We start from the raw sequence: 56596 nt of genomic DNA on the forward strand, positions 1-56596 counted from the left end.
AGTGCGGAGCAGCGGGACATGGATGTCCCGCGTCCCGCGTAAAGACAGGATGTCGTCCGCGGGACGGAGCACTCCCCGCCCCTGCGGACGACGCCGCTCCGAAGACAAGTGCAAGGCAAAGTCAAAATGGGTCCCGGCTTTCGCCGGGATGACGAGTTATAGGCTTGGATCCCGGCCTGCGCCGTGATGACGGTGACAATACGGATGGGATGCGGGCCTGGGTCCCGGCGTTCGCCGGGATGACGGTGTCAGGTCCACTCGCGCGAGGGCAGGGTGATCCTGCGCTGCGGCGTGCCGACCAGGTCGAGGAAACGGTTGAACACATCGTGGGCCTGGCCCTGCATCGCCGCGATGTGCTCGCGCGTCTTCTGCCGGATCGTCTCCTCGCTCGCCTGCGCCGGATCCAGGCCTGCCAGCTCCGCCAACTCCTCGCGGTACGCCGGATTGGCCAGCCAGCGTTCGATCAGCCGCTCGTCCATCTCCAGATGGAACTGGAAACCATAGGCGTTGTCGCCATAGCGAAATGCCTGCTGCTCGCAGCCGTCAGTGCGCGCCAGATGCTCGGCCTCGCGTGGCACTTCGAAACTGTAGCGGTGCCACTGGAACACCGGTGCCGTCTCACCCAACGGCGACAACACCGGATCGGCGCGGCCGGCCGCGGTGGTCTGCAGCGGGTACCAGCCGATCTCCGGCTGATGGTGGCGCCGCACCGGCGCGCCCAGTACGTGCGCCAGCAACTGCGCGCCCAGGCAGATGCCCAGCACCGGCTTGCCCTGCTCGAGCATGCGCTCGATCGCCATCAGTTCGGTGCGCAGGTGCGGGCGCTGCGCCTGGTCTTCGACGTTCATCGGCCCGCCCAGCACGATCAGGCCGCGGTAACGGTCGACGTTGGGCTGGAAGTCGGGCTGGCGCTCGAAGTTGGCGAAACGGATGCGGTGCCCGCGCCGACGGATCAGCGGGTCCAGGGTGCCGAGCGGCTCGGCGGCGACGTGCTGGAAGACGAGCAGGCGGGGCATGGCGCGGGCAGGGCGGGTCGACAGCCCGACTATGCCAAATCCCGTGCCCTCGCCGGTAGCGCTATGCGCGCGGTGCGAAAGCGATCACCGCAATGGCGACGACGGCCAGCACAATCGCGGCGCGGTTCCACAGGCTGGTCTTCTCGCCGAAGGCGAACACGCCGACCAGCGTGCCCAGCACCACCACGCCGATGTTCATCGCCGCGAACACCACCGACGGGTTGTCCGGAAAGGCCTGGTGCGCGCGCACGTAGAAGACGATGTTGCCGAAGTTCAGCAGGCCCAGCAGCAGACCGGCACCGAAGTTCCGCAGGTCCAGCTTCACCTGCCCGCGCCAGTGGCGAACCGCCTGCCAGCCCAGCATCAGCACGAAGGCGATCGCGAACGCCACCTGCAGCGCCGCCAGAGAAGGCGTACCGGCCAGCGCGATGCGCTTGAGCATCACGTCGACCACGGCGAAGCCGACCCAGACCACCAGCAGCAGTCCCATGCCGGTTCCGCCCGGCGCCGCGATGGTGGCGTCCTGCCGCGGCCTAGCCACGATGCCGACCACCGCGACCAGGCCCAGTGCGAGCCCGACCATGCGCGTGGCATCCGCGGTTTCGCCGAACAACGTGAAGGCCGCGAGCAGCGACAGCAGCAACGAAAGGCGCTGCGCCACGTCGGTGCGGACGATGCCGGCGGTGCGCACCGAGGCGGCGAGCACCAGGAACAGCGACGGCAGCACCACCGCCAGGCCGAGCAGTGCGGCCCACGGTGCGTCAGGGTGCGACAGGCCGGCCAGCGACGGCTTCAGCAGCCACGCGCACAAGGCGGTGGCAGCGAGGTAGTTCCAGGTCACCAGCTGCGCCACGTCCAGACGGAAACGTGGCGCAAGCTTGAGGACCACCGCGACGAGCACGCTGCACAGCGCGCTGAACAGGATCAGGTGCATCGGCTACCGCGGTGGAGGTGGTGGCTCGTGTGGATCAGCGCGGCTTGAACGGCTTGCGCGGGCCGCTGCCATGCGGCTTGTGGCCACCGTGCGGCGGTCGCGGGCCGCGCGGCGGCGGACGGCGATCGTCGTCGAAGCTGCGCGGTGCATCGCCGTAACGGCCATGCGGGCGCTGGCCGTGACCGTGGCCGGCGTCCTCATCGGCGCGACTGATGCGCAACTGCTGGCCGGCGACGCGCACGCGCTTGAGGTGGTCCATGACTTCGCGCGGCATGCCTTCGGGCAAATCAATCAGGCTGAAATCGTCGCGGATGTCGATGCGGCCGATGAAGCGGCTCTCCAGCTCGGCCTCGTTGGCGATGGCGCCGACGATGTTGCCCGGCTTGACGCCATGGGTGTGGCCGACCTCGATGCGGAACGTTTCCATGCCGACTTCGGGCGCGCGCTCGCCGCGCGGTTCACGCGGCTCGCGCGGCTCGTGGCGATGCTGTGCCGGACCTTCGTCGGCGAACATCGACTCGGCGGCATTGACCGACGGGCGCTCGAACGAACGCTCGCCGGCGGCCGGCGGGGTGAACTGGCGATCGGCATGGCGCGGGCGGTCGTCGCGCTGCTGCGGCTCGCGTGGTGTGAACTCGCGCGGCGGCCTCGGCGCAGCATCACGCTCGCGGCGCGGATCGCGCTGGCCGTCACGCGGGCCACGCTCGTAGCGATCGCGCGGCGATTGCTCGCGCGCACCGCGCTCGGGGCGGTCGAAACTCGGCGCATGCGGACGCAGGCGCTCGGCGGTGACGTCCAGCAGCAACGGCATGTCGCCCTGCACCAGCTTGGCAAGGGCAGCAGCGATTTCCACCGCCGGCACGTTCTGCTCGCGCTCGTAGCGCTCGACCAGGTCGCGGAACTGGCTCACGTCCGACGATTCCAGCGCCGTGGTGATGCGGCCGAGGAAGCGGTTGACGCGCTGTTCGTTGACCGTTTCCACGGTCGGCAGCTGCATCTGCTCGATCGGCTGGCGCGTGGCGCGCTCGATCGCGCGCAGCATGCCGCGCTCGCGCGGGGTGACGAACAGGATCGCCTCGCCCTTGCGTCCGGCACGACCGGTGCGGCCGATGCGGTGCACGTAGCTTTCGGTGTCGTACGGGATGTCGTAGTTCAGCACGTGGCTGATGCGTTCCACGTCGAGGCCGCGCGCGGCCACGTCGGTGGCGACCAGCACGTCGATCTTGCCGTCCTTGAGGTTCTGGATGGTCTTCTCGCGCTGCGCCTGGACCACGTCGCCATTGATGGCGGCGGCGGCAATGCCGCGCGCGGCGAGCTTGTCGGCCAGCTCCTCGGTCGCCAGCTTGGTGCGGGCGAACACGATCATCGCGTCGAAGGGCTCGGCTTCGAGGATGCGGGTGATGGCATCGAGCTTGTGCACGCCGCTGACCGCCCAGTAGCGCTGGCGGATGTTCGCCGCAGTCGAGGTCTTCGACTTGATCGCGATCTCGACCGGGTCCTTCAGGTAGGTCTGGGCGATGCGCTTGATCGGCGTCGGCATCGTCGCCGAGAACAGCGCGACCTGGCGCGTCTCCGGGGTCTTCTTCAGCACCGCCTCGACGTCGTCGATGAAGCCCATGCGCAGCATTTCATCGGCTTCGTCCAGGACCAGGCAGCGCAGCTGCGACAGGTCCAGCGAGCCGCGCTCGAGATGGTCGATGACGCGGCCGGGCGTGCCGACGATGACCTGCACGCCACGCTTGAGCGCCTGCAACTGCGGGTAGTAACTCTGGCCGCCGTAGATCGGCAGGACCTGGAAGCCGGGCAGGTGGTGGGCGTACTTCTGGAACGCCTCGGCGACCTGGATGGCCAGCTCACGCGTCGGTGCCAGTACCAGCGTCTGCGGTGCGCGCTGGTTGGGGTCGATGCGGGCCAGCACCGGCAGCGCGAACGCGGCGGTCTTGCCGGTGCCGGTCTGGGCCTGGCCCAGCACGTCGCGACCTTCCAGCAGCGGCGGGATGGTGGCGGCCTGGATCGGCGAGGGCGATTCATAGCCGACATCGGCCAGGGCGCGCATCAGCGGCTCTGGCAGGCCAAGGTCGGCGAATTTGATGGACGGAGTGTCCGCGGACGGGTCCGTGGAGGGGGTATTGGGCGTTTCGGCGCTCATGGGGGAGGGCTCGGCAGCGCCGGCGAACGCCGGTCGGAAGACCGCACAGTGTACCGGACTGCGGTGTGTCGGCCGGGTGTAGCCGTTCAGCGCGCTGTCGAACCCGCTGCTGCAGCGGCCTGCAAGCCGAGCACGTCCTTCTCCACGCGGCCGTCCTTCATCACGAATTGGACCTGCTTCAGCACCGTCACATCGCTGAGCGGGTCGCCCGCTACCGCGATGAGATCTGCACGCTTGCCGGGCTCGAGGCTGCCGACCTGGTCCGCCAGGCCGAGCAGGTCGGCGGCGTTGACGGTGGCTGCCTGGATGGCGGTGGCCGGGGTCATGCCGTGGGCGACCATCAACTCGAACTCGTCGGCGTTGCGGCCGTGCAGGCTCACGCCCGCATCGGTGCCGAAGGCGATCTTCACGCCGGCCGGCACCGCCTGCTCGAGCGCCTTGCCGGTGATGCCGATGCGCCATTCGATCTTGCTGCGGACCTCGCCGGTGTAGGCCTCCGGGTTCTTCGCCAGGCGCTCCTTGTAGCCGTTGACGGTCGACAGCGTCGGCACGTAGTACGCCCCGGTCTTGCGGAACAGCGCGATGTCGGCGTCGTCGAGCAGCGTGCCGTGCTCGATCGAGTCGGCGCCGGCGCGCAGCGCCACCGCGATACCGTCGGCACCGTGCGCATGCACGGCGACCTTCTTGTGGTACAGGTGCGCGGTTTCCACGATCGCGCGCGCTTCGTCGTCGAACATCTGCTGGCCCAGGCCTGCGCCTATCCGGCTGTTGACGCCGCCGGTGGTGGCGATCTTGATCACGTCGACGCCGCGCCCGACCTGCCGGCGCACGGCGCGGCGGCAGTCTTCGACGCCGTCGCAGGTGTTGCCGTGGACGTCGATGGCGTCGTGCAGTTCGTCGCGGAACCCCAGCGTCGGGTCCATGTGGCCGGCGGTGGTGGAGATCGCATTGCCGGCATCGATGATCCGCGGCCCGGGCAGCTTGCCGGCGGCAATCGCGTCGCGCAGCGCCAGCGTGACGCCGTCCTCGTCACCGAGGTTGCGCACGGTGGTGAAGCCGGCGGCTAGCGTCTTGCGCGCGTTCACCGCGGCCTCGTAGGCGTGGTCGGCCACGCCCTTCGACACGCCCTCCAGCTGGCCTTCGATGCCGGCCTTGTCGGAGGTCAGGTGGACGTGGCTGTCGATCAGGCCGGGCAGGACATAGCGGTCGCGCAGATCGATCACCGTGGCCGTCGATGACACGCCGGTGAACGCCGATGCGTCGACATGGCCATCGCGGACGGCTTCGATACGGCCGTCGCGCAGCAGCAGCGTGCTGGCTCCACGGGCCGGCTTGCCCGGTCGGTCGAGCAGGTGACCGGCCTGCACCACGGTCCATTGCGGCGCTGCCACCTGCGCCGGCGCGGGCGCAGCAGCGGCGATCGCCAGCAGGGCGGGCAACAGCGCGAACGCCAGAGGGCGGCGCGCCTGGGAGCGACGGGTGGTCATTGCGGTGGATCCCCGGTGTAAACGTGGCCTCTCACCGCAGCATACATTCAGGTCAGGACTTGCTGCCCGATTCGCTTTCCGACGGGCCGGGGTTGGCAGGCGGATTGGCGGTATCGCGGGCCTGCTGCTTCTTGGCCTGCTTCTCGTCCTGCTTCTTTTTCTTGGCGATTTCGCGCTGGCGCTTTTCGAAGGAGTAATTGGGCTTTGCCATGGGCGATCTCGTTGTGCGGGGCGCCAGTGTAGGGCATGGAGGTTGATTTGCCCGTGTACGGCGCCTTGCCGGGCCGCTGCCGGACGCTGGAAAAACGCCGCGAGGCCCGCACATAAGGCCTGCGAGCACTGGCCTGGCCAGCTATGAAGGCCCACATTGACGCGGTGAACTGCCGGATTGACATGCTGAATCTTGAATTTGACAACGCTTTCGTCCGCGACCTGCCTGGCGATCCGGACGATGGCCCGGGTGTGCGACAGGTCCACGGCGCCCTTTATTCGCGCGTGGCCCCTTCGCCGGTGGCGGCGCCGCGGTTGCTGGCGCATTCGGCCGAGATGGCCCGGCGCCTGGGCTTCAGCGAGGCCGAGGTCGCCTCGCCGCAGTTCGCCCAGGTGTTCGCCGGCAACGCGCTGATCGCCGGAATGGAGCCGTTCGCGGCCAATTACGGCGGCCACCAGTTCGGCAACTGGGCCGGGCAGCTGGGCGACGGTCGCGCGATCAGCCTTGGCGAGATCATCAATGCCGCCGGCGAACGCTGGGAGCTGCAGCTCAAGGGCGCCGGCCCGACGCCTTACTCGCGCAGCGCCGATGGCCGCGCGGTGCTGCGCTCCTCGATCCGTGAATTCCTGTGCAGCGAGGCGATGCATCACCTCGGCGTGCCGACCACGCGCGCGCTGAGCCTGGTTGGCACCGGCGAGTGGGTCGAGCGCGACATGTTCTACGACGGCCATCCCGAGCTGGAGCCGGGTGCGATCGTCTGCCGCGTGGCGCCATCGTTCATCCGCTTTGGCAACTTCGAGCTGCCGGCGTCGCGCAATGACGTCGAGCTGCTGCGGCAGCTGGTCAATTTCTGCATCCGTCGTGACTTCCCGGAGCTGCGCGGCCAGGGCCAGGCGCTGTACGCGCAATGGTTCGCGCAGGTGTGCGAGCGCACCGCGGTGATGGTTGCGCACTGGATGCGGGTCGGCTTCGTCCATGGCGTGATGAACACCGACAACATGTCGATCCTCGGCCTCACCATCGACTACGGCCCGTACGGCTGGGTCGACAACTTCGACCCGGGCTGGACGCCCAACACCACCGACCGCCACCACCGGCGCTATCGATTTGGCCAACAGCCGCAGGTGGCCTACTGGAACCTGGGGCGCCTAGCCGGCTCGCTGTCGCTGCTGTTCGACGGTGTCGAGCCGTTGCAGGACGGCCTGCGCCGCTTCGTCGAGGTCTACACCGCCGCCGACCGCGACAATGTCGCGCGCAAGCTCGGCCTGGCCGAGTGCAGCGACGAGGACGTCGGCCTGATGCAGGCGCTGCAGGACCTGATGACGGAGGCGGAGATCGACATGACGCTGTTCTTCCGTGGCCTGGCATCGCTCGATGTGGAAACGCTCGACCTCGCCCCGGTACGCGACGCCTTCTACGATGACGCCCGTCGCGAAGCGGCCGAACCGGCATTGCGCGAATGGCTTGCCCGCTACGCGGCACGGCTGCGCGACCAGGCGATGTCGCCGCAGGCGCGGCGCGAGCAGATGAACGCGGCCAATCCGCGCTACGTGCTTCGCAATTATCTGGCGCAGCAGGCCATCGATCGCGCAGCGGAAGGCGACATGGCCGGGGTTTCCGAGCTGCTCGACGTCATGCGGCGCCCCTATGACGACCAGCCCGGTCGCGAAGCATTCGCCGCCCGTCGACCTGACTGGGCCCGCGAGCGCGCCGGTTGTTCCATGCTGTCGTGCAGTTCGTGAGCGGCGCCTGCACACGCCGCCTACACCGCCGACGCGGAAGATGACGCCGACATCCGGTGGAGGTGCTGGCCATGCGTATTCGACGCGTCATTTTGTCATCGGGCCTGGTGTTGCTCTGCTCCGTCGCCGCCGCCATGGCGCCGCCGCCAAAGAATGCCGACCACGTCGTCGGCACGCTCGTGGAGCTGGACCCGCACGGCAAGCGGCTGTCGCTCGCGGACGATGCGCAGACCGGCAGCGAACTGGGGCAGGGCAGCCCCACCAACGTCTACCTCGATGCCAGCACCACGGCCAGCCGCGACGGCAAGGCCACCGCGCTCACCGGGCTCAAGCTGGGCGAGCGCCTGCTGATCAAAACCTCGCGCAGTGGCGACGACCGCCTGCGCGCCAGCAAGGTGACGGTGTTGGCCGACACCAACGTGGAACAGGGGCCGGAACGCTATCTGCATGGCACCGTCGGGCAGATCAAGACCGACACGCGCACGCTGCACATCGACCAGGCGCAGACGCTGATCCCCAACCTCATCGCCTACGACGACCAGACCACGGTCGTCACCCTAGATGGCAAGCCGGTTGCGGTGACCAGCCTCAAGGCCGGTGACGAGATCGACGCGTCGCTGCGCCTGCGCGATCGGCTGACCACGGCCAAGAAGATCGTGTTGCTGCGCAGTTCCGGTACGCCCTGAACGAAGTCAGCCCGGCCACGCGTCGAGCACCGACTCCGGTACACCCACGCGCCGGCACGCGCGCGGGGCGACGCCATCGCTGAGCGCCAGGCGGAACAACGGCGAGATGCGGCGCAATGCCTGCGCCGCGACGGCGGCCTGCAGCCGCTGCGAACGCGACAGGCGCAGTCGCTCCGCCGCCCACGGCGGCAGCAGGGCGCTGCCGGCACCCAGGAACAGATTCCGCGACAAGGCGGCGGCCGGCACCGGCAATGCGATCCGTGCCAGCACCGCCAGCACCTCGCGTGAGCGCTCGTCGTAGCGCAACTGGTCCTGCACGCTGGCGAAGTAGTCGGCCACCTGCGCCTCCGAGCCGGGCACGTCGCGTGCGCCCAGTGCCTGCGCGACGCGGCGTGATTCATCGAAGTAGCGGTCGGCGAAGCCGGCGGGCAGCGCCATCGGCGCGTAGCGTCGGAACCCTTCGAGGAAGCCGTAACTTTCGGTGACATGCACCCATGTCAGCAGTCGCGGATCCCGCGCGTGGTACGGGCGACCATCGGCGGTGATGCCCTGCACCCTGGCGTGGATGCTGTCGACGTGCGCGATCAGGCGTTCAGCTTCGGCGCGGCCGGCGTAGGTCGTGCCGGCGACGAAGTTGGTGGTGCGGCGCAGCCGCCCGAGCAGGTCGGTACGAAATTGCGAGTGGTCCCAGACCCCGGCCAGCGCCTGCGGATGCAGCGTTTGCAGCATCAGCGCGCACAGGCCGCCGGCGAGCATGCCGGGGAAATCGGCGTGGATGCGCCAGGTGACGCTGCCGGCACCGAACAGGCCCGGATCGCCGGGCGGCTGGTCGTAATCGATGCCGCTCTGGCCGCGTGGAAAGGCGCGCAGGACCCAGCGTCGTATCCGCGCGGTGGCGGGAGCGGCCAGGGCATGCAGCGGGGAGTTCATCGGCGTGCGCTCATCCCGTCGCGTGTGGCGGGGCGGCTGGTTCCAGTCGCCCCTTGCCACGTGCCGTGCTTGCCGGCTCGAGCGTCGAGATCGCCGCGACCGCCGCGATCAGGCCTTGCCGGCCTTCTTCTCGCTCTTCGCGGCGCGCTTTTCCTTCATCGTCTTCTCCGGCTTCTTCTTCGTTTCTTTCTTGCGATCCATGCCCTTGCTCATGGTTTTCCCCTTGTCAGGTGGCCACGGCACCGTGCTGCGGCCTGGCGCCAAGTATGCGCCGGCGGCAACGCGCTTGGCACTGCGACGGCATGCCTGCGAGGGCCGGTGCCAAGTAGAATGGCCGGATGCCCCTGATGACCCTGCAAAACGTCGACTACAGCGTCGGCGGCCCGCTGCTGCTGGAAAATGTAGCCCTGACCATCGATGCCGGTGAGCGAATCGCCCTGATCGGGCGCAATGGCGCCGGCAAATCCACCCTGATGCGCCTGCTGGCCGGAGAGATCCACCCCGACGGCGGCGAAGTCCGCCGCGAAGGCGGCGTGCGCGTGGCGCGGCTGGAGCAGGAAGTGCCCAGCGACGCCGGCGGCGACGTCTGGGACGTGGTCGCCGGCGGCCTGGGCGACCTGGGCAAGTGGCTTGCCAGGTACCACCACATCATTCATGCCGACCACGTCGACACCGATGCCCTGGCCAAGGTGCAGGCCAAGATCGAGGACGCCAACGGATGGTCGCTCGACCAGCGCGTGACCGAGACCCTGGATCGCCTGGGCCTGGATGGCGACGCGCTGTTCTCGAGCCTGTCCGGCGGTCTCAAGCGCCGCGTGCTGCTGGCGCGTGCGCTGGTGTCGGCCCCGGACCTCCTGCTGCTGGACGAGCCGACCAACCACCTCGACATCGAGGCCATCGACTGGCTCGAGAACTTCCTCAAGGGCTGGCAGGGGGCGCTGCTGTTCGTCACCCACGACCGTCGCTTCCTGCGCTCGCTGGCCACCCGCATCGTCGAAATCGACCGCGGCCAGGTCACCAGCTGGCCCGGCGACTGGGCCAATTACGAAAGGCGCAGGGAAGAGCGGCTCAATGCCGAGGCGCAGGAGAATGCCCGCTTCGACAAGATGCTGGCGCAGGAAGAAGTCTGGATCCGGCAGGGCATCAAGGCCCGCCGCACCCGCGACGAAGGCCGCGTGCGCAGGCTCAAGGCGATGCGCGTGGAGCGTTCACAGCGCCGCGACCTGACCGGCAACGTCAAGATGGCGCTGGCGCAGGGCGAAGCCTCCGGCCGCAAGGTCGTCGAGGCCAAGGGCGTGAGCTTCGGCCACGGCGAGCGCCAGCTCATCACCGATCTGTCGACCACCATCTTCCGCGGCGACCGCATCGGCCTGATCGGCCCCAACGGCAGCGGCAAGACCACGCTGATCAAGCTCCTGCTGGGCGAGCTCAAGCCCGACGCCGGCGAGATCCAGCTCGGCAGCAACATCCAGGTGGCCTATTTCGACCAGTACCGCGCGACCCTGCGCGAAGACTGGAACGCACTGGAGAACGTCGCAGAAGGCCGCGAGTTCGTCGAAGTCGGCGGCAAGTCCAAGCACGTCATCGGCTACCTGCAGGATTTCCTTTTCACGCCCGAGCGTGCGCGCGCGCCGATCACGCGCCTGTCCGGTGGCGAGCGCAACCGCCTGCTGCTGGCCAAGCTGTTCGCGCAGCCGTCCAACCTGCTGGTGATGGACGAACCGACCAACGATCTCGACGTCGAGACGCTGGAACTGCTCGAGGAAATGCTCGGCGATTACCCCGGCACGCTGCTGCTCGTCAGCCACGACCGCGACTTCCTCGACAACGTCGTGACCTCGACCCTGGTGATGGAAGGCGAGGGGCGCGTCGGCGAGTACATCGGCGGCTATACCGACTGGCTGCGGCAACGCCCTGAGCCCTCGGTCAGCGCGCCGGGCAAGCCGACCCTGGCCCCGGCAACGCCGGTGGCCGCGCCGGCCCCACCGGCGGCGCCCAAGCGCAAGCTCAGCTACAAGGAAGCGCGCGAGCTGGAGCAGTTGCCGGTGCGGATCGAGACACTGGAAACGAAGCTGGCCGAACTGACCTCGCAGATGAACGAGCCGGCGTTCTTCCAGCGCGACGCGGCCGCGATCAACGCGCACAACGCATTGCTCGCGCAGACGCAGCTGGACCTGGATGCGGCCTACGCGCGCTGGAGCGAGCTGGACGCCTGACCCTCCCGTCGTCCCGGCGAACGCCGGGACCCACCTTGACCTTCCCCTCCTCCAACCACGTCTCACCCACTGAGACGCCCCGGTACCACAGTCATCCGGATGCCTCGCGCCTCCGCCCAGCCCGAACTTTTCGCCTCCGGCCCCCGCACGCTGATCAACGATGCAGAGGGCGGCGTGCGCTACTGGCCGCAGTTCATCGACGACGATCTGGCCGACCGCTGGTTCGCCATCCTGCGTGAAAGCGTCGAATGGCAGGCACAGCAGCGCCCGATGTACGACCGGATCGTCGACGTGCCGCGGCTGGTCGCCGGCTACCGGCTGGATGACAGCGTGCTCGAAGACAGCGTGCTCCCCGCACCCCTCGCCGAAGCCGCCGAGCGCCTTCGCGCGCATCTGTCGGCGCCGTTCAATTCGGTGGGTTTGAACTACTACCGCGACGGCAACGACAGCGTCGCCCCGCACAACGACAAGCTGCACGGCCTGGCGCCCGGTGAGCCGATCGCATTGCTGTCCCTCGGCGCACCGCGGCGCATGGCCATTCGCGCCAAGGTGCCGCCCGCGCGCAGCGTTCACATCGACCTGGAGCCAGGCAGCCTGCTGGTGATGAGCCACGCCTCGCAGCTGCATTACCTGCACGGCATCGCCAAGACGCGCGAACCGGTGGGTCCGCGGATCAGCCTGGCGTACCGGGTCAGGCCGCCGAGCCCCCACTGAGCGCACTTGCAGCGGCCGTTGGCCGATGGGTTAATTGCGCCACGACCCGCTGGAGGTGACGCATGGAACCCGGGCAAATCGCCGATCGCGGGTGGCCCAAGGACCTCACTTGGTGGGGCAAGCCCTCCAAGTTCGCGCAGTCGTCAGCGCGCTGAGGCACGCGCGATCGCCGTGTTCCATCGGCTGTTCTTCGCGCTGTGGCCCGCCGATGCGCTGCGCAACTCGATCAGCGAGACGGCGGCACGGCTGGAGCGCGAACTCGTGCCGGGCGGGCGTCGCCTCGATGCCGCGCGTCATCACCTGACATTGCAGTTCCTGGGCGATTTCGATCCGTTTCCGCAAACGCTGGTCGCCGGCGCCTGTGCGGCGGCCGCAGAGGTGCGCTTGCCGCCGTTCGAGCTCGTGCTCGATTGCGCCGGGAGCTTTCGCGGCAGCAATGTCTGGTGGCTGGGCACGCACGCGAGTCCCGCCGGATTGCAGGCCTTGTGGTCGTCACTGGGCGATGCGCTGGATCGTCACGGCGTGCCGACCAGGCCGTCCGCCGCCTTCAGCCCGCACGTGACCATCCAGCGCAACGTGCGCCGCCACATCGCAGTCACGCCGATCGAACCGTTGCCCTGGCCCGTGCACGACTTCGTCCTCATGGACAGCCAGTCCGGGCAGCCGTACCGGATCATCGCGCGCTGGCAACTGCAGGATTGACCTTCAGTGGCGCAGTTCGATGGTCGGGTCGCGGTCGATGCTCCCGTCCTCGCGCACCACGACGAAGTCGCGGGCGGTGGCGAACAGCACCGGCATCGGGTGCTCCAGCGGCTCGCGGATGAAGGCGAGCTTCCAGCCATGGCGCTCGCAGTCGTCCAGCACCTGCGCCTGCGGTGCGGTCAGGCCCATGCGCCGCTTTCGCACGTGGATGTCGGTGGCGGGTGTACGTCGGTCGCGCAGGGTCATGGCAGTCCCCTTTTGTTGCCTGTGATTCTTTCGCCCCTCAGCTGTTCCAACGTGGAAGCATGTGCACAATAGGACGCGCCCGCTCCGGAACCGACGATGCCTGCCAACGATCCGCGTATCGACGCCTATATTGCACGGTCAGAGGCGTTCGCCCGACCGCTGCTGACGCATCTGCGGGCGGTCGTGTATGCCGGCTGCCCCGAGGTCGAGGAGACGCTGAAATGGGGTATGCCGAGCTTCACGTATCGCGGCAAGATCCTGTGCGGCATGGCCGCGTTCAAGCAGCATGTCGGTTTCGGCTTCTGGCAGGGCGAGAAGATCGAAGGCGCGCCGCGCAGCGAGCAGGGCATGGGCCAGTTCGGCCGCATCACCCGCCTGGCCGACCTGCCGGGCAAGCGTGAGCTCACCGGCTTCATCAAGCAGGCGATGGCGCTGATCGACAGCGGTAGCAAGCGTCCTGTCGCCAAGGCAGCGACCGCACGACCACCGCTGGAGGTCCCCGACGACCTCGCTGCTGCCTTGAAGAAGAACGCGAAGGCCCGCGCCCACTTCGAGGCATTCCCGCCCAGCTACCGGCGCGACTACATCGAGTGGATCACCGAAGCCAAGCGCGAGGACACCCGTCAGCGGCGCCTGGAGCAGACCGTGGAATGGGTGGCTGAAGGCAAGTCGCGCAACTGGAAGTACATGGCCTAGGCATCAATCCCGCAGGAAGGCGCCGCAGCCCTTGTAGATCTTGCCGCCGGCACTGAGCTGGGCACTGGCCTCGAACGAGATTCCATTCATGTCGTCCGTGCACGGCTTGCGTTCGATCTTCAGCTCGACCTGGGTGCCGTGGCTGGTCTTGCCGCTGAACCCCATCGCGCCCTTGAGCGGCTGCGCGTTGGCGACGTCGATCTTGCGCGCGCCGTAATCGAGTTCGGCGCGCAGCGTCGGCGCTTCGCCCATGCCCACCTCGACCCACCAGCCCGGCTCGTTGCCCGCTGCGCGAAATCCGACATCGCGCGCCTTGGCCGCTTCCCACGGTGACGGCCCGTCGGCCTGGCTGCACTCGCGCTTGTCTTCACCGGCCAGGGTGAGCGTGCCACTGCCGCCCTTGGTCCAGAACTCGTTGCCCTTGTCGTCGGCATAGCGCGCGCCCGACGCGGACACCGCCAGGGGTATCGCCAGCTCGCGGCCGGAGTACGACAGCACCGCCTTCTCCGCCTGGCTGAAGTCGGCGCCGAGGCGAAGCTCGCCGCATTGCCAATAGCTGGTTTTACTTGCGGCTTCGGCAACGGGCGCAGACGGCGCCACCCGTACCAGTTGCAGTTCGACCGGCGCATTGGCGGCCGGATCCACGGCTGTGCGCGTGTCGGTGACGAACCACAGCTTGCCATCGGGACCCAGCAACGATGCGTGCAACCCGTACTGGCCACCGCTGCGCAGCTTGACCGGGTCATAGGGCAGGCTGAAGGCATACGGCGGACCGGACAGGTCCTTGAACGTCATCTCCGACAGTACCGCCGATGGCGTGTCGGCGAGCTGGTTGTCGATGAGTTGCACGCGCAGGGAGGAGCCCGGCGGCATCATGATCCGCTCGCGATAGGCGGCAGTGCCGTTGATCGCGTGGGCGCCGTGGGTGAGCGGCGGTGTCGGTCGGGTCGAGGCCGTTCCGGAATCGCTGCCCGGCTGGCAGGCCGACAGCGACATCGCCACCGCGATGCCGAGCAGGCCGGGCAGGATCAACGAAAACGATGGCTTCGACTCGAACATGGGCAGCTCTCCGGGCAGGGGCTTGTCTGGGATGCGCGCAGCCTAGCTGCCCGGATGTTGTGGCGCCGTCAGCGTGGCGTGCCCTCGGTACGCAGCACCGGATACATCCGGTAACGCGCATCCCACGACGAGTGGCGGCGGGCGAAGAATTCCAGGCGTGCCTGCGGATCGGCGGCAAACGCCGCGTCCTCCTTCAGGCGCTGCTCGAAGGCGGCCTTCACCTTGGGATCCTTCAGCATCTCGCGCGCCACTTCTTCGGCGACGTAGTCCTCCATGTACTCCTTGCGCTCGAAGTTGTTGTTGAACTCGCCCCAGGCCACCAGCGCATCCGGCGCCTGGGGTTCCAGCAAGGCCATGACCAGCCGCGCCTCGGGCTGCGCGATCGGCACGAACAGCGCGCCGGCCGCGACGTCCTGCGTTTCGGCATTCCACTGGCCGGCGAGGGTCAGGCGCTGGTGCCCCTCGACCGATTGCGCACCGAAGCTTGCCTTGTCGGCGCGGAAGACTTCGACCTTGGCGTGCGCCTGCGCGGCCGCCATGCGCAGGTAACGGATGCCGTGCTGGTCGAGCTTGGCGGCCACCCAGGCCGCGTGCGCCGAGGGCACCAGGTAACCGCCCCTGGGCGCGGTGACGACATGGTCGGGCACGATCTCGTCGCGGATCGGCAGCTTCCAGACCTGCGGCTTGCTCTCGTCGTAATGCGTCATCAGCGCACCGGAGATGTCCGACGGCGTACGCGTGTAGGCATAGCCGCGGAAATCGATGATGCGACTCTTGTCGGTGGCCTTGTAGTCGAGCGCGACCGGCTTGCCGCCGAGCGCGGCCGCGCGCTGGTCGGCGGCGGCGGTCTGCTGCCGCCACTGCGCGCCGTTGCGGGCGACCAGGTCGAGCAGGGCGACGATGATGTTGCGCGTGACCTTGACGCGATGCGGGTAGTCGCGCCAGGAGTGCGTCTCGACCAGCATGCCCAGGCGATTGCGCAGCTGGAAATAGCCATGCGAGAAACGCGGCGTGGGGACGCCGTCCTCGAAGCCCGAGTCGGGTTCGTCGTTCTTCACAAACGAGGGGTAGAACGACAGCGGCAGCGAGCCTTCCGCCGCCAGGCGCTCGATCACGCCGTCGCGCAGCGCGGTGCCGGCGGCGCGCAGTGCTTCATCGCCGCTGTGGACCGGCTCGACCTGGATCGAGACGTCGTGCTCGAACTTGGCGCCGTCGGTGACGTGCAGATCGACATAGGCGAGCGGGTCCCAGGCGTCGACCATGCGCAGCATCGCCTGCATCTCGGGCGTGTCGGCCTTCACGTAGTCGCGGTTGAGGTTGTAGTTCTGCGCCGTGGTGCGCCAGCCCATTTCCTCCGGACCGCGTTGGTTGGGGCGGTTCCAGCGTGCGAAGCGCTCGTGGCCGTCGACGTTGAACACCGGCACGAACAGCAGCACCTGCTTGTCGAGCGCGCCGGGGGCGGCTTCGCCGTCGAGGGCCTGGCGCAGGGCGAGGAAGCCGGCATCCTTGCCGTCGATCTCGCCGGCATGGATGCCGCCCTGGATCAACATGACCGGCAGGCCCTTGGCCTTTGCCGCTTCCGGCGTGAACGCGCCGGCCTTCGACACCACCAGCACCTTCATCGGCCGGCCTTCGGGCGTGGTGCCGAAGTCGTTGCAGCGCACCGCATCGGGATACTGCTTCGCGAACCGGTCGCACAGGGCGATCACTTCGTCGTAGCGGCCGGTCTTCACGAAGCCGCTGCGCTCGGACACGGTGACCAACCCGGAGGAAGCGGGCGCGGACGAGGCGGGAGCGGTGGCGGGGAGGGCGGTGAGCAGTGCGACGAGGGTTGCGACGGCGATCGGCGAACGGGTCATGCGCGGAAGTCTCACGAAAATGTCGGCGCATGGTATCCGAGTGCAGGCCGATGCTTTGCCGCTCGGGGTCACGCTGCTGACATCGGGTGTCAGCAGCCATCCCGTCATCCCGGCGAAAGCCGGGACCCATCTTGATGTTGCTCTGCGCTGCGCCGAACAAAGCTCAAGTCAAAATGGGTCCCGGCTTTCGCCGGGATGACGGGTGCATGCGATCATTGGCCGCAGACCGAATTGCCTTCCCGGGGATCCAAACATGTACAGCCTCTATTACTCGCCCGGCGCGGCGAGCCTGGTCGTCCATTGGCTGCTGATCGAGCTCGGCGTGCCGCACGAGCTGCGCCTGGTCGACACGCAGGCGAAGCAGCACAAGTCGGACGATTACCTCGCGCTCAATCCCAATGGCCTCGTGCCGACCCTGGTCGCCGACGGCAAGCCGCTCTACGAAGCGGCGGCGCTCGTGCTGCATGTGGCCGACCGCCATGCCGAATCCGGCCTGGCGCCTGCTGCCGATAGCCCGTTGCGCGGTCCGTACCTGCAGTGGATGTTGAACCTGGCCAACACCGTGCAGTCGCCGATGCGCCTGTGGTGGTACCCGGGCGATATCGATGAAGCCCACGCCGACGACATCCGCGAAGGCACGCGCCGCCGCGTCGAAGCGGCCTGGGATCGACTGGATGCGCACCTGGCGGCAAACGGCCCGTACCTGCTCGGCGAGCGCCTGAGTGCGGCCGACTTCTACCTCGCCATGCTGATGCGCTGGACCCGCAACATGCCGCGCCCCGGCCACGACTGGCCGCACCTGGCGGCACTGGCGCGGGCGCTGAAGGCGCGTCCGTCCTTCAAGACCCTGTACGAACGCGAAGGCCTGACCGACTGGGCCTGAGCGCCGGCGGTCGTCGATCGGGTAGGCTTGCCCATCCGCCGCATCCGGCCCTGCCGGCTGCGGCGTGCCGCATCGAACCCCCGAACGCACCCGCAGGACCGCCGTAGATGACGACCACCGCAAGCGCCGCCACTGTCGAACAAAAGACGGATTCCCAGGGCAGGATGCCCCGTCAGATTCCCTACATCATCGGCAACGAAGGCTGCGAGCGGTTCAGTTTCTACGGGATGCGCAACATCCTGACGCCGTTCCTGGTCAGCACGCTGCTGCTGTACGCACCGGAGGCCGAACGCGCCGGCCTTGCCAAGGACGTCTTCCACAGCTTCGTCATCGGCGTGTACTTCTTCCCGCTGCTGGGTGGCTGGCTGGCCGACCGCTTCTTCGGCAAGTACCAGACCGTGCTGTGGTTCTCGCTGGTCTACTGCGCCGGCCATGCCTGCCTGGCCATCTTCGAGGACAACCGCACCGGCTTCTATACCGGCTTGTTCCTGATCGCACTGGGGTCAGGCGGCATCAAGCCGCTGGTGGTGTCCTTCGTCGGCGACCAGTTCGACCAGAGCAACAAGCACCTGGCCAAGATCGTCTTCGATTCGTTCTACTGGATCATCAACTTCGGTTCGTTCTTCGCCTCGCTGCTGATGCCGTTCTTCCTGCGTCACTACGGCCCGGCGGTGGCGTTCGGCATTCCCGGCGTGCTGATGCTGATCGCCACGCTGATCTTCTGGCTCGGTCGCAAGCAGTACGTCAACGTGCCGCCGAGTGCGTCGGATCCGGATTCGTTCCTGCATGTCGCCCGCACCGCGCTGCTCGCGCACGCGCCGGGGCAGGGACGGCCCGGGCTGACGGTGGCGGCCATCGGCGGCGTGCTCGCCATGGCTGCGCTGATGCAGATCCCCAAACTCGGCTTCGTCATCTGCGCCTGCATGGCGCTTGGCCTGATCATCGCGTTCGGCGGCATCGGTACCTCCATGCAGCTCGACCGCGCCCGCGGCAAGCACCCCGACCAGGCTGTCGACGGCGTGCGCGCGGTGCTGCGGATCCTGATCGTGTTCGCGCTGACCACGCCGTTCTGGTCGCTGTTCGACCAGAAGGCCTCGACCTGGGTGCTGCAGGGCAACGAGATGGCGATGCCGCACGACCAGTGGTGGTGGCCGAGCTGGCTGGTCAAGGACGCCGCGCAGATGCAGGCGCTGAACCCGGCGCTGGTGATGCTGCTGATCCCGTTCAACAACCTGGTGCTGTACCCGTTGCTGCGCCACCTGGGTTTCGAGGTGACCGCGCTCAAGCGCATGGGCTGGGGCATCGCGTTCTCTGGCCTGGCCTGGATTGGCGCCGGCCTGATCCAGCTCTACCTCGACGGCGGCCACCCGGTGACGCTGACCTGGCAGATGCTGCCGTACGCGCTGCTGACCTTCGGCGAAGTACTGGTCTCTGCGACCGCGCTGGAGTTCGCCTACAGCCAGGCGCCGCAGGCGATGAAGGGCGTGATCATGGCGTTCTGGTACCTCGCCAGCACCTTCGGCAGTCTGTGGGTGCTGCTGACCAACGCCGGCGTGCGCAACGAAGCGGTGATGTCGCACATCGCCAGCACCGGCCTGAGCGAGAACGCCTTCCTGATGTTCTTCTTCGCCGGCTTCGCCTTCGTTGCAGCGGCGGCGTTCGCGCTGTACGCGCGCACCTACCCGATGCAGGACAACTACCGCAGCGCATGACGCCGACCACCGCCGACATCGCCGCCAGGAGCACCAACGGATGCTGACCTTCATCCTCATCGCCGTGACCGTGCTGGTCTCGTGGCTGGCCTTCGAGCGACCGCCGCTGCTGAACCGCCTGATCCTGTGGCCGCCGGCGATCGACCGCAATCACCAGTACGACCGGTTGCTGACGCATGGCTTCATTCATGCCGACTGGTCGCACCTGCTGTTCAACATGATCACGCTGTACTTCTTCGGCCGCGTGATCGAGAACGTGATCGGGCAGTTGATCGGACCGTTCGGCTTCCTGCTGTTCTATCTGTCGGCGATAGTCATCGCGATCCTGCCGACCTACCTGCGCCATCGCCACGATCCGACTTACCGCAGCCTCGGCGCGTCCGGCGCGGTGTCGGCGGTGCTGTTCGCCTTCGTCCTGATCAAGCCGTGGTCGATGATCATCGTGTTCGTGCTGCCGATGCCGGCGATCCTCTACGCGGTCGGCTATGTCGCCTATTCGTTCTGGATGGACCGGCGCGGCGGCGACAACATTAACCATAGCGCGCACCTGTCCGGTGCGATCTATGGCGTGTTGTTCATGCTGTTGATGGAGCCGCGGGTGGGAACGATTTTCCTGGAACGGCTGATGAGCCCGTCGTTCCGCTGAGTCGCGGCGGACGTCGCCAGTGGCAAGCCGGAGGGACTGCGGCGGGCCTGCATGACGCAGGCCCACCGCGCTCAGGGCGCCCCCCAGCTACCCGAGCTGTATCGACCGGAGCGGTGGCCCGGCCGGAATCGAATGATCAGGCTGCGTGGCGGTCGGACGTCGCCGCGTCGTCCGCGCCGTAGGTCTCGAGCAGGCGGGCGTAGATCTCGGCATCGATCTGCGACGACTCGATGGAGCTTTCCTTGCCGCTCTGGACCAGGTCGAACATGCGCGTCATCAGGGCGTCGTCGCTGACGTGGCCAAGAGTCAGGTGGTGCACGGTCATGGGTGTTCTCCGCACTGTCTTTCCTGTTCTGGATCACGCAGATTCCGTGCCAGCCGTCTCAGCTTTGATCGGGGTAGGGGCGGCGGGAAAATGTGACGCAGTCGGTCATTACTGGTCGCGGCGGGGGCTGAACGGATGACGTAATGCGGCGCCCGCCAAGGCGTCCCGCTCACCCGGCATGAATGCCGCGCGTGATATCCAAAAAACTCCCAGACGATGCCCAGGAGTGCCAGGCATGGCGATCAGGAAAGCCGGCAAGACCACCGCTCGCAAGGCCCCGGCGAAAAAGGCGGCCTCGAAAACAGCAAAGAAGGCCGTGAAGAAGGCCGCCAAAAAGGTTGTCGCCAAGACGGCTCGGAAGGCCGCTGCGAAGACAACAGCACGCAAGGCCGTGGCGAAGAAGACCGCAACGAAGAAGGTCGCGACCCGCAAGGTCGCAAAGAAGACCGTGGCGAAGAAGGCCGCGAAGAAGGTCGCGAAGAAGACCGTCCGCAAGACCAGCGCGACCCAAGTGACTGCCCGCAAGGTCGCTGCGAAGAAGGCGCCGGCCAGGAAGGCCCCGGTCCGCACGGCACGCGCGGCACCGACCCCGGCCACCGTGCCTGTCCCCCGCAAGCGCGCCCAGCGCAAGCCACGCATCACGCCCGAACAGGCCCTGGCCAACACCCAGGAGCTGCTGGCCCTCAAGCACGAGCGCGACCACCAGCCGCAACCGTGGCATCAGTTCGATCCCGCCCACGAGCACGTGCCCAAGCCGGGGTTCCAGTCCGACAGTGCGGCTGCCAAGGCCGGAGAGCTGCATGCGGCCGAGAGCCGGATGGAAGCGATCCAGGGCAGCATCGGCACCCAGGATCGCCACAACCAGGGCAAGCGCGACAGCCGTTGAGCTACCGTAGCTTCTTGTCGGGCGCACCTGACGGGTGCGCCCGCATTCCACATCAGAGGCCCACATGACCCAGCACCAGATCCAGCACGACCCGGTGATCGGCGCGTTCATGACGACCGTCGATGGCGTCGACGCCCGGCTGGAGTACTACCGCGAAGGCAACAAGATGGTGATCACCCACACCGGCGTCCCCGAGGCTATCGGTGGCCGCGGCATCGCCGGCGAGCTGGTCCGTGAAGCCTTCGAGTTCGCCAAGGCGCAGGGCTGGCACGTCCACCCGCAGTGCTCCTATGCCGCCGCGTGGGTCGAACGCCATCCCGAATACAACCAGCTGCTGGCCTGACCGCCACCGCCGCGCCCGGCCATCCCCGGAGCGCGGGGGCGCCTGAAGCTGTCCCCCCGGGCCCATGTATGACAGCATGCGCGCCCATCCCCCGACTGCCGCGCCCCTGGCGCCCGCCCGCATGCGCCTGAACAAGCACATCAGCGACACCGGCTTCTGCTCGCGTCGCGAAGCCGACAACCTCATTGCCGAGGGGCGGGTCACCGTCAACGGTACGCGCGCCCGAATCGGCGCCGAGGTCGGCGAGGGCGACCAGGTGCTGGTCGACGGTCAGCCGCTGAAGGTCCGCCAGGTCGCCAAGGGCAAACGCCAGCACGTCTACATCGCCCTCAACAAGCCGGTCGGCGTGACCAGCACCACCGAGGCCGGGGTCAAGCACAACATCGTCGACTTCGTCGGTCACCAGGACCGCATCTTCCCGATCGGCCGGCTCGACAAGGACTCCGAAGGGCTGATCCTGATGACCAGCAACGGCGACATCGTCAACGAGATCCTGCGCGCCGAGAACAAGCTGGAGAAGGAATACCTGGTGGTGGTCAACCACGCCGTGACCGACGAGTTCCTGCGCGCGATGGCGCGTGGCGTGCCCGTGCACGGCCAGACCACGCTGCCGTGCAAGACCGGCAAGCTGGGCAAGTTCGGTTTCCGCATCGTGCTCGTGCAGGGCCTCAACCGCCAGATCCGCCTGATGGCGGCGCACTTCGGCTTCCGCGTGAAGCAGCTGCTGCGCGTGCGCATCGGCAACGTCAAGCTCGGTCACCTCAAGCCCGGCCAGTGGCGCAACCTCACCGACGCCGAGTTGCAGGGGCTGCTGCCGCAACGCACGCAGTGGTAGTTCAACGCCAGCTGTAGCGATGCGTGCCGCGAAGTGGGGAAGGCGCCATCCGAAAACGTTGTTCCCCTGCATACGGGCATCACGCCGCCGCGGCTAACCTGATGCCCATCGACAAGGGATTGCCCATGAAGCGATTGTTCATGCTGTCGTTGCTGAGCCTGGCCGTGCTGGCCGGTTGCAAGCGCGAGGGCGAGCCGGCAGCGCCGGCAACCACTGCCACCCCGGGTGCTCCCGTGGCGCCGGCACCGGATGCGGCCGCACCCGCGGTCGAACTCAAGGACGTTGCCGAGTCGACGCCCGACTACATCATCGGCATCAGCTACCAGGTGCCGGCCAGCCAGCATCCGGCGCTGGCGGCCGAGCTGAAGAAGTACGCCGACGCCGCCCGCGCGGATCTCATCGAGGCGGCCAAGACCCGCGGCCAGCCCGGCGGCGCGACCAGCGCCCCCTACGACCTCTCGCTCAGCTTCACCGAGCTGATGAACACCCCCAGCGTGGTGGCGGTGGCTGCCGATGGCAGCAGCTACACCGGCGGCGCCCATGGCGCGCCCCTGGTGGCCCGCTTCGTCTGGCTGCCGCAGCAGCAACGCATGCTGACCGCGCGCGAGCTGGTGCGCGACGACAAGGGCTGGGCGGCGATATCGGGGTATGTGCGCGAGCAGCTGCATTCGGCGCTGTCGCAGCGTGTCGACGCCGATGACCTGCCGGCCGAAGAGCGCGCCGAGATCGTCAAGAACGCTTCGCGCATGATCGACGACGGCACCGAGCCGGCGCCGACCGACTTCGCGCTGTTCGAGCCGATGGCCGCGCCGGACGGAAAGCTGGGTGGCCTGCGCTTCGTGTTCGCGCCGTACCAGGTTGGCCCCTATTCCGACGGCACGCAGACGGTGGAAGTGCCCGCCGACGTGCTGATCCCGTTCGTGAGCCCCGAGTACCGGTCGCTGTTCACCGGGGGGTGATGCCGCCTTGGCGGCATCGCGCTCAGAAGGGCTGATGCCGCCTTGGCGGCCTCGCGCTCAAAAGGGTTGATGCCGCCTTGAGCGGCATCGCGCTAGGATCGGCTTGCCCGCCAGACGCGCGGGCAGGGCCCGAGGAGGGCCAGCCGGTCAAATCGCGCCGAGCACCGAGGTCGCCATGTCCGCATTGCGCAGTCGGGTAGAGCAGTTGCTGTCGTTGGCCGACGTCCGCGTCGGCGGCAGTCGTCCCTGGGACGTCCAGATTGAGGACGAGCGCTTCTTCGCCCGTGTCCTGGCGGAGGGTTCGCTGGGTCTGGGTGAGTCGTACATGGATGGCTGGTGGCGGGCGGCGTCGCTGGACGGCTTCCTGTTCAAGGTCATCAGCGCCGATCTCGACCGCCGCGTCCGCGGCTGGAAGGCGTGGGCCGATGGGGTGAAGGCCTACCTGACCAACCTGCAGAGCCGGCGCCGCAGCTTCGTCGTCGGCGAGCGCCACTACGACCTGGGTAACGACCTGTATCGCGCCATGCTCGGCAAGCGCATGGTCTACAGCTGCGGCTACTGGCGCGACCGCGACGGTGCACGCCTGCACGACCTCGACGCGGCACAGGAGGCCAAGCTCGACCTGGTCTGCCGCAAGCTTGGCCTCAAGCCCGGCATGCGCGTGCTCGATATCGGCTGCGGTTGGGGCGAGGCGTTGAAGTTCGCGGCCGAGCGCTACGGCGTCAGCGGCGTCGGCATCACCGTATCGAAGGAGCAGGCTGCGTTCGCGCGCGACCTGTGCGCGGGACTGCCGATCGAGTTCCGGCTGCAGGATTACCGCGAAGTCGGGGCAGGCGAGGGCGACGAGCGTTTCGATGCGATTTTCTCGCTCGGCATGTTCGAGCACGTCGGCGTCAAGAATTACCGCACCTACTTCGAGGTGGCACGGCGTTCGCTCGCCGAGGACGGCCTGTTCCTGCTGCACACGATCGGCACCAACGTCTCGGTGCGTGTCACCGACCCCTGGATCGCGCGCTACATCTTCCCCAACTCGATGCTGCCCTCGGCCGCGCAGATCGCGACCAGCTGCGAAGGCCTGTTCGTGATGGAGGACTGGCACAACTTCGGCGCCGACTACGAGCTGACCCTGCAGGCCTGGCTCGACAACGTCGAGCGCGCCTGGCCGCAACTGCCGGCCCGGTACGACGAGCGCTTCCAGCGCATGTGGCGCTTCTACCTGTCGGCCTCGATGGCCAGCTTCCGCAGCCGGCATACGCAGCTGTGGCAGCTGGTGCTGTCGCCCTCGGGCGTGCGCGGCGGGTACATCGCCCCGCGCTGACAGGGTGACGTGCCCCGGGTGCGCGTTGCTTACCCGGGCTACCTCATCCACGTAGCCCGGGTAAGCGAAGCGCACCCGGGGCCCAAGCCCAATCCACGTAGCCCGGGTAAGCGAAGCGCACCCGGGGCCCAAGCCCCATCCATGTAGCCCGGGTAAGCGCAGCGCACCCGGGGCCCAAGCCACGCCGCACAACAATCCCTCCCCCCGCGCAAGCTGCACTGCACATCGCATCGCCGACGGCTTTGCCCCACTATGTGCGTCCATTTCGCCAGCTCGACACGAGGGTTCTATGCAGACTTGGTTCCGGCGCAAGGACATCGACCGGGTCACGGTCCACGAGGAAGGGCGCCGCCTGGTGCCGACCCTGGGCTGGCCGCACCTGATCGCGCTGGGCATCGGCGCCATCGTCGGCACCGGCATCTACACCCTGATCGGCGTCGGCGCCAATCTCGCCGGGCCCGCGGTGCTGCTGTCGTTCCTCGTGGCAGGCATCGTCTGCGCCTGCGCCGCGCTGGCCTACGCCGAAATGGCGACGATGATGCCGGCCGCCGGCAGCGCCTATACCTACAGCTACATCGTGCTGGGCGAGGCGATCGCCTGGGTGGTCGGCTGGAGCCTGATCCTGGAGTACTCGCTGGTGGTCAGCACCGTGGCGGTCGGCTGGTCCGGCTACGCCGTCGGCTTCCTCAAGGGGCTCGGGGTGGACCTGCCGTTGTGGCTGACGGCCGGTCCGCACGCGGGCGGCCTGGTCAACCTGCCTGCGGTGGGCATCGTCTTCGTCGTGGCCGGCCTGCTGATGGCGGGCACGCGCGAGAGCGCCACGCTCAACGCCGTGCTGGTGGTGCTCAAGATCATCGCCCTGGGCATCTTCGTCGCGATTGCCTTGCCGCATTTCGATGCCGCCAATACCCAGCCCTTCATGCCCTATGGCTTCGCCAAGTCGATGGGTGCCGATGGCGTGGAGCGCGGCGTGATGGCCGCGGCGGCGATCATCTTCTTCGCCTTCTACGGATTCGATGCGATCTCCACGGCGGCCGAGGAAACCAAGAACCCCGGCCGTGACCTGTCGATCGGCATCGTCGGTTCGATGATCGGCTGCACGCTGATCTACATGGTCGTGGCGCTGGCCGCGGTCGGCGCGCTGAGCTACACGGTGTTCGGCAACAGCCCCGAGCCGCTGGCATTGATCCTGCGCGAGCTCGGCCAGGGCAAGGCGGCCACCGTGATTGCAGCGGCAGCCGTGATCGCGTTGCCGACGGTGCTGCTGGCGTTCCTGTACGGCCAGAGCCGCATCTTCTTCGTGATGTCGCGCGACGGCCTGCTGCCGCGCGGCCTGTCGAAGGTCAATGCGCGCACCGGCACGCCGATCGCCACCACGCTGTTCACCGCAACCCTGGTCGCGGCGCTCGCGGGCGTGGCACGCCTGGACGAAATCGCCGCGCTGGCCAATGCCGGCACACTGGCGGCCTTCATCGCGGTGGCGGTGTGCCTGCTGGTGCTGCGCAAGCGCGACCCGGAGCGCAAGCGCCTGTTCCGCACGCCGTTGGCGTGGGCGGTCGGACCGATCGCGATCTTCGGCTGCCTGTACCTGTTCTGGAGCCTGCCGCACCGCACGCAGTTGTGGTTCCTGGTGTGGAACGTGATCGGCGTGGTCGCTTACCTGGCCTACGGTCGCAAGAGCAGCCTGCTGGCCGTCGGCAAGGAAGCGTAAGCACGGCCGCCCGCGCAGGAGCCAGCATGCTGGCTCCTGCCGGTCAGGCCATGGCCGCTGTCAGCACCGCGCCGACGTCGGCCTGCAGTTTCAATCCCGCCAGATCGTCGGCACGCGTGCGACCGCGGTTGACGATGGCGATCGGCATGCCGGCCTCGTGCGCGCTGCGCACGAAGCGGAAGCCCGAATAGACCATCAGCGACGAACCCGCCACCAGCATCGCGTCCGATGCCTGCAGCGCTTCCTGTGCCTGCAGGTAACGCGGACGCGGCACGTTCTCACCGAAGAACACCACGTCCGGTTTGAGCATCCCGGCGCAGCGCGCGCACGCGGGCACCTCGAACGTACTGAAGTCATGGCCGTCGAGGTCGGCGTCGCCATCGGGCGCGATGGCGGCATCGAGGTCGAGCCAGGCCGGATTCAAATCTGCCAGCCGCTCCTGCATCGCCGCGCGCGGCTGGCGATCGCCACAGGCCAGGCAGACCACGTCGTCGAGCCGTCCATGCAGGTCGATCACTTCGCGACTGCCTGCGCGCTGGTGCAGGCCATCGACGTTCTGGGTAAGCAGGGTCGCGAGGCGTCCTTGCTGCTCCCAACCTGCAAGCGCGCGATGCGCGTCATTGGGCCTGGCGTGGGCGATGCGTGGCCAGCCGATGAAGCTTCGGGCCCAGTAGCGGGCGTTGACCTGCGGATCGGTCGTGAATGCCTGGTAGGTCACCGGCGGGGTGCGCTTCCATTGGCCATCGCCGTCGCGATAGTCGGGAATGCCCGAACCGGTGCTGCAGCCGGCGCCGGTGAGTACGAACAGGCGCCGGTGGGGGCGCAGCCACTCGCGCAGGAGATCAGCTTCCTGAAGCGGGGCAGGGGGCAGGTTGTTGGGAGCCACGGACATGCCCCCATCTTCTCATTCACCGGGTTTTCCGGCCCGCAACCTGAATGTCGTCTCACGGACTGAGACGGCCCTGCGACAGGATCTCCCCATGCCCCTGGATGCCTTCCATCCCGCCGTTGCCGCCTGGTTCGCCAAGGCATTTCCTGCGCCGACCCCGGCGCAGGTGCAGGCGTGGCCGGCGATCCGCAGCGGCCGCAACACGCTGGTCGCCGCGCCGACCGGTTCAGGCAAGACCCTGACCGCATTCATGACCGCGATCGACGGCCTGATCCGGCAGGGGCTGGCCAATGCTGGCGACACCGGGCTGTTCGGCGACGAGCCGAGCGCAGCACCGCCGGACGAAACCGTGGTCGTCTACATCTCGCCGCTGAAGGCGCTGTCGAACGACATCCGCATCAACCTGGAGGCGCCGCTCGCCGGCATTCGCGCCGAACTGCAGGCCATGGGCCTGCCCGATGTCGAAATCCGCACCGCGGTGCGCACCGGTGACACCCCGCAGGCCGAGCGCGCACTGACGCGGCGCAAGCCGCCGCACATCCTGGTCACCACGCCCGAATCGCTGTACGTGCTGCTGGGCTCCGAGTCCGGGCGGGCGATGCTGTCGACGGTGCGCAGCGTGATCGTCGATGAAATCCACGCCGTCGCCGCCAGCAAGCGCGGCAGCCACCTGGCGCTGTCGCTGGAGCGACTGGAAGCACTGGCCGGTCGCAACATCACCCGCATCGGCCTGTCGGCAACGCAGAAGCCGATCGAGACGGTGGCGCGATTCCTCGTGGGTGAGCCCTCCCCTTCAAGGGGAGGGTTGGGAGGGGATGGGTTGGACGCCCCGATCCAACAGGATGTCGACTGCACCATCGTCGACATCGGCTACACCCGCGAACGCGACCTCGCCCTCGAGCTTCCGCCGACACCGCTCAGCGCCGTCATGTCCAACGACCAGTGGGACCAGGTGTACGTGCGCCTGGCCGACCTGGTCGAGCAGCACCGCACCACGCTGGTGTTCGTCAACACGCGGCGCATGGCCGAACGTGCGGCGCGCCACCTCGGCGAACGCCTGGGCAAGGATGCGGTCGCCGCGCACCACGGCAGCCTGGCCAAGGAGCTGCGCCTGGATGCCGAGCAGAAGCTCAAGCGCGGCGAATTGCGCGTGCTGGTGGCGACCGCTTCGCTGGAGCTGGGCATCGACATCGGCGACGTCGACCTGGTGTGCCAGCTCGGTTCGCCGCGATCGATCGCGGCCTTCCTGCAGCGCGTCGGCCGCTCCGGACACCACGTCGGCGGCGTTCCCAAGGGTCGGCTGTTCCCGCAGACGCGCGACGAACTGGTCGAATGCGCGGCGTTGCTGGATTCGGTGCGTCGCGGCGAACTCGACGCGCTGGTCATGCCCGATGCGCCGCTTGACGTGCTCGCCCAGCAGATCGTCGCCGAGGTGTCCTGCCGCGAGTGGGACGAGGACGCGCTGTACGACTGGGCGCGTCGTGCCTGGCCGTACTCGCAGCTCAAGCGCGAGGACTTCGATGCCGTGGTGCGCATGCTCGCCGAGGGTTTCACCACCCGCCGCGGCATCCGTGCCGGCTACCTGCATCGCGACGCAGTGAACCGCAAGCTGCGTGGCCGCAAGGGCGGGCGCATGACCGCGCTGATGTCCGGCGGCACCATTCCCGACACCGCCGACTATGCCGTGGTGGTGGAACCGGAGTCGTTGTTCATCGGCAGCGTCAACGAAGATTTCGCCATCGAGAGCATGGCCGGCGACATCTTCCAGCTGGGCAACGCCAGTTATCGCATCCTGCGCGTGGAGCCGGGCAAGGTTCGCGTCGAGGATGCACAGGGCGTGCCGCCGAGCATTCCGTTCTGGCTGGGCGAAGCGCCCGGCCGCAGCGACGAGTTGTCGTTCGCGGTGTCGCGACTGCGCGAGGAAGTGGCTTCGCGGCTGGATGCGGATGCAACGCCGGTGGCGCAGGCGGCCAGCGAAGCATGGCTTCGCGACGACCTCAACCTGCCGGCCGCCGCCGCGCAGCAGGTCAGCGAGTACCTCGCCAGCACCCATGCCGCGCTGGGCGCGATGCCGAGCCAGCACACGCTGGTGCTGGAGCGCTTCTTCGACGAAAGCGGCGGCACCCAGCTCGTCATCCACACTCCCTACGGCAGCCGCATCAACCGTGCCTGGGGCCTGGCCCTGCGCAAGCGCTTCTGCCGGCAGTTCAACTTCGAGCTGCAGGCGGCCGCGACCGAGGACGCGATCGTGCTGTCGCTGTCCACCAGCCACAGCTTCCCGCTGGAAGAGGTCTCGCGCTACCTGCATTCGTCCTCGGCCGAGCATGTGCTGGTCCAGGCCCTGCTCGATGCGCCGATGTTCGGCGTGCGCTGGCGCTGGGCGGCGACCACCGCCCTGGCCTTGCCGCGTTTCGTCGGAGGCAAGAAGGTCCCGCCGCAATTGCAGCGGATGAAGTCCGAGGACCTGCTGGCGACCGTGTTCCCCGACCAGGTCGCCTGCGCCGAGAACCTCGTCGGCGAGCGCGAGGTGCCCGACCACCCGCTGGTCGCGCAGACCCTGCACGACTGCCTGCACGAGGCGATGGACATCGAAGGCTGGCTGCGCCTGCTGCGGGCGATGGAGGCGGGCGAAGTCAGGATCGTCGCCCGCGACCTGAGTGCGCCGTCGCCGTTCGCGGCCGAGGTGCTCAACGCGCGTCCGTATTCGTTCCTGGACGATGCCCCGCTGGAGGAGCGTCGCACCCAGGCCGTGCAGACCCGCCGCTATGCCGATGCGCAGAGCGCCGACGACCTCGGCCGCCTCGATGCAACCGCTATTGAAGCCGTGCGCGAGGAAGCCTGGCCACAGGTTCGCAGCGTCGACGAGATGCACGAAGCGCTGATGGGCCTTGGCGCGGTCACCGTGCGCGAAGTTCGCGAGAACGGCTGGGCCGACTGGCTCGCGCGCCTGGCGAAGGACCATCGCGCCACCTCGCTGCGGGACCCGGCCGGCGGTGGTGGGATCGCCCTGAGCGCAGGTGTCGCCGTACTCAGCGGCGACGGCAACGACCTGTGGTGCGCCGCCGAACGACTGCCGCAGCTGCTCACGATCCATCCGCAAGCACAGCTCAAACCCGCCATCGAGGCCCCGGCCGAGTTCGCGCAACAGGTCTGGTCACGCGACGACGCCCTGGTCGAACTGCTGCGCTCGCGCCTGACCGGGCTCGGCCCGACGCCCGCGCAGGTGCTCGCCGACGAACTCTCGCTGCCGCGCGGCGATGTCGAGCAGACCCTTCTGCGCCTGCAGGGCGAAGGCTACGTGATGCAAGGGCGCTTCACGCCCGGCATTGACGTGGACGAATGGTGCGAGCGTCACCTGCTGGCGCGTATCCATCGCTACACCTTGCGTCGCCTGCGGCGCGAGATCGAACCGCTGTCGCCGCGCGACTTCATGCGCTTCGCCTTCGACTGGCAGCGCGTCAGTCCTTCGACGCGGGTGCAGGGCCCCGAAGCGCTGGTCGGCGTGCTGTCGCAGCTGGAGGGCTACGAGGCGCCCGCGTCGGCGTGGGAATCGGAACTGCTTCCGGCGCGCGTCAGCGACTATTCGATTTCCTGGCTCGACGACCTGTGCACGTCGGGACGGACACTGTGGACGCGGCTGCGTCCCGGCAGCAGCGAGGCCAATGCCGCCCGCGGCAGTACGCCGGTGCGCAGCACGCCCGTCGTCCTGCTGCCGCGACGCGACGCGGCGACCTGGACGCGGCTGGCGCCGGCGACAACGGCCGACGAGGACCTGTCGACGCGCGCCCAGCGCGTGCTCGACCACCTGGTCGGACACGGAGCCTCGTTCTTCGACGAACTTGTTACCGGCGCGCACCTGCTGCGCACCGAACTGGAGGACGCACTGGCGGAACTCGTCGCGCGCGGGCGCGTGCACTGCGACAGCTATGCCGGCCTGCGCGCGCTGCTGGTGCCGGCGTCGAAGCGGCCCGGTGCGCAGAACGGACGTCGCCGCCGCGCGGCGCTGTTCGGCATCGAGGACGCAGGCCGCTGGGCATTGATCCGGCGGCCGCCAGGCAGCGACAAGCGCGATCCTGAGGATGTGGAGCACATCGCCCGCGTATTGCTGCGACGCCACGGCGTGGTGTGCTGGCGCATGCTCGAACGCGAGGCATCCTGGCTGCCTCCGTGGCGCGAGCTGGTGCGTGTCTACCACCGGCTGGAGGCGCGCGGCGAGATCCGTGGTGGACGCTTCATCGCCGGCCTGTCCGGCGAGCAGTTCGCGCTGCCCGAGGCGATAGGGCTGATGCGCCAGGTGCGCCAGCGACCGCACGATGGTGCCCTGGTCTGCGTGTCGGCGGTCGATCCGCTGAACCTGCTCGGCACCGTGCTCACCGGCAACAAGGTGCCGCGCCTGGCCGGTTCGCGCATCGCCTTCCGCGACGGCATCGCCGTGGCAACGCTGGTGTCGGGTGAGGTCGAGATGCTGGTGGAACTCGACCCGGATGATGCCCGCACGGTGCGCAAGGCATTGCTGCGCGAGCCGGACTCGACGTTCGCGCCCGTGCCGGACGTTCCTGCACACAGGTGAGCACCATCGACCAGAACGATCGACCGCAGCATCAGGGCCTGATCGTCATTGGCCATCGCGGCGCCAGCGGCTACCGCCCGGAACACACGCTGGAGTCCTACCGACTGGCGATTCGACAGGGCGCCGACTTCATCGAACCGGACCTGGTCGCCACCCGCGACGGCGTGCTGGTCGTGCGACACGAGAACGAGATCTCCGGCACCACCGACGTTGCCGCACACCCGGAGTTCGCCAGCCGTCGCACCACCAAGGTCATCGATGGCGTTTCGATGACGGGCTGGTTCACCGAGGACTTCACCCTCGCCGAACTGAAGACGCTGCGGGCGAAGGAGCGCATCCCGGCGATCCGCCCTGCCAACACGCGCTTCGACGGCATGTACACGATTCCGACGCTGGCCGAAGTGATCGCGCTGGTGAAGCGAGAGAGCCGCCACGGCCGCAAGGTCGGCATCTACCCCGAGACCAAGCACCCGACGTATTTCGCCCGCGAAGGCAGGCGAATCGACGGCCGGCCCATCGCCATCTCGCTGGGTGCCAAGCTGGTGGAGACGCTGGTAGCGGAAGGCTTCACCGACCCGAAGCGCATCTACGTGCAGAGCTTCGAATTCGCGAACCTGATCGAACTGAAAAGGCAGCTGATGCCGGCGGCCGGCATCGACCTGCCTTTGGTGCAGCTGTACGACGATTTCAACGAAGCGCGCCCCTACGACGTGGTCTACAACGCGAGCCACGGCAGTGACATGAACGCCCTTTACGGCGGGCTGGCCGGGCAGGTCGAAGGCGGCCTGACTGCGTCGACGCGCTACGGAGCCTTGGCCACCGAGCCGGTCCTGCAGTGGATGACGGCGAACTACGCCAGCGGTGTCGGCCCCTGGAAAGGCAACCTGCTGCCGCGCCAGCCACTCGCACCGCCGGTCGATGCCAACGGCGACGGCAAAGCCGAGCTGGCGGGGCAGGGCACCGCCCTGGTGCACCCGATGCTGGCCTGGGCATTGAAGGCAGGACTGCAGGTCCATCCGTACACGCTGCGCGCCGAGGAAACCTTTCTTGCGCAAACGCCAGGTGGCGTCACGCAGTCTGTGGTAGCCGAAGCGATGCAGCTGTATGGGCTCGGCGCACAGGGCTTCTTCATCGACCAGCCCGACCAGGGCGTGCTGGCGCGGGAGATGTTCCTCAAGCTTAGCCGCTTGGAGCCGTAGGGCCGAAGCAACGTCGATGGGTTCCCGCCTTCGCGGGAATGACGGATTTCGGACGACGCCGACACGAAGCGAAGGCAGCGGCAAGATGGATCCCGGCGTTCGCCGGGATGACGGCAATAAAAAACCGCCCGGGTCTCCCCGGGCGGTTTCGTCAACGCCATCGCATGGAGCGACTTACTTCTTGGCAGCCTTGCCCGTTGCCTCGGAACCCGAGGTCGCGGTCAGGCCACGCTTCTCCAGCAGCGGCTCGATCTTCGGATCGTGGCCGGCGAAGTTGCGGAACAGCTGCAGCGCATCGACGCTGCCGCCCTGCGACAACAGCGACTGGCGGAAATGGTCGCCGTTCTTGCGCGTCAGGCCACCGTTCTCCTTGAACCACTCCACCGAGTTCGCATCCAGCACTTCCGACCAGATGTAAGCGTAGTAGCCGGCCGCATAGCCACCCATGATGTGGCTGAAGTACGGCGTCCGGTAACGCGGCGGCACCGCGTAGAAATTGACACCGTCCTTCTTCAGCGCGGTGGCTTCGAAGCCCATCACGCCGTTGGCCGCCGGCAGCTGCGACGCCGTCGCCTGGTGCCAGTTCTGGTCGAGCATCGCCGAACCCAGGTACTCGGTCGTCGCGAAGCCCTGGTTGAACTTCGAGCTGGCCAGCACCTTGTCGAGCAGTTCCTTCGGCATCGCCGCGCCGGTCTGGTAGTGCTTGGCGTAGTTGGCCAGGATCGACGGCCAGTCAGCCCACATCTCGTTGACCTGCGACGGATACTCGACGAAGTCGCGCGGCACGCTCGTGCCCGAGAAGTAGGGGTACTCGACGTTCGAGAACATGCCGTGCAGCGCATGGCCGAACTCGTGGAACGCCGTGGTCACCTCGTCCCAGGTCATCAGCGTCGGCTTGCCTTCCGACGGCTTGGGGATGTTGAGGTGGTTGGCCACCACCGGCTTGAAACCGGTCAGGCCCGACTGGTCGACGTACGAGTTCATCCACGCACCGCCACGCTTGGAGTCGCGCGCGTACGGATCGAAGATGAAGATCGCCAGCTGCGAACCGTCCTCGTTGAACACGTCGTACACCCAGGTGTCGGCGTGGTACTTGGGCAGGTCGGTGCGCTGCTTGAACTTCAGGCCGTAGAGCTGGCCGGCGGCGTAGAACACGCCGTTCTCGAGCACGTTCTTCATTTCGAAGTACGGCTTGAGCTGCGACTCGTCGAACGCGTACTTCTCCTGGCGGACCTTCTCGGTGTAGAAGGACCAGTCCCACGGCTCGAGCTTGAAGGTCGGCTGGCCCTTGGCCTTCTGTTCCTTGTCGATCATCGCCTGCAGGTCGGCGCCTTCGCGCTCGGCGTTGGCGACGGCAGCCGGAGCGAGCTGGCCGAGCATCTTGTTGACGGCTTCGGGCGACTTCGCGGTCTCGTCGTCAAGGACGTACGCCGCGTAGTTCGGGTAGCCCATGATCTTGGCGCGTTCGGCGCGCAGCTTGGTCACCTGCGAGACGATGGCGGTGTTGTCGTAGGCGTTGCCACGGCTGCCGCGTGCGATCGAGGCCTTGTGCAGGCGCTCGCGCAGCGCGCGGTTGGTCAGCGAAGCTTCCGGCGGCTGGCCGGTGGTGTTGAGCAGCGCGATGACGTACTTGCCGTCGAGCTTGCGTGCCTTGGCTGCCTCGGCGGCAGAGGCGATCTGCTCGTCGGTCAGGCCATCGAGCTCTTCCTTGGTGTCGACGACGATCGCCGAATCGTTCACCTCGGCCAGCACGTTCTGGCTGAACTTGGTGCCCAGCGCCGCCAGCTCGGCGTTGATCGCCTTGGTGCGGGTCTTGTCGGCTTCCGACAGGTTGGCGCCGGAGCGGACGAAGTCGGTGTAGTAACGCTCGACCAGGCGCACGCCCTGGGCGTCCAGGCCGAGGCTGTCGCGGGTCTCGTACAGCGCCTTCACGCGGGCGAAGAGCTTGGCGTTGAGGTTGATCGCGTCACGGTGCGCGGAGAACTTCGGCGCGTAGGTCGCCTGCAGCTTCTCGCGGGTCGGATTGGTGTCGGTGCCGACGAGGTTGAAGAACACCGTGGTGGCGCGGGTCAGCGTGCGGCCCGACTTCTCCATCGCGATGATGGTGTTGTCGAAGGTCGGCTTGGCGGTGTTGTTGGCGATCGCGTCGATCTCCTTCAACTGCTCGGCCATGCCGGCGTCGAAGGCGGGCGCGAAGTCGGCGTCCTTGATCTTGTCGAACTGCGGGTAGTGCAGCGGCAGCGGGCTGTCGCTGAAGAACGGGTTCACGCTGTTGGGCGTCGGGGCTTGCGCGCTCACGGACGTATCTGCCTTGGGGGTCTTGGCATAGGTGGGGGCGGTTGCGCTCAATGCCACGGCCAGGGCCAGCGCGAGAGGGTGCTTCATTGGACTGAAACCTCGTCAAAGGGAGCCCGCAGCCTACCTGATGGGGGGCTTCGGGACCCCTGACGAAAGGCATGGGCCGGACAACGGCCCGGACTGGCAAAGGCTGGCTACACTCCGTACCGGCTCCCGGGTGCGCTGCGCTTACCCGGGCTACGACCTGTCCGTCCTGGGGAAACCGCATGAACCTGACCCGAACCCTTGTCCTTGGCCTTGGTCTGATCGGGGTCAGCGCCACGGCCCTCGCCGCCGAGACCGTCCGCTACGTCGCCCTCGTCGACGGCGGCAAGCAGGCGGGCCAGCAGGTGGTCACCCGCGGCGCCGACGGCAAGACCAAGGTCGACTTCATCTTCAAGGACAACGGCCGCGGTCCCGAGCTGAAGGAAGAGTTCACCCTGGCCGCGGACGGCACCTACCTGACCTACCGCTCGCAGGGCACCACGACCTTCGGCGCCAAGGTCGATGAAACCTTCAGCCGCAAGGGCCACGAGGTGCAGTGGAAGACGACCTCCGACGACGGTCACCAGACGGTGTCAGGCACGGCCCTGTACTCGGCGCTGGGCGGAACGCCGGAAAGCTTCTCGGTGGCGATGAATGCCTTGTCCAAGCGCAGCGACGGCAAGCTGCCGCTGATCCCCAACGGCACGCTGACCTCGCGCACGGTCGCGACGGCGAAGGTGGAGTGCGGCAAGTCGCCGCGCGACGTCGAGCTGCATGCGGTCACCGGCGTCGGCCTCACGCCGACGTTTGCCTGGGCCACCACCGGCGCCAATCCGCGCCTGTTCGCCTACATCTATCCCGGCTACCTGCAGCTGATCGAGGACGGTTGCCAGGCCGACGCCAATGCCCTGGAAGCGCGCCAGAAGCAGGCCGAAAGCCAGGTCCTCGTCGATCTTGCCAAGCGCCTGGGCCACCCGCTCGCCGGCACCACGCTGATCACTAACGCGCGCGTCTTCGACAGCGAGAACGCCAAGCTGGGACCCTCCAGCGACGTGCTGATCCAGGACGGTCGCGTGGTCTCGATCACGCCGGCCGGCAAGGGCAAGGCCAATGCCGACAACCTCATCGACGCCGGCGGCAAGGTGCTGCTGCCCGGCCTGTTCGACATGCACGGCCACGTCGGCCGCTGGGACGGCGGACTCAACCTCGCCACCGGCGTGACCACCGTGCGCGACATGGGCAACGACAACGCCACGCTGCAGCAGATGCTGGTGGAGATCAAGGACGGCACGCTGATGTCGCCCGACGTCGTCCCGGCCGGTTTCATCGAAGGCGAGAGCAACTTCTCCGCGCGCAACGGCTTCGTCATCAAGGATCTGGCCGGCGCGAAGAAGGCGGTCGACTGGTATGCCGAGCACGGCTATCCGCAGATCAAGATCTACAATTCGTTCCCGAAGGACGTGCTCAAGGACACGGTGGCCTATGCCCATTCCAAGGGCATGCGGGTGAGTGGCCACGTGCCGGCGTTCCTGCGCGCGCAGGACGTGGTAGACGACGGCTTCGACGAGATCCAGCACATCAACCAGCTGATGCTGAACTTCTTCGTCGACGAAAAGACCGACACGCGCACGCTGGCGCGGTTCTACCTGGTGGCCGACAAGACCGACGGCCTGGACCTGGACAGCAAGCCGGTGCAGGACTTCATCCACACGCTGGCGTCGAAGAAGGTGGTGATCGACCCGACCCTGGCCACGTTCGAGTTCCTGCATCAGCGTGAGGGCGAGATGTCGCCGATCGTGGCCGAGGTCGCCGACCACCTGCCGCCGGACATCCAGCGCGGCCGCCGCGTCGCCGAGATGAACATCCCGGACGATGCCACCGCGCAGCGCTACAACCGCTCCTACGCCAAGATGATCGAGTTCGTCGGCCGCGCCTACAAGGCCGGCGTGCCGATGGTGGCCGGCACCGACGAGATGGTCGGCTTCACCCTGCAGCGCGAGCTGGAGCTGTACGTCCAGGCCGGGCTGACCCCGTCCCAGGCCTTGCAGGTGGCCACCTGGAACGGCGCCAAGTACACCCGAACGCTGGCCGAGCGCGGCTCGGTGGCGCCGGGCAAGCGGTCGGATATCGTGCTGATCGACGGCGATCCGACGGCGAACATCGCCGATATCCGCAATGTGGCGCTGGTGATCAAGGCCGGCACGGCGTATTACCCGGCCGAGATCCACGAGGCGCTTGGGATCAAGCCGTTCGTGCCGGCGGTGAAGGTCAGCGCTGCGCGCTGAGCCCCCCTCTCCCCGGCGCCATTCGGCGCCATCCCTCTCCCACAAGGGGAGAGGGCAACGCGGACCCCAGAACCTCTCCCTGTTTCCCCCTCTCCCCTTGTGGGAGAGGGACAGGCCGCGAATGCGGCCAGGGAGAGGGGTAGGGGCGTACGCACAAGTACGGCCCTTTAACAGTCTGGTAACATTCCGCCCGTCATGTCAGCTGCCATGGCGCGGGACGGGTCCGCGTCGAGGTCGTCAGGGGACGGCCTGAAGTCACGTATCGCCGCATTTGCATGTCGGAGAGTGGCATGTCGGTGCGTCGGCCTTCGAATCCTTGGTGTCCCATCCTTGACACCACCCATCGAGACCGCTCCATGCCTTCCATGCCGCTTGCACGCAAGCTTCCCCGTCACGCCCTGACCGTTGCCATCGCCCTGATGCTGCCGGTCCAGGTCGCTTTCGCGCAGGATGCGCAGACCCCGGTCGAGACTGCCCAGGCCACCAACGGCAAGTCCACCACGCTGGAGACCATCGAGGTCACCGCGCAGCGCAAGGTCGAAAACCTCCAGGACGTGCCGGTCTCCGTGACCACGCTCAACGCCGAGCAGCTCGACGTGCTCGGTTCGGGCGGCAACGACGTGCGCTTCCTGTCCGGTCGCGTGCCCAGCCTCAACATCGAATCCTCGTTCGGTCGTGCCTTCCCGCGCTTCTACATCCGCGGCTACGGCAACACCGACTTCCGCCTCAACGCGTCGCAGCCGGTGTCGCTGGTCTATGACGAAGTCGTCCAGGAAAACCCGATCCTCAAGGGCTTCCCGGTGTTCGACCTGGATCGCGTCGAAGTGCTGCGCGGCCCGCAGGGCTCGCTGTTCGGTCGCAACACCCCGGCCGGCGTGGTCAAGTTCGAGTCGGTGCGCCCGTCGCAGGACTTCGGCGGCTACGGCAAGGTCGGCGTCGGCAGCGACAACATGTTCAACTTCGAGGGCGCCGTCGGCGGCGGCCTGACCGAGAACTGGTCGGCCCGTGCCTCGGCGCTGTTCCAGCGTCGCGACGACTGGGTCACCAACACCTACCCGGGCCCGAACGACGGCTTCGAAGGCTATGACGAGTCGGCCGGCCGCGTGCAGTTCCTGTACGAAGGCGAGTCGTTCGAGGCGCTGCTCAACGCACACGCGCGCCACCTCAACGGCACCGCGCGCCTGTTCCGCGCCAACATCATCAAGCCGGGCACCAACGACCTGGTCGACGGCTTCGATGAAGACAAGGTGTCGGTGGATGGCCTGAACCACTCCGAGCTCGACAGCCAGGGCGCCAGCGCGCGCCTGACCTGGAAGGTCGGCGACTACAACCTGTACTCGATCACCGGCTACGAGTCGGTCGAGACCTATAGCCGCGGCGACATCGACGGCGGTTTCGGCGCGGTGTTCCTGCCGGTGTCCGGCCCCGGCGTGATTCCGTTCGCGTCGGAAACGGCTGACGGCATCCCCGACCACTCGCAGTGGACGCAGGAGTTCCGCATCGAGTCGAACTTCGACACCGCGTGGAACTGGCAGGCCGGCCTGTTCTACTTCAACGAAGACTACGACGTCGAAAGCTTCAGCTACGACTCGCTGGCAGGCGGCATCCAGGACGGCTACGAGCGCGTCAACCAGACCAACGATTCGTGGGCGGTGTTCGCCGCGACGACCTGGGACGTCAACGACGCCTTCCAGCTGCGTGCCGGCGTGCGCTACACCTGGGACGACAAGGACCTGGCCGTCAAGGAATACTGGCAGACCGGTTTCGCCCCGTGCGTGCTCGGCGGCAAGTGCAACATCGCACAGCTGGCGGCGATGGAGCCCGACGGCAACCTGCTGGAGTCGACGCAGGACAAGAAGTTCAACTGGGACCTGTCGGCCACCTACGAAATCAATGACGACGTGAACCTGTACGGCCGCGCCGCCACTGGCTACCGCGGCAGCAGCATCCAGGCCGCGGGCGCGTTCAACGGCATGTCGATCGCCGGTCCGGAAACCTCGACCTCGATCGAAGCGGGCATCAAGGCCGACCTGTGGGACAAGCGCGCGCGCATCAACGCCGGCGTCTTCTACTACGAGGTCAAGGACCAGCAGCTCACCGCCGTCGGCGGCGAGACCGGTAACGCCAACATCCTGCTCAACGCCGACAAGTCGACCGGCCAGGGCTTCGAGATGGACTTCCAGGCGTACCTGACCGACAACCTGCTGATGACCCTGGGCAGCAGCTACAACGACACCGAGATCAAGGATCCGGACCTGGCCGTCTCGCCGTGCGCGGCCTGCACCGTGACCGACCCGCTCGATGCCAACGGCAAGGCCCTGATCGATGGCAACGTCCTGCCGCAGGCGCCCAAGTGGAACCACAACCTGACCCTGCGTTGGGGCATCCCGATGGACAACGGCGGCGAGTTCTACGCCTACACCGACTGGGTCTACCGCAGCGAAGTGAACTTCTTCCTGTACGACTCGGTCGAGTTCACCGGCAAGTCGCTGGTCGAGGGCGGTCTGCGCCTGGGCTACACCTGGGACTACGGCAAGTACGACCTCGCCGTGTTCGGCCGCAACATCACCGACGAAGTGCAGGTCGTCGGCGGCATCGACTTCAACAACCTGACCGGCTTCATCAACGAGCCGCGCACGGTGGGCGTGGAGTTCAAGGCCGGCTTCTGACGGCTGCTGCAAGCGCGTGACACCGACAACGCCGGGCCAGCCCCGGCGTTGTCGTTTTCGAAGGTCTCGTCCGTGGCCCGGGTAAGCGCAGCGCACCCGGGATCCCGCCGCAGTCCCCCGTACTCCCCCGAATGCCAACGTTTTCAGCCGCCGCACCCCCAGGCCCGGCGCTATGCTCGCCACTACTGCCCCGGAGTCTCCCCCCATGACTACCGCCTACGACTTCAGTGCCACCGACATCGATGGCCAGCCGCGCGCGCTGGACGAGTTCCGTGGCAAGGTCCTGCTGATCGTCAACGTCGCCTCCCAGTGCGGCTTCACCCCGCAATACACCGGCCTGGAGAAGCTTTCCCGGGACTTCGGCCCCAGGGGCCTGGCCGTGCTCGGCTTCCCCTGCGACCAGTTCGGCCACCAGGAACCCGGGGACGAGGCCGAGATCCGCAACTTCTGCTCGCTCAACTACGACGTGACCTTCCCGATGTTCGCCAAGATCGAGGTCAACGGCGCCGGCGCCCACCCCTTATGGAAGTGGCTCAAGGACGAAAAGGGTGGCATCCTCGGGCTGGACGGGATCAAGTGGAACTTCACCAAGTTCCTCGTGGGGCGGGACGGTCGGGTCATCAAGCGCTACGCGCCGACCGACAAACCCGAGTCGATTGCGAAGGACATCGAAGCCGCATTGGGGTGATGCCATGCTTAGACAGGTCATGCAGGCCCAGCTGCAGGTCGACATCGAAGATCACGATTTCGGCCTGCGCGTGCATGTGAGCGGCGAAGAGAATCTCGACAACACGCTGGCCTACTGGCGCGAAATCATGCCGCGCCTGGAAGTGGCGCAGGGCAACGGCGTGCTGCTCGTCGACGAGCTGACCGGCGAAGCGATGCAGGAACACGAATGGCTGGAGCTGGTGCTCGCCATGGAATATGCCCGGCTGTGGCGCTACCGCATCGCCCACGTCAAGCCGCGCGGCGTGCAGGACGTGGAGTACTGCGCGCTGTATGCACGCGATGCCGGCGTCGACGCCGCGGTGTTCACCAGCGAGCTCGAGGCCGAGCGCTGGCTGCGCCGTCCGGTGAGCGTGCCTGCCTGAGGGCAGGGGCGCTTACTTCTCGACGAAGGCGCGCTCGAACACGTACTGCCCCGGCACGCCGATGCGCGGTGCCGCGGCGAACCCGCGTCCGTCGAGGATGCCGCGGAAATCGGCCAGCATCTGCGGGCTGCCGCAGATCATCGCGCGATCGAGTTCGGGATCCAGCGCTTCCAGGCCCAGCTGATCCATCATCCGCCCGCTGTCGAACAGATCGGTCAGGCGACCGCGGTGATCGTTGCCCGCGAACGCGAATTCCTCGCGCGTGACCGCCGGGTAGTACTTGAGCTTGGCGGCAATCTGCTCGCCGAGGAATTCATGTCGCGGCAGCTCGTTGACGAAGTAGTCGCGGTAGGCGAGGTCGCTGGCGCTGCGCACGCCGTGGGTCAGGATCACCCGGTCGAAGCGCTCGTAGGTTTCCGGGTCCTTGATCACCGCCAGCCACGGCGCCAGGCCGGTGCCGGTGCCCAGCAGGTAGAGATTGCGGCCGGGGTGCAGGTCGTGGATCAGCAGGGTGCCGGTCGGCTTGCGGCCGATCAGGACCTGGTCGCCGGGCTGGATCGATTTCAGGCGCGAGGTCAGCGGCCCGTTGGGCACCTTGATGCTGAAGAACTCCAGCTGCTCTTCCCAGTTCGCGCTGGCGATCGAGTAAGCGCGCAGCAGCGGCCGCGTCGAGCCGTCCGCCTGCGGCACTTCCAGTCCGATCATCACGAACTGGCCGTTCTCGAAGCGGAAACCGTCGTCGCGGGTGGTGGTGAAGCTGAAGTAGTCGTCCGTCCAGTGACGGACATCCAGCACCGTTTCGGTGCCAAATGCGGAAGACATGCCGGTGCTTGGGGGGAGGGTGACCGGCGGGCATTGTAGCCGATCAGCCCAAGCTGAGACTGATTCTCATCTGGCGATCGGAGCAGGCGCTCGCGGGCGCCTGCTCCGTCGCGCGGCCTCTCAGCCCGCCGGCGGATCCAGCCGCAGCAGCTTGCCGTTGTCCTCGTCGGTGAGCACGTAGACCTTGCCATCGCTGCCGACGCGCACGTCGCGGATGCGCGAGGTCAGTTCCTTCAGCAGGCGCTCTTCGCCGGTGATCTTGTCGCCGTCGAGGCTCAGGCGGATCAGGCTGCTGTCGGCCAGCGCGCCAAGGAACAGGCTGTTGTCCCACTTCGATCCGGCATGGCCGGTGTAGAAGGCCATGCCCGACAGGCCCGGCGACTTCTCCCACACGTGGTACGGCTGCTCCATGCCCGGCGCCGAAGTGCCGACGGCTTCGGGGATCTTCAGACCCGAGTAGTTGATGCCGTGGGTGATGATCGGCCAGCCGTAGTTCTTGCCCGGCTCGGGGATGTTGATCTCGTCGCCGCCGCGCGGGCCGTGCTCGGCTTCCCACACCTTGCCGGTGCGTGGATCGGTGGCCAGCGACTGCATGTTGCGATGGCCATAGCTCCAGATTTCCGGGCGCGCATCCTTCCGACCGACGAAGGGATTGTCGCTGGGCACGCTGCCGTCGAGGTTCAGTCGCACCACCTTGCCCTGCAGCATGTCCAGCTTCTGCGCGGTCGGGCGATCGTTGCGTTCGCCCTGGGTGATGAACACATGGCCCTTGCCGTCGAAGGCGATGCGCGAACCGAAGTGGTTCGGGCCTTCGAGCTTGGGCTGCTGCTGATAGATGCGGCGCACGTCGGTGATCGCGGCATCGCCCAGCGTGGCCATGGCCGCGGCGGTGCCGGCGGTGCCGTTCTCGCCCGGCTCGGCATAGCTGAAGTAGATGCGCTTGCTGCTGGCGAAATCCGGCGCCAGCGCCACGTCGAGCAGGCCGCCCTGGCCCTGCGCCCAGACCTCCGGCACGCCGCCCAGCGGCGCGGACACGGCACCGTCGGCGGACACGCGGCGCATCCGGCCGGGACGCTCGGTCACCAGGAAGCTGCCATCGGGCAGCAGCGCCACGCTCCACGGGTGCGACAGGCCGGACGCGATCTCGGTCACCTGCACCGGCCCGTTCGCGCTGGCGACGGTCTGCGTCGGCATCGACTTCGGCGCCGGCTTGGCGCTGGCGGCTGCGTCGGCGGCGCCCTTGCCCGTGCCTTGATCTGCGCCCTGTTGGGCCTGGCAAGCGGCAAGCGAAAGCGACAACGCGAAGGCGAGGGCAGTGCAGTGCAGGTGGTGGCGCATGGACAGACTCCCGGTGCGGAGGATTCAGGGTGAAGAGGGTGAGGCAGGGCCGTCAACGATACCCGGCGGCCTGCAATTCAAAAAGTTCGGCGTAGCGGCCGCCCTGCTCCAGCAGCTCCTGGTGGGTGCCGCTGGCCTCGAGCCGGCCCTGCGCCAGCACCAGGATGCGGTCGGCCATGCGCACGCTGCTGAAGCGGTGCGAAATCAGCACCGCGGTCTTGCCGTGCGAGAGTTCCTTGAAGCGCTTGAACACTTCGAACTCGCTGCGCGCATCCAGCGCTGCGGTCGGTTCGTCGAGGATCATCACCTGCGCATCGCGCATGTAGGCACGGGCGATCGCGATCTTCTGCCACTGCCCGCCGGACAGGTCGACGCCGGTCTTGAAGCGCCGCCCGATCAGCTGGTCGTAGCCATTGGGCAGGCTCTCGATCACCTCATCAGCCGCCGCACGACGCGCGGCCTCGCGAATGCGCGCACCGTCGGCCATCGCGTCGATCTGGCCGACACCGATATTCTCGCCGGCGGTGAGGTGGTAGCGCACGAAGTCCTGGAAGATCACGCCGACGTTGCCACGCAGGTCGTCCAGGTCGTAGTCGCGCAGGTCGCGGCCATCGAGCGTGATGCGCCCCTCGTCCGGGTCATACAGTCGTGCCAGTAGCTTGACCAGCGTGGTCTTGCCGGCCCCGTTCTCGCCGACCAGTGCCAGCACTTCGCCGGCACGCAGTTCGAAGTCGAGCCCGCGCAGCGCCCATTTGTCCGCATCGGGATAGCGGAAGCCGACGTTCTCGAAGACGAAGCCGCGCGTGATCGGGCGCGGCACCGGCAAGGCGTTCGCGGGCGAAACGATCTCGGGCTTGATCTCGAAGAACGAGAACAGGTCGTCCAGGTACAGCGCCTGTCCGGCCACCTGCGAGAAGCCGATCAGCAAACCCTCCAGCAACTGACGCAGGCGGCGGAAGCTGCCGGCGAGGAAGGTGAGGTCGCCGATGCTGAAATCGCCGCGCACGGTGCGCCAGGCGATGTAGGCGTAGGCGACGTAGTAGCCCATCGTGCCCAGTGCTGCCAGCAGCGCGCCCCAGGCGGCGCGGCGGCGGGCGAGCGCACGGTTGGCGCGGAAGAATCCGTCGGCCAGTTCGCGGTACTTGGCGATCAGGTAACGGTGGAGGTTGAAGATCTTCACCTCTTTCGCCGTTTCCACACTGGCACCCATCTGCCGCACGTACTCGAGCTGGCGGCGTTCGGGCGTCCAGGCGAAGTTGAGCGAATAGCCCAGCGCGTTGAAGTGCGCCTCGCCGACGAACGAAGGCACCAGTGCCACCGCCAGCAGCACGATCAGCCAGGGCGCGTAGACCAGCAGCCCGGCAGCGAAGCTGACCACCGTGATCGCATCCTGCACCTGGCCGAACAGCTGGCTCATCAGGTTCATCCGTCCCATCGTCTGGCGGCGCGCGCGATCGAGCTTGTCCTGCAGGTCGGGATCTTCGAAGTCCTCCAGGTCGAGCGTGGCGGCATGCTCCATCAGCCGCACGCTGGTGACGTTGGTGAACAGCTCCGACAGCAGCGAATCGCCGTAGCTGATCAACCGGCCTAGCAGGTCCGAACCGATCGCCAGGGCGAACTCGAGCAGGAGCAGCGACGACAGTGTGTCGAGCTGGCCGCTGCGCCAGGCATCGCCGATCGAGTCGAAGCCACTGCCGGCCGCCACCAGCCGCACGGCCTCGTCGATGATCAGCTTGCCGACGTAGAGCGTGGCAATGGGCAGGAACGCGCGCACCACGCGCAGGCCGAGCGTGGTCAGCGTCAGCCCGGGGCTGGTCGCCCAGATCTGGCGCAGGAACGGCGGCAGGTTGCGCAGCGCGTCGAATCGTTCGCGCAGGCTCGGCTTGGCGGGTGCGGTCGAAGTGGCTGGCATGGAGTCGCAGGATAGGGCACTTGGGCGGCGACCGACGTCAATGCCTGCGTGCCATCAATCCGGATCGAGCACGATCCATGTCGGCGCATGGTCGCTGGCCCGCTCCAGGTCGCGCACCCAGCGATCGACGCCGGCTTCGCTCAACCGCGGCGCCAGCTCGGCATTGAGCAGCAGGTGGTCGATGCGCAGGCCGGCATCACGCTGCCAATGCTGGCGGAAGTAGTCCCAGAACGTGTACACGCGCTCCTCGCCGAACAGCTCGCGCAGCGAGTCGGTCCAGCCCTGCGCGAGCAGTTTCTGGTATCGCTCGCGCGATTGCGGCTGCAGCAGCGCGTCCTTGCGCCACGACTTGGGGTCGTAGATGTCCTCGTCGGTCGGCACGACGTTGTAGTCGCCGGCGAGCACGACCGGTTGCCCGCTTGCATACAGTTGCTTCGCGCGTTTGATCAGGCGGTCGAACCACGCCAGCTTGTAGTCGAACTTCGGCCCCGGCTGCGGGTTGCCGTTGGGCAGGTACAGGCAAGCGACCACGATGCCTTGAACCGCGGCTTCGATGTAGCGGCTCTGGCTGTCGTCCGGGTCGCCGGGCAAACCGCGCCGGACCTCGACCGGGTCGCTGCCGCGGGCGAGGATGGCGACCCCGTTCCACGCCTTCTGGCCATGCCAGATCGCGCCGTAACCGGCGTCGGCGAGGGCCTTGCGCGGGAACTGCTCGTGCGCGGCCTTGAGTTCCTGCAGGCAGGCCACGTCGGGCGCTTCCTTGCGCAACCAGGCCAGCAACGATTCAAGGCGTGTGTTGATGCCGTTGACGTTGAACGTGGCGATCTTCACGCTCAGAAGCGATACACGCCGCCCAGTCGGATGCCGCTGTCCTGGAACTCGAGCCGGCCGTCGAAGCGGCTGGCTTCGGCGTCGGCGTCGATGTTGTTGAAGGTGTAGTCGAGCATGAAGCCGAAGCTCTCCCACGGGAACCACTCGACGCCGCCGCGCGCGAAGGTGACGTCGGCATCGATGTCGTTGATCTTCGCGGTGAAGTAGCCGGCTTCGGCATAGATGCGCCAGTCGTCGGCCGGGACCCAGCGCCAGCTCGCGCCGATCGATGGGGCAGGAACGTCGGCGGAAACCTGGCGATCAAATTCTGCGCCGCCCTGGTTGCCATTCGCATCCAGCTCCAGGCCAAGGTCGAGCTCGACCTTGTACCAGACCAGTCCCAGGCGCGGGCCCAGCGCCCAGGTCTCGTTGTTGGCGACCCACCAGTTGTAGTTGAGCTCGTAGGCATCGAGGTTGTACTCGCTGCGCACCGTGGCGCTGGCCGGGTACACCGCGCCGTCAAAGGTGATGTCGCGGTTGAGGGTGCGCGAGGAGTTGAAGCTGTCCTGGTAGTAGGCGATGCCGAACTCGTGGTTCTCCAGTGGCCGCCACGAGGCGGAGATCAGGCCGATCGTGCTGTCGCCATCGAGGCCGAGGTCGCGCTTGAGGTCCACGTTGGTGCCGCGCAGGGTCTCGCCGTCGGCGCGCAGCTCGGTGTCGAACTTGCTGATGTAGCCGGCGATGCGGACGTTGAAAGTGTCCAGGGGCTCGATGGCCGCGGCGGGGAACGAAGCGGCCGAAAGGAGGACGGCGGGCATCAGCAGGCGGCCGACAGCCCCGCTACGGCGTTGCGAAGACGACATGGGAACCCCCTCAGGCTGGCGGCAGGCGGGGGCCGGCCGCGTAGATGTTCAGTTTCTGTAACGTTCCATGTGGGCTGTGCGTGAAATGTGAAGGCCGCGATTGCCCCCGGATTGGCTTGGGATCCACCCCAACGGCACCGGACCCGCAGTCAGTTAAGGGCTAAAATATCGGCCCCATCGCCAGCCTCGAAGCCCGCCGTGAGCAACGCCGCAAGCCCGAAGTCCAGCTCGACCACGCCCGCAGCCATTCGCCAGGAAGACCTGATCCAGTCGGTTGCCGATGCCCTGCAGTACATCAGCTACTACCACCCGGTCGACTACATCAAGAACCTCGCCGCCGCCTACGAGCGCGAGCAGTCGCCGGCCGCGCGTGATGCCATCGCCCAGATCCTGATCAACTCGCGCATGTGCGCCGAGGGCCACCGTCCGATCTGTCAGGACACCGGCATCGTCACCGTGTTCCTCGAGATCGGCATGAACGTGCGCTGGGACGACGCCACCATGGGCGTGGAGGACATGGTCCACGAGGGCGTGCGCCGCGCCTACAACCACCCGGACAACAAGCTGCGTGCCTCGGTGCTCGCCGACCCGGCGGGCAAGCGCACCAACACGAAGGACAACACGCCGGGCGTGGTCAACGTCAAGGTCGTGCCGGGCAATACGGTCGACGTGATCGTTGCCGCCAAGGGCGGCGGTTCGGAAGCCAAGTCGAAGTTCGCGATGCTCAACCCGTCCGACTCGATCGTCGACTGGGTGCTCAAGACGGTGCCGACGATGGGCGCCGGCTGGTGCCCGCCGGGCATGCTCGGCATCGGCATCGGCGGCACCGCCGAGAAGGCGATGCTGCTGGCCAAGGAAGCACTGATGGAGCCGATTGACATCACCGAGCTGCAGCAGCGCGGTGCGTCCAATCGCGCCGAGGAGCTGCGCCTGGAGTTGTTCGAAAAGGTCAACGCGCTCGGCATCGGCGCGCAGGGCCTGGGTGGCCTGACCACGGTGCTCGACATCAAGGTCAAGGATTACCCGACCCACGCCGCCAACCTGCCGGTGGCGCTGATCCCCAACTGCGCGGCCACGCGCCACGCCCATTTCACCCTCGATGGCAGCGGCCCGGTGATGCTCGATCCGCCGTCGCTGGCCGACTGGCCGCAGCTGACCTACGACTCGTCGAAGGGTCGCCGCGTCAATCTCGACACGCTCACCCGCGAGGACGTCGCCAGCTGGAAGCCGGGCGAGGTGCTGCTGCTCAACGGCAAGCTGCTGACCGGTCGCGACGCCGCGCACAAGCGCATGGTGGACATGCTCAACAAGGGCGAGCCGCTGCCGGTCGACCTCAAGGGCCGCTTCATCTACTACGTCGGCCCGGTCGACCCGGTTCGCGACGAAGTCGTCGGCCCGGCCGGCCCGACCACGGCCACGCGCATGGACAAGTTCACCGAGCAGGTGCTCAGCCAGACCGGCCTGCTCGGCATGGTCGGCAAGGCCGAGCGCGGCCCGGCCGCGATCGAGGCGATCCGCAAGCACGGCTCGGCCTACCTGATGGCGGTCGGCGGCGCCGCCTACCTGGTGTCGAAGGCGATCAAGGCCGCACGCGTGGTCGGCTTCGCCGACCTGGGCATGGAAGCGATCTACGAGTTCGAAGTGCAGGACATGCCGGTGACGGTCGCGGTCGATTCCACCGGCGAGTCAGTGCACAAGACCGGCCCGCGCGAATGGCAGGCGAAGATCGGCAAGATCCCGGTGGTGGTGGAGTAAGTTCCCCGTCGTCCCGGCGAAAGCCGGGACCCATTTCGCTTTTGACGCAACAGCAACATGGATCCCGGCTTTCGCCGGGATGACGGTTACAGCCGCCCCACCAGCGCCACCAGCTTCTTGCGCGTCTCGACCTGCATCAGGTACGCCTGCGCCATCGCCTCCAGCGCCGCGACATTGGTCGCGCTGACGTCATCGAGGTCATCCAGTCCGGTCAGCAGTTCCGCCTGCAGGCGGAAGTAGCCATCGCCGACCAGGTGCTGGGCGATGTAATCGACCGCATCGGTGTTGCCATCGAACAGCACGTCGATGATGGGAATGGCCCATTCCAGCGCGCCCCATTCCTGTGCAGACTTCAGGTCGATCGGACGGTTTCGCTCGCCGCTGCCCACCGACAGCACCACCAGGTCCTGCGCACTGTCGACGCGGGCATCCTTGCGCAGGGCTTCGGCGATCGCGCACGCAGTCGGGTTGTTGGCGACCACGCCGCCATCGATCATGGCCCGCTTGCGCCCTTCGACCACCATCGGATGCGCCGGAAAGTAGGTCGGCGCCGCGGTTGATGCCCGGCACACCGACCACATCGGCAGGTCCGCGTGCTCGGGCTTGAAACTCTTGAACACGATGGGTGTTCGCGAAATCGTGTCGTAGCTGGTGACCAATAGCGGCTTCTTCGCCTGGCCCAGCGTGGTCGTGCCGAAAACCTTTTTCAGGACCTTTTCCAGGCCCTTGCCGTCGTAGCGCGGTGCCGAAATGCCCTGGGTGAAGGTCCGTCCCGCCCGCGACCACAGCCGCTGCGCCATGCCGGGAAAAATCAGCTGCGCCTGGTGGCGATAGAGCTCGGCCAGTTGCTGCGGCGGCAGGCCGATGGCGAGCCCACATGCGATCAGCGCGCCGGTGGAACTGCCGGCAATCAGGTCGAAGTTGCGCAGCAGCCCGCCGGATTTCCCGGCCTGGGCGAGGGCATCTTCGACACCGGCCAGCCAGACGCAACTGACCAGGCCACGGATGCCGCCGCCATCGAGCGAAAGGATGCGGCGCATTTTCACGGTGACGTCTCCTGCCATTGAAACTCCTGCGGAAGTTGGACGCCATGATCGCAAGGGCCGGTCGCATGCACTGCGACCGGCAAGCGTCAGGTCAGTACCACTCCAGCAGCGAGATGCCCAGGCCGATGTAGGTCGCGCGATGGTTGTAGTCGATCAGGCTTTCGCCATAGCCATCGAACACCTGGATGTGGCCGCGCAGGCTGTTGTTGATCGGAAACCCCCAGTCGAGCTGCACCGCGCCATGCGAGCGGTCGCCGCCGCGCAGCGAGTGGCGCCCCATCACCGAGAACTGGTGGCCGCCGTGCACGTACACCAGGGTGGCGTCGCCGCGACCGACGAAATCCTCGATGTCGGAGTTGTTGTCGTCGTTCGCGCTCTCCGGAACGCGCCACCACGGACGGAGGGTCAGCACCCAGTTGTCACGGTCCAGGCCGATCATGCCGACCACGCGGTTCCAGCTGCGCGACAACGGATCGGCGCGGCCATTGGACTGGTGGTTGATGCCGATCCCGGCCAGGCGGCCGTTCCAGCCGCCGATCTGGTAGTTGTTGCGGAAGGTCAGCATGACCTCCGGTTCGTAGTTGGTCTCGCGGAACGGACGCGATGTCTCGGCGCTGTAGACCTGCCAGTGCGAGGACTGGGTGTAGGCCAGCCAGAGATCGCCGTTGTCGCCGAAGATGTTTTCCCAGGCTTTGGTCTTGAAGCTCAGCTGGAACTTGGCTTCCAGCGCGTCGACCGGAATCGGGCCCGGCACGGTGTTGTTGGGATTGGGCGAATGCGGGGTCTCGTTGGCGTCGCTGCTCCAGAACGCCGGCAGCAGGTACACCGGCTTGTAGGCGCGGAAGTTGAAGATGCCCAGCTTGGAGTCCCGGGCCAGCTCCCAGCGGCTGTCCAGCAGCGAACCCTTGCCGGCATTGGCCACGGCGCTGTGCAGCGGGTCCTCCATGGGGTAAAGGTCACCGCCGCCGCGCGCGGGCTCCGCGGCGACCACCTCGGGCGTCGCGTCAGGCGTTGCTTCGGGCGCGACCTCCTCGCCGATCTCCAGGTTCTTCTGGATGGCCTTGGCTTCCTTGGCGGCGATGTCGGCACCGCGGGTGTCGCGTGCCTTGCGGCCATGGACCGCGTCGTAGCAGGCGAGCCGATCGGCGTCGGCATTGATGGATACGCAGGCCTCTGGCGTGGCCGGCGTGGCCGGCACCTGCGCCTGCGCCAGCAGCGGCGCGGCGGCAAGCAACAACCATGGCGACGACTGGAGAGGACGGGGCAGGCGAAGGCGCGGGTTTCGGATTGGCGGCATGCGGGGGGCTCGATGCGTTGAATGTCGCTGGAAGGAAGTGTGGCATCGGCGCGATGCCACGGTCGTTAACGAAAGTTGTCCGGGCCGTTGTCGGCAAGGCACGGCAATGATTCCTGCTGCGCGGCGCCGTGACCTGCTGCCTTCAGAAGAACCAGGCGAAGGCGAACAGGCCGAGCATGGCGAAGGTCAGGCCAAGTTTGAGCACCACGCCGAAGACAATGCCCAGCCACGTGCCGAAGCCGACCTTGGCGGCCTGGCGCACTTCGCGGCCGTGGATCAGCTCGCCACCGAGGGCGCCGACGAACGGCCCGGCGAACAGCCCGACCGGCCCGAAGAACAGCCCGGCAAAGGTACCCAGTACCGCGCCGATGACGGCAAGCCGGCTCGCGCCGACGCGCTTGGCGCCGATCGAGGTGGCCAGCAGGTCGATGCCCAGGGACACCACGGTCAGCAGGCCCAGGATCACCAGCGGTACCCAGCCGACCTCGCGGAAATCCCCGGCCCAGGCTGCAAGCAGCATGCCGGCGAATACCAGGGGCAGGCCGGGCAGGGCCGGCAATACCGTCCCGGCAATCCCGACCAGCATCAAAATCCCCGCCAATACGTAGTAAATGCCCTGCAATTCCATACTAATTACCCCCTGTCGGAGCATGACTTTGCCCAGATTGCATTTTCACCCGGCCCGGGGTACTTTGCGGGCGCTGTGTTTGCCAGGGTCACCGTGAATCGTGGCCCGATGCGGTTGATCCATCGATCCGCTACATCGTTGCACCTCGCTTCCTCCTTGCAACCAGCACGCAGCCTAACGCGGCGTTATCAACCAAACGTTCCAAGGAGCAAGTAAACATGTCGAACCGTGAAACCGGTACCGTCAAGTGGTTCAACGATGCCAAGGGCTTCGGCTTCATCAGCCGTGAAAATGGCGAGGACGTGTTCGTGCACTTCCGCGCCATCCAGTCGCAGGGCTTCAAGAGCCTGAAGGAAGGCCAGAAGGTCTCCTTCACCGTCGTCCAGGGCCAGAAGGGCCTGCAGGCCGACGCCGTCCAGCCGCTCTGATCCGCGGCCACGACTGCAGTCACTGGCGCGCCGCCTGCGGCGCCCGGAAAGGAAAAAACCCGGCCTTGGCCGGGTTTTTTCTTTATGGCGAAGTTACAAAACATTCCCGCCATCGCTGGTAACGCTCCCATTCCTGCGGGGATTAGTTACTGCGCCCAGGCGCGTCCGTTATTCACGCGGACATACGATCCTTCGCGAATGCCGTCGAGGTCCTTCTGCGTGACCACGGTGGTGCGACCGTCATTCAAACGCACATATACGTTATAGGCCGCGCTGCCGGTGTTCTTCTGGATGGCGTTGCCGGCGACCGCACCACCGACCGCGCCGGCGGCGGCAGCGATATTCTGGTTGCCCTTGCTGCCACCGGTATGGGCGGAGATTTCATGGCCGGCGACGGCGCCGACGATACCGCCCAGGACGGCGCCGGTGGCGCTGGGGGCAGTGCTGCCGGCGGAGACCTGTTCGATCCGGGTGACCGTGCCGCAGTCGTAGCAGTTGCTGGTGCTGGTGCTGCCGCTGCCGCCATAGGACGGCGCCGGCGCGGTGCTGTAGCCGGAAGACGGAGACGTTGCACAGCCCGCAAGCGCGACCATAGCCGCGGCGGCAACACCAAGCAGGCGGAGATTCTGGGAACTCATGCGCGACTCCTGTAAGGATGGAGTGGCGTTGGCCGCACTACGGCGACACGCCACGCATCGACGCTAGCGGCCGCGAGGTGAACAGGCCATCAATCCTGGCCAGTCGGTGCTGTGTCTGTTGGGGATGCATCCAGCTTGCTGGTGACGGCGTGACGACGCCGCCACCGGTCGCCGGACAGGAATCAGCTGCGGAAATCCTGGTGGCAGGCCTTGCAGGCTTCGCCGATCTCGGTGTTCACCGTGCCAACGCCAGCGCAGTTGAGCGGCGGACTGGCGAGTGCGGCATCGAGCTTGGCGCGCATGCGACTGGCGTGCTCGCCGAAGCGCTTGTCGTCGGCCAGGTCGGGGAAGGCGGGCTCGAGGTCGTCGGCCATCACCCGCAGCGCCTTGAAGTGGGGCAGCACGTCGGTTGCTGCGCATCGGTTCTGTTCGGCCTTCTGCTTGAGCTGGCCGAGGTGCCACTGCTGGACGTGCATCACGCTGTCGTGGAAATGATCCTTGCGCGCGTCGATCGCACGCAGTGCCATCACCGTCGCGACCACGCCGATGACCAGGCCGATCAGGAACAGGAACAGGTACTTCGTCGCATTGCTGCCTGGCTTGACGCTGCTGGGCTGGGGGTTGCTCATTTGCCATGCTCCTTGCAAGTTGCGCCGAACCATACCATGCGGTCCGCGGCCGGCCCCAGCCCGGGGACCCTTACAATGTCGCAATGACCACCACGACCCTGGACCCGGCCTGGCTTGAACGCTTTGCCGGGGTAGACCGCCTTTATGGCGTCGGAACCATCGCCCGCCTGTCCGCCTGCCGCGTTGCCGTCGTCGGCATGGGCGGTGTCGGCTCGTGGCTGGTGGAGGCGCTGGCCCGCACCGGCATCGGCCACCTGACCCTGATCGACGCCGACGACCTGTGCGTGTCCAACACCAACCGCCAGCTGCCGGCCCTGGCGGGCCAGTACGGCCGATCCAAGGTCGAGGCGATGGCCGAACGCTGCCGCGCGATCAATCCGCAGATCACGGTCGAGGCCGTGGCGAGTTTCGTCACGCCGTCGAACCTGGCGGAGATGCTGGACCGTGGCTTCGACCTGGTGGTCGACGCCTGCGACAGCTTCCGTACCAAGGTCGAGATGGCCGCCTGGTGCCGTCGCCGCAAGCTGCCGCTGATCGTGGTCGGCTCGGCCGGAGGCCGCACCGATGCAACGCTGGTGCGCGTTCGCGACCTGTCGCGCACCGAGCACGATGCGATGCTGGCGCTGGTGCGCAAGAAGCTGCGCAGCGAGTTCAACTTCCCGAAGAACACCGATCGCTACTTCGGCATCTCGGCGATCTATTCGCTGGAGAACGTGAAGTACCCGCAGCCGGACGGCAGTGTCTGCGGCGTTCGGCCGCAGGTGAGCGGCGACGCCGCGCTGAAACTGGACTGCGGCGCGGGGCTCGGTGCAGCCACGCATATCACCGGCACCTTCGCGTTCGCCGCGGTCGGCCGCGCGCTGGAGTTGCTGCTCAAGCGCAAGTAATGCCTAAGCGGGCATCGCGAACAGACGCTCGGCGTTGGCCGAGGTCGCGCGCGCCAGCTCGTCGGCGTCGATGCCGCGCAATCCGGCGATGACGCGCAGCACTTCCGGCAAGCGCGCCGGTTCGTTGCGTTGGCCGCGAATGCCGGCATCGGGCTGGTCCGGTGCATCGGTTTCCAGCAGCAGGTATTCAATCGGCATCGATGCAGCCAGCTTGCGCAGGCGATTGGCACGGTCGTAGGTCACCGGACCGCCGAGCCCGAGCATGAAACCGGCACGCCACAATTGACGCGCCTGCTCTTCGCTACCCGAGTAGCTGTGGACGACGCCACGCAGGCCGCCGGCGCGGCGGATGGCGGCGATCACCGCGTCGACCGCGCGACGCGCATGGACGATCACCGGCAGGTCGAACTCGCGCGCGAGCTGCAGTTGCCCTTCGAAGATGTGCATCTGCCGTTCCGCATCGAGGCCCTCGACGAAGTAGTCGAGTCCGCATTCGCCCACCGCCAGCGGGCGTTCGCGTTCGATCCATTCGCGCAGCAGCGGCAGGTGCTCGTCGCGGTGGGACGCCAGATACATGGGGTGCAGGCCGTAGGCCGGGTAGAGGCCGCTGCCCGGCGGGCAGGTCGCGCGCAGCTTCGGCCAGCCGGCGGCATCGACGGCCGGCACGACCTGGCGGGTGACGCCGGCCGCGCGGGCGCGCGCGATAACCTGGTCACGGTCGGCATCGAACTCGGCCGCATCCAGGTGGCAGTGGCTGTCGACCAGTGGGACCACGTTCAGGCGCACTGGCTGTTCAAGGCGCGCCGTTCAACGGGGCGCGCGGGGGGCGGGCGGCAGGCCTGGATCCTTGCGCTTCTTCCAGCTGGCCAGCAGCAGGGTGCCCAGGCCCAGCAGCAGCTCGTCGGCCAGGGGCACGAAGTCGGGCACGACCAGGTCCACCACGAACAGGGCGGCGGTCAGCACGAACAGGCGCGGGAAGCTGAGCTTGCCCAGGAAGCCCAGCAGGGGAGCAGTGAGTGGGTTGGCCATGGCAGATGCAATTTGACGGCGGTCGCAATGACGCTAACACGCCGGCAAACCAGGTTCACAGTTGCGACAGCTTGATGTTAAAAAATCGGCGGCCGTTCAGGATCGCAGTGTTCGAATGGCGCCATCCATCAACCCGCGGGCCAAAACCCGCAACAGAGGCCTGAAATGAACAAGAACATCCTCGCAGTCGCCCTGGCTTCGCTGCTGGTCGGTGGCGTCGCAGTCGCGGCTTACAACAGCTTCCGCGGCAGCGACAACGCGCAGGCCCAGGTGGATGCCAGCGGGCAGCCGATCGGCCAGAACGGCGACATGGCGGCCGACGGCTCGATCCAGTCGGGCAAGGTCGAATACGCCGACGTCCTCAACGTCAAGCCGATCAACGAGAAGGAAAAGCTGTACGCGACCGTCATCGGCACCGACGCGGTCCGCGAGACCAGCACCACGTCGACCCCGCGTGAGGTCTGCGAGGACGTGGTCGTGCAGGAGCGCGCTCCGGAGCGTGATGGCAACGTCGGCGGTACCGTCGCTGGCGCCGTGATCGGTGGCCTGGTCGGCAACCAGATCGGCAGCGGCAACGGCCGCAAGGCCGCGACGGCCGCGGGTGCGGTCGCCGGTGGCTTCATCGGCAACCAGGTCGACAAGCGCCACGTTGGCGGCAAGGTCACCAGCCGCACGGAGCGCCAGTGCCACACGGCTTCCTCGACGTCGCAGTCGTCGCGCGTCGTCGGTTACAACGTGACCTTCCGCAATCCGGACGGCACCACCGGTTCGATGCGCACCGACAGCAAGCCGGGCAAGCAGATCCTGCTGGGTGAAGAGGACAAGGTGGTCGGTTACGACGTGACGTACCGTTACGACGGTGCCGAGCAGACCATCCGCATGGACGAGCGCCCGGTCAACAACCGCCTGCCGGTGATCGACGGCCAGGTCGTGACCCAGACCGCGTCGGCCTCGACGGGTTCGAACCAGGGCTGATCGCCTCTCCATCGCAAGTGCAATACCCGAGGGGCCGGAGCAATCCGGCCCCTTTCTTTTTTCCGTCATTCCCGCGCAGGCGGGAATCCATGGACGTATGGCTTCCTCAGGGCGCCGTCCGCCGACCCGGGGATTGCTCCGCCCCGCGGACGACATCCTGTCTTTACGCGGGGCGTGGGCCATCCATGGCCCACTGCTCCGCAATCCCCGGGCCGGCGGACGACGCTTCGGCGAGTTACTTCATGGTCT

Annotated in this window: 48 protein-coding genes and 1 pseudogene; 25 read left to right on the forward strand and 24 right to left on the reverse strand. The window is 67.3% G+C overall.

All coding sequences use genetic code 11. The features are described 5' to 3' along the window. Nucleotides 1–248: 248 nt before the first annotated feature. From ACFOPO_RS16925 to ACFOPO_RS16945, 5 genes are all read right to left on the reverse strand, one after another. Entirely contained in the window at nucleotides 249–1016 is a 768-nt protein-coding gene (locus ACFOPO_RS16925) for a type 1 glutamine amidotransferase (protein WP_386704755.1), read from the reverse strand. A gap of 61 nt (nucleotides 1017–1077) precedes the next feature. Further along, entirely contained in the window at nucleotides 1078–1950 is an 873-nt protein-coding gene (locus ACFOPO_RS16930) for an EamA family transporter (protein WP_386704756.1), read from the reverse strand. Between the two features lie 34 nt (nucleotides 1951–1984). Next, complete coding sequence (locus ACFOPO_RS16935; RefSeq protein WP_386704757.1) at nucleotides 1985–4006, reverse strand: DEAD/DEAH box helicase; 2022 nt, start codon at nucleotides 4004–4006, stop codon at nucleotides 1985–1987. Nucleotides 4007–4185: 179 nt separating this feature from the next. After that, on the reverse strand, nucleotides 4186–5586 hold the full coding sequence (locus ACFOPO_RS16940; protein ID WP_386704759.1) for an amidohydrolase family protein: 1401 nt from the start codon (nucleotides 5584–5586) through the stop codon (nucleotides 4186–4188). 52 nt (nucleotides 5587–5638) lie between these two features. After that, nucleotides 5639–5797, reverse strand: coding sequence for a hypothetical protein (locus tag ACFOPO_RS16945; protein WP_386704760.1), 159 nt, complete (start codon nucleotides 5795–5797; stop codon nucleotides 5639–5641). A 182-nt stretch (nucleotides 5798–5979) separates the two neighbouring features. Between ACFOPO_RS16945 and ACFOPO_RS16950 the strand changes: the two genes are divergently transcribed. Next, complete coding sequence (locus ACFOPO_RS16950) at nucleotides 5980–7539, forward strand: YdiU family protein (protein WP_386704761.1); 1560 nt, start codon at nucleotides 5980–5982, stop codon at nucleotides 7537–7539. Nucleotides 7540–7610: 71 nt separating this feature from the next. Then, entirely contained in the window at nucleotides 7611–8225 is a 615-nt protein-coding gene (locus ACFOPO_RS16955) for a hypothetical protein (protein ID WP_386704763.1), read from the forward strand. Between the two features lie 6 nt (nucleotides 8226–8231). Here the strand turns inward: ACFOPO_RS16955 and ACFOPO_RS16960 are convergent, their stop codons facing one another. Next, complete coding sequence (locus tag ACFOPO_RS16960; protein WP_386704765.1) at nucleotides 8232–9155, reverse strand: oxygenase MpaB family protein; 924 nt, start codon at nucleotides 9153–9155, stop codon at nucleotides 8232–8234. Between the two features lie 338 nt (nucleotides 9156–9493). Here ACFOPO_RS16960 and ACFOPO_RS16965 point away from each other — a divergent pair, with 338 nt between their 5' ends. The 3 genes from ACFOPO_RS16965 to thpR all read left to right on the forward strand — a co-directional run bounded on the left by ACFOPO_RS16965 (nucleotide 9494) and on the right by thpR (nucleotide 12787). Next, the gene (locus tag ACFOPO_RS16965) at nucleotides 9494–11371 is read left to right on the forward strand and encodes an ATP-binding cassette domain-containing protein (RefSeq protein WP_386704766.1); all 1878 of its coding nucleotides are present in this window, start codon (nucleotides 9494–9496) and stop codon (nucleotides 11369–11371) included. Between the two features lie 99 nt (nucleotides 11372–11470). Beyond that, entirely contained in the window at nucleotides 11471–12085 is a 615-nt protein-coding gene (locus ACFOPO_RS16970) for an alpha-ketoglutarate-dependent dioxygenase AlkB family protein (RefSeq protein ID WP_386704768.1), read from the forward strand. A 171-nt stretch (nucleotides 12086–12256) separates the two neighbouring features. Beyond that, nucleotides 12257–12787, forward strand: a complete 531-nt coding sequence (gene thpR / locus ACFOPO_RS16975; RefSeq protein ID WP_386704769.1) for an RNA 2',3'-cyclic phosphodiesterase — start codon at nucleotides 12257–12259, stop codon at nucleotides 12785–12787. A gap of 3 nt (nucleotides 12788–12790) precedes the next feature. On the opposite strand, the gene ACFOPO_RS16980 is transcribed toward thpR, so the two are convergent. After that, nucleotides 12791–13033 (reverse strand): hypothetical protein, encoded by a 243-nt coding sequence (locus ACFOPO_RS16980; protein WP_386704770.1) that lies wholly within the window; start codon nucleotides 13031–13033, stop codon nucleotides 12791–12793. A 96-nt stretch (nucleotides 13034–13129) separates the two neighbouring features. Between ACFOPO_RS16980 and ACFOPO_RS16985 the strand changes: the two genes are divergently transcribed. Beyond that, complete coding sequence (locus tag ACFOPO_RS16985; RefSeq protein WP_386704772.1) at nucleotides 13130–13729, forward strand: YdeI family protein; 600 nt, start codon at nucleotides 13130–13132, stop codon at nucleotides 13727–13729. Nucleotides 13730–13732: 3 nt separating this feature from the next. Here the strand turns inward: ACFOPO_RS16985 and ACFOPO_RS16990 are convergent, their stop codons facing one another. Together ACFOPO_RS16990 and ACFOPO_RS16995 are read right to left on the reverse strand one after the other, a co-directional pair. Then, a complete protein-coding gene (locus ACFOPO_RS16990; protein WP_386704774.1) occupies nucleotides 13733–14788 on the reverse strand; it encodes a YbaY family lipoprotein in 1056 nt (351 codons plus the stop codon). A gap of 68 nt (nucleotides 14789–14856) precedes the next feature. Further along, the gene (locus tag ACFOPO_RS16995) at nucleotides 14857–16647 is read right to left on the reverse strand and encodes a M14 family metallopeptidase (protein WP_386704775.1); all 1791 of its coding nucleotides are present in this window, start codon (nucleotides 16645–16647) and stop codon (nucleotides 14857–14859) included. 253 nt (nucleotides 16648–16900) lie between these two features. Here ACFOPO_RS16995 and ACFOPO_RS17000 point away from each other — a divergent pair, with 253 nt between their 5' ends. The 3 genes from ACFOPO_RS17000 (at nucleotide 16901) to ACFOPO_RS17010 (ending at nucleotide 19888) form a co-directional block, all read left to right on the forward strand. Then, the gene (locus tag ACFOPO_RS17000; RefSeq protein ID WP_386704777.1) at nucleotides 16901–17530 is read left to right on the forward strand and encodes a glutathione S-transferase family protein; all 630 of its coding nucleotides are present in this window, start codon (nucleotides 16901–16903) and stop codon (nucleotides 17528–17530) included. Between the two features lie 107 nt (nucleotides 17531–17637). After that, nucleotides 17638–19242, forward strand: a complete 1605-nt coding sequence (locus tag ACFOPO_RS17005; RefSeq protein WP_386704778.1) for an oligopeptide:H+ symporter — start codon at nucleotides 17638–17640, stop codon at nucleotides 19240–19242. 40 nt (nucleotides 19243–19282) lie between these two features. After that, nucleotides 19283–19888, forward strand: a complete 606-nt coding sequence (locus ACFOPO_RS17010) for a rhomboid family intramembrane serine protease (protein ID WP_386704779.1) — start codon at nucleotides 19283–19285, stop codon at nucleotides 19886–19888. A 136-nt stretch (nucleotides 19889–20024) separates the two neighbouring features. On the opposite strand, the gene ACFOPO_RS17015 is transcribed toward ACFOPO_RS17010, so the two are convergent. Beyond that, the gene (locus ACFOPO_RS17015) at nucleotides 20025–20213 is read right to left on the reverse strand and encodes a hypothetical protein (protein ID WP_386704780.1); all 189 of its coding nucleotides are present in this window, start codon (nucleotides 20211–20213) and stop codon (nucleotides 20025–20027) included. A 235-nt stretch (nucleotides 20214–20448) separates the two neighbouring features. Here ACFOPO_RS17015 and ACFOPO_RS17020 point away from each other — a divergent pair, with 235 nt between their 5' ends. From ACFOPO_RS17020 to ACFOPO_RS17045, 6 genes are all read left to right on the forward strand, one after another. Beyond that, complete coding sequence (locus ACFOPO_RS17020; RefSeq protein WP_386704781.1) at nucleotides 20449–21099, forward strand: hypothetical protein; 651 nt, start codon at nucleotides 20449–20451, stop codon at nucleotides 21097–21099. Nucleotides 21100–21163: 64 nt separating this feature from the next. After that, entirely contained in the window at nucleotides 21164–21442 is a 279-nt protein-coding gene (locus tag ACFOPO_RS17025; protein WP_386704782.1) for a GNAT family N-acetyltransferase, read from the forward strand. Nucleotides 21443–21518: 76 nt separating this feature from the next. Further along, nucleotides 21519–22277, forward strand: coding sequence for a pseudouridine synthase (locus ACFOPO_RS17030; protein WP_386704784.1), 759 nt, complete (start codon nucleotides 21519–21521; stop codon nucleotides 22275–22277). Between the two features lie 125 nt (nucleotides 22278–22402). Next, nucleotides 22403–23236, forward strand: a complete 834-nt coding sequence (locus ACFOPO_RS17035; RefSeq protein WP_386704785.1) for a DUF3298 domain-containing protein — start codon at nucleotides 22403–22405, stop codon at nucleotides 23234–23236. 175 nt (nucleotides 23237–23411) lie between these two features. Then, nucleotides 23412–24554, forward strand: coding sequence for a cyclopropane fatty acyl phospholipid synthase (gene cfa / locus ACFOPO_RS17040; RefSeq protein WP_386704786.1), 1143 nt, complete (start codon nucleotides 23412–23414; stop codon nucleotides 24552–24554). 289 nt (nucleotides 24555–24843) lie between these two features. Further along, complete coding sequence (locus ACFOPO_RS17045) at nucleotides 24844–26265, forward strand: amino acid permease (protein WP_386704787.1); 1422 nt, start codon at nucleotides 24844–24846, stop codon at nucleotides 26263–26265. Between the two features lie 43 nt (nucleotides 26266–26308). Here the strand turns inward: ACFOPO_RS17045 and ACFOPO_RS17050 are convergent, their stop codons facing one another. Continuing rightward, on the reverse strand, nucleotides 26309–27157 hold the full coding sequence (locus ACFOPO_RS17050) for an NAD-dependent protein deacetylase (protein ID WP_386704788.1): 849 nt from the start codon (nucleotides 27155–27157) through the stop codon (nucleotides 26309–26311). A gap of 88 nt (nucleotides 27158–27245) precedes the next feature. Between ACFOPO_RS17050 and ACFOPO_RS17055 the strand changes: the two genes are divergently transcribed. After that, nucleotides 27246–31724, forward strand: coding sequence for a DEAD/DEAH box helicase (locus tag ACFOPO_RS17055; RefSeq protein ID WP_386704790.1), 4479 nt, complete (start codon nucleotides 27246–27248; stop codon nucleotides 31722–31724). After that, a complete protein-coding gene (locus ACFOPO_RS17060) occupies nucleotides 31721–32923 on the forward strand; it encodes a glycerophosphodiester phosphodiesterase family protein (RefSeq protein ID WP_386704791.1) in 1203 nt (400 codons plus the stop codon). Before ACFOPO_RS17055 ends, ACFOPO_RS17060 begins: the two co-directional genes overlap by 4 nt. Before the next feature lie 174 nt (nucleotides 32924–33097). On the opposite strand, the gene ACFOPO_RS17065 is transcribed toward ACFOPO_RS17060, so the two are convergent. Then, on the reverse strand, nucleotides 33098–35308 hold the full coding sequence (locus ACFOPO_RS17065) for a M3 family metallopeptidase (RefSeq protein WP_386704793.1): 2211 nt from the start codon (nucleotides 35306–35308) through the stop codon (nucleotides 33098–33100). Between the two features lie 179 nt (nucleotides 35309–35487). Between ACFOPO_RS17065 and ACFOPO_RS17070 the strand changes: the two genes are divergently transcribed. The 4 genes from ACFOPO_RS17070 (at nucleotide 35488) to ACFOPO_RS17085 (ending at nucleotide 41290) form a co-directional block, all read left to right on the forward strand. After that, nucleotides 35488–37530, forward strand: coding sequence for an amidohydrolase family protein (locus tag ACFOPO_RS17070; protein ID WP_386704795.1), 2043 nt, complete (start codon nucleotides 35488–35490; stop codon nucleotides 37528–37530). 365 nt (nucleotides 37531–37895) lie between these two features. Beyond that, nucleotides 37896–40199 carry a TonB-dependent receptor gene (locus ACFOPO_RS17075; RefSeq protein WP_386704886.1) on the forward strand — a complete coding sequence of 768 codons (2304 nt, stop codon included), beginning with the start codon at nucleotides 37896–37898 and terminating at the stop codon, nucleotides 40197–40199. A gap of 205 nt (nucleotides 40200–40404) precedes the next feature. After that, the gene (locus ACFOPO_RS17080; protein ID WP_386704797.1) at nucleotides 40405–40887 is read left to right on the forward strand and encodes a glutathione peroxidase; all 483 of its coding nucleotides are present in this window, start codon (nucleotides 40405–40407) and stop codon (nucleotides 40885–40887) included. Nucleotides 40888–40891: 4 nt separating this feature from the next. Further along, nucleotides 40892–41290, forward strand: coding sequence for a hypothetical protein (locus ACFOPO_RS17085; RefSeq protein WP_386704799.1), 399 nt, complete (start codon nucleotides 40892–40894; stop codon nucleotides 41288–41290). Nucleotides 41291–41302: 12 nt separating this feature from the next. Here the strand turns inward: ACFOPO_RS17085 and ACFOPO_RS17090 are convergent, their stop codons facing one another. From ACFOPO_RS17090 to ACFOPO_RS17110, 5 genes and pseudogenes are all read right to left on the reverse strand, one after another. Then, nucleotides 41303–42112, reverse strand: coding sequence for a ferredoxin--NADP reductase (locus ACFOPO_RS17090; protein ID WP_386704801.1), 810 nt, complete (start codon nucleotides 42110–42112; stop codon nucleotides 41303–41305). 120 nt (nucleotides 42113–42232) lie between these two features. Further along, the gene (locus ACFOPO_RS17095) at nucleotides 42233–43450 is read right to left on the reverse strand and encodes a PQQ-dependent sugar dehydrogenase (protein ID WP_386704803.1); all 1218 of its coding nucleotides are present in this window, start codon (nucleotides 43448–43450) and stop codon (nucleotides 42233–42235) included. A 52-nt stretch (nucleotides 43451–43502) separates the two neighbouring features. Then, a complete protein-coding gene (locus ACFOPO_RS17100) occupies nucleotides 43503–45362 on the reverse strand; it encodes an ABC transporter ATP-binding protein (RefSeq protein ID WP_386704805.1) in 1860 nt (619 codons plus the stop codon). Nucleotides 45363–45434: 72 nt separating this feature from the next. Continuing rightward, a pseudogene (xth, locus tag ACFOPO_RS17105) lies at nucleotides 45435–46199 on the reverse strand (exodeoxyribonuclease III); the annotation flags it as partial. Next, nucleotides 46196–47035, reverse strand: coding sequence for a hypothetical protein (locus tag ACFOPO_RS17110; RefSeq protein WP_386704806.1), 840 nt, complete (start codon nucleotides 47033–47035; stop codon nucleotides 46196–46198). The pseudogene xth and the gene ACFOPO_RS17110, both read right to left, overlap by 4 nt. A 198-nt stretch (nucleotides 47036–47233) precedes the next feature. Between ACFOPO_RS17110 and ACFOPO_RS17115 the strand changes: the two genes are divergently transcribed. Further along, nucleotides 47234–48790, forward strand: coding sequence for a fumarate hydratase (locus tag ACFOPO_RS17115; protein WP_386704807.1), 1557 nt, complete (start codon nucleotides 47234–47236; stop codon nucleotides 48788–48790). Nucleotides 48791–48876: 86 nt separating this feature from the next. Here the strand turns inward: ACFOPO_RS17115 and ACFOPO_RS17120 are convergent, their stop codons facing one another. The 3 genes from ACFOPO_RS17120 to ACFOPO_RS17130 all read right to left on the reverse strand — a co-directional run bounded on the left by ACFOPO_RS17120 (nucleotide 48877) and on the right by ACFOPO_RS17130 (nucleotide 51761). Continuing rightward, nucleotides 48877–49854: a CBASS cGAMP-activated phospholipase gene (locus ACFOPO_RS17120; protein WP_386704808.1), complete on the reverse strand. Its 978-nt coding sequence runs from the start codon at nucleotides 49852–49854 to the stop codon at nucleotides 48877–48879. 73 nt (nucleotides 49855–49927) lie between these two features. Further along, nucleotides 49928–51133, reverse strand: coding sequence for a phospholipase A (locus tag ACFOPO_RS17125; protein WP_386704809.1), 1206 nt, complete (start codon nucleotides 51131–51133; stop codon nucleotides 49928–49930). Between the two features lie 142 nt (nucleotides 51134–51275). Beyond that, nucleotides 51276–51761 carry a DUF456 domain-containing protein gene (locus ACFOPO_RS17130; RefSeq protein ID WP_386704811.1) on the reverse strand — a complete coding sequence of 162 codons (486 nt, stop codon included), beginning with the start codon at nucleotides 51759–51761 and terminating at the stop codon, nucleotides 51276–51278. A gap of 218 nt (nucleotides 51762–51979) precedes the next feature. On the opposite strand from ACFOPO_RS17130, the gene ACFOPO_RS17135 reads away from it, so the two are divergent. Next, nucleotides 51980–52189: a cold-shock protein gene (locus ACFOPO_RS17135; RefSeq protein WP_158731317.1), complete on the forward strand. Its 210-nt coding sequence runs from the start codon at nucleotides 51980–51982 to the stop codon at nucleotides 52187–52189. Between the two features lie 146 nt (nucleotides 52190–52335). On the opposite strand, the gene ACFOPO_RS17140 is transcribed toward ACFOPO_RS17135, so the two are convergent. Both ACFOPO_RS17140 and ACFOPO_RS17145 read right to left on the reverse strand, forming a co-directional pair. Next, complete coding sequence (locus ACFOPO_RS17140; protein WP_386704813.1) at nucleotides 52336–52827, reverse strand: peptidoglycan-associated outer membrane lipoprotein precursor; 492 nt, start codon at nucleotides 52825–52827, stop codon at nucleotides 52336–52338. A 182-nt stretch (nucleotides 52828–53009) separates the two neighbouring features. Next, nucleotides 53010–53456, reverse strand: a complete 447-nt coding sequence (locus ACFOPO_RS17145) for a hypothetical protein (protein WP_386704815.1) — start codon at nucleotides 53454–53456, stop codon at nucleotides 53010–53012. 83 nt (nucleotides 53457–53539) lie between these two features. Here ACFOPO_RS17145 and ACFOPO_RS17150 point away from each other — a divergent pair, with 83 nt between their 5' ends. Further along, nucleotides 53540–54343 carry a ThiF family adenylyltransferase gene (locus ACFOPO_RS17150; RefSeq protein ID WP_386704816.1) on the forward strand — a complete coding sequence of 268 codons (804 nt, stop codon included), beginning with the start codon at nucleotides 53540–53542 and terminating at the stop codon, nucleotides 54341–54343. A 3-nt stretch (nucleotides 54344–54346) separates the two neighbouring features. Here the strand turns inward: ACFOPO_RS17150 and ACFOPO_RS17155 are convergent, their stop codons facing one another. Further along, nucleotides 54347–55117 (reverse strand): TatD family hydrolase, encoded by a 771-nt coding sequence (locus tag ACFOPO_RS17155; RefSeq protein WP_386704888.1) that lies wholly within the window; start codon nucleotides 55115–55117, stop codon nucleotides 54347–54349. Nucleotides 55118–55150: 33 nt separating this feature from the next. Beyond that, complete coding sequence (locus ACFOPO_RS17160) at nucleotides 55151–55372, reverse strand: DUF6116 family protein (protein ID WP_386704818.1); 222 nt, start codon at nucleotides 55370–55372, stop codon at nucleotides 55151–55153. Nucleotides 55373–55537: 165 nt separating this feature from the next. Between ACFOPO_RS17160 and ACFOPO_RS17165 the strand changes: the two genes are divergently transcribed. Continuing rightward, entirely contained in the window at nucleotides 55538–56347 is an 810-nt protein-coding gene (locus ACFOPO_RS17165) for a glycine zipper 2TM domain-containing protein (protein WP_386704819.1), read from the forward strand. Nucleotides 56348–56596 lie beyond the last annotated feature (249 nt).

The organism is Lysobacter sp. GCM10012299 (assembly GCF_042649405.1).
Classification (GTDB): Bacteria; Pseudomonadota; Gammaproteobacteria; order Xanthomonadales; family Xanthomonadaceae; genus Lysobacter_J.

Coding starts and splice junctions, on each gene's coding strand:
- ACFOPO_RS16925 (WP_386704755.1), bottom strand. CDS start 1,016: ATGCCCCGCCTGCTCGTCTTCCAGCACGTCGCCGCCGAGCCGCTCGGC.
- ACFOPO_RS16930 (WP_386704756.1), bottom strand. CDS start 1,950: ATGCACCTGATCCTGTTCAGCGCGCTGTGCAGCGTGCTCGTCGCGGTG.
- ACFOPO_RS16935 (WP_386704757.1), bottom strand. CDS start 4,006: ATGCGCGCCCTGGCCGATGTCGGCTATGAATCGCCCTCGCCGATCCAG.
- ACFOPO_RS16940 (WP_386704759.1), bottom strand. CDS start 5,586: ATGACCACCCGTCGCTCCCAGGCGCGCCGCCCTCTGGCGTTCGCGCTG.
- ACFOPO_RS16945 (WP_386704760.1), bottom strand. CDS start 5,797: ATGGCAAAGCCCAATTACTCCTTCGAAAAGCGCCAGCGCGAAATCGCC.
- ACFOPO_RS16950 (WP_386704761.1), top strand. CDS start 5,980: ATGCTGAATCTTGAATTTGACAACGCTTTCGTCCGCGACCTGCCTGGC.
- ACFOPO_RS16955 (WP_386704763.1), top strand. CDS start 7,611: ATGCGTATTCGACGCGTCATTTTGTCATCGGGCCTGGTGTTGCTCTGC.
- ACFOPO_RS16960 (WP_386704765.1), bottom strand. CDS start 9,155: ATGAACTCCCCGCTGCATGCCCTGGCCGCTCCCGCCACCGCGCGGATA.
- ACFOPO_RS16965 (WP_386704766.1), top strand. CDS start 9,494: ATGCCCCTGATGACCCTGCAAAACGTCGACTACAGCGTCGGCGGCCCG.
- ACFOPO_RS16970 (WP_386704768.1), top strand. CDS start 11,471: ATGCCTCGCGCCTCCGCCCAGCCCGAACTTTTCGCCTCCGGCCCCCGC.
- ACFOPO_RS16980 (WP_386704770.1), bottom strand. CDS start 13,033: ATGACCCTGCGCGACCGACGTACACCCGCCACCGACATCCACGTGCGA.
- ACFOPO_RS16985 (WP_386704772.1), top strand. CDS start 13,130: ATGCCTGCCAACGATCCGCGTATCGACGCCTATATTGCACGGTCAGAG.
- ACFOPO_RS16990 (WP_386704774.1), bottom strand. CDS start 14,788: ATGTTCGAGTCGAAGCCATCGTTTTCGTTGATCCTGCCCGGCCTGCTC.
- ACFOPO_RS16995 (WP_386704775.1), bottom strand. CDS start 16,647: ATGACCCGTTCGCCGATCGCCGTCGCAACCCTCGTCGCACTGCTCACC.
- ACFOPO_RS17000 (WP_386704777.1), top strand. CDS start 16,901: ATGTACAGCCTCTATTACTCGCCCGGCGCGGCGAGCCTGGTCGTCCAT.
- ACFOPO_RS17005 (WP_386704778.1), top strand. CDS start 17,638: ATGACGACCACCGCAAGCGCCGCCACTGTCGAACAAAAGACGGATTCC.
- ACFOPO_RS17010 (WP_386704779.1), top strand. CDS start 19,283: ATGCTGACCTTCATCCTCATCGCCGTGACCGTGCTGGTCTCGTGGCTG.
- ACFOPO_RS17015 (WP_386704780.1), bottom strand. CDS start 20,213: ATGACCGTGCACCACCTGACTCTTGGCCACGTCAGCGACGACGCCCTG.
- ACFOPO_RS17020 (WP_386704781.1), top strand. CDS start 20,449: ATGGCGATCAGGAAAGCCGGCAAGACCACCGCTCGCAAGGCCCCGGCG.
- ACFOPO_RS17025 (WP_386704782.1), top strand. CDS start 21,164: ATGACCCAGCACCAGATCCAGCACGACCCGGTGATCGGCGCGTTCATG.
- ACFOPO_RS17030 (WP_386704784.1), top strand. CDS start 21,519: ATGCGCGCCCATCCCCCGACTGCCGCGCCCCTGGCGCCCGCCCGCATG.
- ACFOPO_RS17035 (WP_386704785.1), top strand. CDS start 22,403: ATGAAGCGATTGTTCATGCTGTCGTTGCTGAGCCTGGCCGTGCTGGCC.
- cfa (WP_386704786.1), top strand. CDS start 23,412: ATGTCCGCATTGCGCAGTCGGGTAGAGCAGTTGCTGTCGTTGGCCGAC.
- ACFOPO_RS17045 (WP_386704787.1), top strand. CDS start 24,844: ATGCAGACTTGGTTCCGGCGCAAGGACATCGACCGGGTCACGGTCCAC.
- ACFOPO_RS17050 (WP_386704788.1), bottom strand. CDS start 27,157: ATGTCCGTGGCTCCCAACAACCTGCCCCCTGCCCCGCTTCAGGAAGCT.
- ACFOPO_RS17055 (WP_386704790.1), top strand. CDS start 27,246: ATGCCCCTGGATGCCTTCCATCCCGCCGTTGCCGCCTGGTTCGCCAAG.
- ACFOPO_RS17065 (WP_386704793.1), bottom strand. CDS start 35,308: ATGAAGCACCCTCTCGCGCTGGCCCTGGCCGTGGCATTGAGCGCAACC.
- ACFOPO_RS17070 (WP_386704795.1), top strand. CDS start 35,488: ATGAACCTGACCCGAACCCTTGTCCTTGGCCTTGGTCTGATCGGGGTC.
- ACFOPO_RS17075 (WP_386704886.1), top strand. CDS start 37,896: ATGCCGCTTGCACGCAAGCTTCCCCGTCACGCCCTGACCGTTGCCATC.
- ACFOPO_RS17080 (WP_386704797.1), top strand. CDS start 40,405: ATGACTACCGCCTACGACTTCAGTGCCACCGACATCGATGGCCAGCCG.
- ACFOPO_RS17085 (WP_386704799.1), top strand. CDS start 40,892: ATGCTTAGACAGGTCATGCAGGCCCAGCTGCAGGTCGACATCGAAGAT.
- ACFOPO_RS17090 (WP_386704801.1), bottom strand. CDS start 42,112: ATGTCTTCCGCATTTGGCACCGAAACGGTGCTGGATGTCCGTCACTGG.
- ACFOPO_RS17095 (WP_386704803.1), bottom strand. CDS start 43,450: ATGCGCCACCACCTGCACTGCACTGCCCTCGCCTTCGCGTTGTCGCTT.
- ACFOPO_RS17100 (WP_386704805.1), bottom strand. CDS start 45,362: ATGCCAGCCACTTCGACCGCACCCGCCAAGCCGAGCCTGCGCGAACGA.
- ACFOPO_RS17110 (WP_386704806.1), bottom strand. CDS start 47,035: ATGTCGTCTTCGCAACGCCGTAGCGGGGCTGTCGGCCGCCTGCTGATG.
- ACFOPO_RS17120 (WP_386704808.1), bottom strand. CDS start 49,854: ATGGCAGGAGACGTCACCGTGAAAATGCGCCGCATCCTTTCGCTCGAT.
- ACFOPO_RS17125 (WP_386704809.1), bottom strand. CDS start 51,133: ATGCCGCCAATCCGAAACCCGCGCCTTCGCCTGCCCCGTCCTCTCCAG.
- ACFOPO_RS17130 (WP_386704811.1), bottom strand. CDS start 51,761: ATGGAATTGCAGGGCATTTACTACGTATTGGCGGGGATTTTGATGCTG.
- ACFOPO_RS17135 (WP_158731317.1), top strand. CDS start 51,980: ATGTCGAACCGTGAAACCGGTACCGTCAAGTGGTTCAACGATGCCAAG.
- ACFOPO_RS17140 (WP_386704813.1), bottom strand. CDS start 52,827: ATGAGTTCCCAGAATCTCCGCCTGCTTGGTGTTGCCGCCGCGGCTATG.
- ACFOPO_RS17145 (WP_386704815.1), bottom strand. CDS start 53,456: ATGAGCAACCCCCAGCCCAGCAGCGTCAAGCCAGGCAGCAATGCGACG.
- ACFOPO_RS17150 (WP_386704816.1), top strand. CDS start 53,540: ATGACCACCACGACCCTGGACCCGGCCTGGCTTGAACGCTTTGCCGGG.
- ACFOPO_RS17160 (WP_386704818.1), bottom strand. CDS start 55,372: ATGGCCAACCCACTCACTGCTCCCCTGCTGGGCTTCCTGGGCAAGCTC.
- ACFOPO_RS17165 (WP_386704819.1), top strand. CDS start 55,538: ATGAACAAGAACATCCTCGCAGTCGCCCTGGCTTCGCTGCTGGTCGGT.